Annotated in this window: 55 protein-coding genes, 1 tRNA gene and 2 rRNA genes (2 of these 58 cut by a window edge); 30 read left to right on the forward strand and 28 right to left on the reverse strand. The window is 58.5% G+C overall.

Going from position 1 to position 57,671, the window contains the following annotated elements; genetic code table 11:
- The 16 genes from JJ917_13920 to JJ917_13995 all read left to right on the forward strand — a co-directional run.
- Positions 1-1,010 (forward strand): 23S ribosomal RNA (locus tag JJ917_13920); it begins 1,705 nt to the left of the window's first position.
- 104 nt (positions 1,011-1,114) lie between these two features.
- Positions 1,115-1,229 (forward strand): 5S ribosomal RNA (gene rrf / locus JJ917_13925).
- Positions 1,230-1,901: 672 nt separating this feature from the next.
- Complete coding sequence (locus JJ917_13930) at positions 1,902-2,948, forward strand: hypothetical protein (GenBank protein MBO6699921.1); 1,047 nt, start codon at positions 1,902-1,904, stop codon at positions 2,946-2,948.
- 117 nt (positions 2,949-3,065) lie between these two features.
- A complete protein-coding gene (locus JJ917_13935; protein ID MBO6699922.1) occupies positions 3,066-3,476 on the forward strand; it encodes a universal stress protein in 411 nt (136 codons plus the stop codon).
- Between the two features lie 250 nt (positions 3,477-3,726).
- The gene (locus JJ917_13940; protein ID MBO6699923.1) at positions 3,727-5,043 is read left to right on the forward strand and encodes an FAD-dependent oxidoreductase; all 1,317 of its coding nucleotides are present in this window, start codon (positions 3,727-3,729) and stop codon (positions 5,041-5,043) included.
- A 13-nt stretch (positions 5,044-5,056) separates the two neighbouring features.
- Complete coding sequence (locus JJ917_13945; protein ID MBO6699924.1) at positions 5,057-5,425, forward strand: DUF5368 domain-containing protein; 369 nt, start codon at positions 5,057-5,059, stop codon at positions 5,423-5,425.
- 90 nt (positions 5,426-5,515) lie between these two features.
- Positions 5,516-6,280 (forward strand): glycosyltransferase family 2 protein, encoded by a 765-nt coding sequence (locus JJ917_13950; GenBank protein MBO6699925.1) that lies wholly within the window; start codon positions 5,516-5,518, stop codon positions 6,278-6,280.
- 147 nt (positions 6,281-6,427) lie between these two features.
- Positions 6,428-6,504, forward strand: a tRNA-Met gene (locus tag JJ917_13955).
- 318 nt (positions 6,505-6,822) lie between these two features.
- On the forward strand, positions 6,823-8,712 hold the full coding sequence (locus JJ917_13960; GenBank protein MBO6699926.1) for an ABC transporter substrate-binding protein: 1,890 nt from the start codon (positions 6,823-6,825) through the stop codon (positions 8,710-8,712).
- Positions 8,713-8,778: 66 nt separating this feature from the next.
- Positions 8,779-9,759 (forward strand): ABC transporter permease, encoded by a 981-nt coding sequence (locus JJ917_13965; protein MBO6699927.1) that lies wholly within the window; start codon positions 8,779-8,781, stop codon positions 9,757-9,759.
- Complete coding sequence (locus tag JJ917_13970) at positions 9,752-10,894, forward strand: ABC transporter permease (GenBank protein MBO6699928.1); 1,143 nt, start codon at positions 9,752-9,754, stop codon at positions 10,892-10,894. Before JJ917_13965 ends, JJ917_13970 begins: the two co-directional genes overlap by 8 nt.
- Positions 10,887-11,909 (forward strand): ABC transporter ATP-binding protein, encoded by a 1,023-nt coding sequence (locus tag JJ917_13975; protein ID MBO6699929.1) that lies wholly within the window; start codon positions 10,887-10,889, stop codon positions 11,907-11,909. Before JJ917_13970 ends, JJ917_13975 begins: the two co-directional genes overlap by 8 nt.
- Positions 11,906-12,946 carry an ATP-binding cassette domain-containing protein gene (locus JJ917_13980; protein ID MBO6699930.1) on the forward strand — a complete coding sequence of 347 codons (1,041 nt, stop codon included), beginning with the start codon at positions 11,906-11,908 and terminating at the stop codon, positions 12,944-12,946. Before JJ917_13975 ends, JJ917_13980 begins: the two co-directional genes overlap by 4 nt.
- The gene (locus JJ917_13985) at positions 12,943-13,881 is read left to right on the forward strand and encodes an alpha/beta hydrolase (protein ID MBO6699931.1); all 939 of its coding nucleotides are present in this window, start codon (positions 12,943-12,945) and stop codon (positions 13,879-13,881) included. The genes JJ917_13980 and JJ917_13985 overlap by 4 nt, the downstream gene beginning before the upstream one ends.
- Positions 13,882-13,890: 9 nt before the next feature.
- Complete coding sequence (locus JJ917_13990; GenBank protein ID MBO6699932.1) at positions 13,891-14,181, forward strand: antibiotic biosynthesis monooxygenase; 291 nt, start codon at positions 13,891-13,893, stop codon at positions 14,179-14,181.
- A 218-nt stretch (positions 14,182-14,399) separates the two neighbouring features.
- On the forward strand, positions 14,400-15,089 hold the full coding sequence (locus tag JJ917_13995) for a GntR family transcriptional regulator (GenBank protein MBO6699933.1): 690 nt from the start codon (positions 14,400-14,402) through the stop codon (positions 15,087-15,089).
- On the opposite strand, the gene JJ917_14000 is transcribed toward JJ917_13995, so the two are convergent.
- The 18 genes from JJ917_14000 to JJ917_14085 all read right to left on the reverse strand — a co-directional run bounded on the left by JJ917_14000 (position 15,082) and on the right by JJ917_14085 (position 35,676).
- Positions 15,082-16,089, reverse strand: coding sequence for a Gfo/Idh/MocA family oxidoreductase (locus JJ917_14000; GenBank protein ID MBO6699934.1), 1,008 nt, complete (start codon positions 16,087-16,089; stop codon positions 15,082-15,084). The genes JJ917_13995 and JJ917_14000 overlap by 8 nt on opposite strands.
- On the reverse strand, positions 16,077-16,886 hold the full coding sequence (locus JJ917_14005; protein MBO6699935.1) for an amidohydrolase family protein: 810 nt from the start codon (positions 16,884-16,886) through the stop codon (positions 16,077-16,079). The genes JJ917_14000 and JJ917_14005 overlap by 13 nt, the downstream gene beginning before the upstream one ends.
- Positions 16,887-16,888: 2 nt before the next feature.
- Complete coding sequence (locus JJ917_14010) at positions 16,889-17,854, reverse strand: 3-phosphoglycerate dehydrogenase (protein ID MBO6699936.1); 966 nt, start codon at positions 17,852-17,854, stop codon at positions 16,889-16,891.
- Positions 17,855-17,863: 9 nt separating this feature from the next.
- Positions 17,864-18,559, reverse strand: coding sequence for an RraA family protein (locus tag JJ917_14015; GenBank protein ID MBO6699937.1), 696 nt, complete (start codon positions 18,557-18,559; stop codon positions 17,864-17,866).
- A complete protein-coding gene (locus JJ917_14020; GenBank protein ID MBO6699938.1) occupies positions 18,556-19,650 on the reverse strand; it encodes an ABC transporter ATP-binding protein in 1,095 nt (364 codons plus the stop codon). Before JJ917_14020 ends, JJ917_14015 begins: the two co-directional genes overlap by 4 nt.
- 9 nt (positions 19,651-19,659) lie before the next feature.
- Positions 19,660-20,523, reverse strand: a complete 864-nt coding sequence (locus JJ917_14025; protein MBO6699939.1) for a carbohydrate ABC transporter permease — start codon at positions 20,521-20,523, stop codon at positions 19,660-19,662.
- Entirely contained in the window at positions 20,523-21,479 is a 957-nt protein-coding gene (locus JJ917_14030; protein ID MBO6699940.1) for a sugar ABC transporter permease, read from the reverse strand. The genes JJ917_14025 and JJ917_14030 overlap by 1 nt, the downstream gene beginning before the upstream one ends.
- Before the next feature lie 125 nt (positions 21,480-21,604).
- Entirely contained in the window at positions 21,605-22,870 is a 1,266-nt protein-coding gene (locus JJ917_14035; protein MBO6699941.1) for a carbohydrate ABC transporter substrate-binding protein, read from the reverse strand.
- Positions 22,871-23,115: 245 nt separating this feature from the next.
- Positions 23,116-23,634 carry a DUF2478 domain-containing protein gene (locus tag JJ917_14040; protein ID MBO6699942.1) on the reverse strand — a complete coding sequence of 173 codons (519 nt, stop codon included), beginning with the start codon at positions 23,632-23,634 and terminating at the stop codon, positions 23,116-23,118.
- Positions 23,631-24,287: a carbonic anhydrase gene (locus JJ917_14045; protein MBO6699943.1), complete on the reverse strand. Its 657-nt coding sequence runs from the start codon at positions 24,285-24,287 to the stop codon at positions 23,631-23,633. The genes JJ917_14040 and JJ917_14045 overlap by 4 nt, the downstream gene beginning before the upstream one ends.
- 1 nt (position 24,288) lies before the next feature.
- A complete protein-coding gene (locus tag JJ917_14050) occupies positions 24,289-24,861 on the reverse strand; it encodes a hypothetical protein (protein MBO6699944.1) in 573 nt (190 codons plus the stop codon).
- A gap of 34 nt (positions 24,862-24,895) precedes the next feature.
- Positions 24,896-25,738, reverse strand: coding sequence for a peptidylprolyl isomerase (locus JJ917_14055; GenBank protein MBO6699945.1), 843 nt, complete (start codon positions 25,736-25,738; stop codon positions 24,896-24,898).
- Positions 25,739-25,742: 4 nt separating this feature from the next.
- Entirely contained in the window at positions 25,743-26,501 is a 759-nt protein-coding gene (narI, locus tag JJ917_14060; GenBank protein MBO6699946.1) for a respiratory nitrate reductase subunit gamma, read from the reverse strand.
- A gap of 12 nt (positions 26,502-26,513) precedes the next feature.
- A complete protein-coding gene (narJ, locus tag JJ917_14065; protein MBO6699947.1) occupies positions 26,514-27,239 on the reverse strand; it encodes a nitrate reductase molybdenum cofactor assembly chaperone in 726 nt (241 codons plus the stop codon).
- 1 nt (position 27,240) lies between these two features.
- The gene (gene narH, locus JJ917_14070; GenBank protein ID MBO6699948.1) at positions 27,241-28,773 is read right to left on the reverse strand and encodes a nitrate reductase subunit beta; all 1,533 of its coding nucleotides are present in this window, start codon (positions 28,771-28,773) and stop codon (positions 27,241-27,243) included.
- Positions 28,770-32,504, reverse strand: a complete 3,735-nt coding sequence (locus JJ917_14075; protein ID MBO6699949.1) for a nitrate reductase subunit alpha — start codon at positions 32,502-32,504, stop codon at positions 28,770-28,772. Before JJ917_14075 ends, narH begins: the two co-directional genes overlap by 4 nt.
- A 68-nt stretch (positions 32,505-32,572) precedes the next feature.
- Entirely contained in the window at positions 32,573-34,180 is a 1,608-nt protein-coding gene (locus JJ917_14080; protein MBO6699950.1) for an antiporter, read from the reverse strand.
- Positions 34,181-34,263: 83 nt separating this feature from the next.
- Positions 34,264-35,676, reverse strand: coding sequence for an MFS transporter (locus JJ917_14085; protein MBO6699951.1), 1,413 nt, complete (start codon positions 35,674-35,676; stop codon positions 34,264-34,266).
- A gap of 305 nt (positions 35,677-35,981) precedes the next feature.
- Between JJ917_14085 and JJ917_14090 the strand changes: the two genes are divergently transcribed.
- Together JJ917_14090 and JJ917_14095 are read left to right on the forward strand one after the other, a co-directional pair.
- Complete coding sequence (locus tag JJ917_14090) at positions 35,982-36,629, forward strand: helix-turn-helix domain-containing protein (protein ID MBO6699952.1); 648 nt, start codon at positions 35,982-35,984, stop codon at positions 36,627-36,629.
- 12 nt (positions 36,630-36,641) lie between these two features.
- On the forward strand, positions 36,642-36,947 hold the full coding sequence (locus JJ917_14095; protein MBO6699953.1) for a carboxymuconolactone decarboxylase family protein: 306 nt from the start codon (positions 36,642-36,644) through the stop codon (positions 36,945-36,947).
- A 146-nt stretch (positions 36,948-37,093) separates the two neighbouring features.
- On the opposite strand, the gene JJ917_14100 is transcribed toward JJ917_14095, so the two are convergent.
- The 3 genes from JJ917_14100 to JJ917_14110 all read right to left on the reverse strand — a co-directional run bounded on the left by JJ917_14100 (position 37,094) and on the right by JJ917_14110 (position 38,915).
- Positions 37,094-37,474, reverse strand: a complete 381-nt coding sequence (locus JJ917_14100; GenBank protein ID MBO6699954.1) for a hypothetical protein — start codon at positions 37,472-37,474, stop codon at positions 37,094-37,096.
- Positions 37,475-37,536: 62 nt separating this feature from the next.
- Positions 37,537-37,680 carry a hypothetical protein gene (locus JJ917_14105; protein MBO6699955.1) on the reverse strand — a complete coding sequence of 48 codons (144 nt, stop codon included), beginning with the start codon at positions 37,678-37,680 and terminating at the stop codon, positions 37,537-37,539.
- Complete coding sequence (locus tag JJ917_14110) at positions 37,677-38,915, reverse strand: MFS transporter (GenBank protein ID MBO6699956.1); 1,239 nt, start codon at positions 38,913-38,915, stop codon at positions 37,677-37,679. Before JJ917_14110 ends, JJ917_14105 begins: the two co-directional genes overlap by 4 nt.
- A 134-nt stretch (positions 38,916-39,049) precedes the next feature.
- Here JJ917_14110 and JJ917_14115 point away from each other — a divergent pair, with 134 nt between their 5' ends.
- The 6 genes from JJ917_14115 (at position 39,050) to JJ917_14140 (ending at position 44,502) form a co-directional block, all read left to right on the forward strand.
- Positions 39,050-39,937, forward strand: a complete 888-nt coding sequence (locus JJ917_14115) for a LysR family transcriptional regulator (GenBank protein ID MBO6699957.1) — start codon at positions 39,050-39,052, stop codon at positions 39,935-39,937.
- Positions 39,912-40,541: a 2-hydroxychromene-2-carboxylate isomerase gene (locus JJ917_14120; GenBank protein ID MBO6699958.1), complete on the forward strand. Its 630-nt coding sequence runs from the start codon at positions 39,912-39,914 to the stop codon at positions 40,539-40,541. The genes JJ917_14115 and JJ917_14120 overlap by 26 nt, the downstream gene beginning before the upstream one ends.
- A gap of 173 nt (positions 40,542-40,714) precedes the next feature.
- A complete protein-coding gene (locus JJ917_14125; GenBank protein ID MBO6699959.1) occupies positions 40,715-41,215 on the forward strand; it encodes a helix-turn-helix transcriptional regulator in 501 nt (166 codons plus the stop codon).
- 43 nt (positions 41,216-41,258) lie between these two features.
- A complete protein-coding gene (locus tag JJ917_14130; GenBank protein ID MBO6699960.1) occupies positions 41,259-42,425 on the forward strand; it encodes an MFS transporter in 1,167 nt (388 codons plus the stop codon).
- 150 nt (positions 42,426-42,575) lie between these two features.
- Positions 42,576-43,523: a carbohydrate kinase gene (locus JJ917_14135; GenBank protein MBO6699961.1), complete on the forward strand. Its 948-nt coding sequence runs from the start codon at positions 42,576-42,578 to the stop codon at positions 43,521-43,523.
- A 1-nt stretch (position 43,524) separates the two neighbouring features.
- Positions 43,525-44,502, forward strand: a complete 978-nt coding sequence (locus JJ917_14140; protein MBO6699962.1) for a sugar-binding transcriptional regulator — start codon at positions 43,525-43,527, stop codon at positions 44,500-44,502.
- Here JJ917_14140 and JJ917_14145 read toward each other — a convergent pair.
- The 7 genes from JJ917_14145 to JJ917_14175 form a co-directional block, all read right to left on the reverse strand.
- On the reverse strand, positions 44,499-45,221 hold the full coding sequence (locus tag JJ917_14145; GenBank protein ID MBO6699963.1) for an alpha/beta fold hydrolase: 723 nt from the start codon (positions 45,219-45,221) through the stop codon (positions 44,499-44,501). The two genes, JJ917_14140 and JJ917_14145, sit on opposite strands and share 4 nt — an antisense overlap.
- A 3-nt stretch (positions 45,222-45,224) precedes the next feature.
- Positions 45,225-45,458, reverse strand: a complete 234-nt coding sequence (locus JJ917_14150) for a lipoyl domain-containing protein (protein ID MBO6699964.1) — start codon at positions 45,456-45,458, stop codon at positions 45,225-45,227.
- Between the two features lie 14 nt (positions 45,459-45,472).
- Entirely contained in the window at positions 45,473-47,932 is a 2,460-nt protein-coding gene (locus tag JJ917_14155) for a dehydrogenase (protein MBO6699965.1), read from the reverse strand.
- A gap of 112 nt (positions 47,933-48,044) precedes the next feature.
- Positions 48,045-48,926, reverse strand: a complete 882-nt coding sequence (locus JJ917_14160; protein MBO6699966.1) for a MurR/RpiR family transcriptional regulator — start codon at positions 48,924-48,926, stop codon at positions 48,045-48,047.
- A 16-nt stretch (positions 48,927-48,942) separates the two neighbouring features.
- A complete protein-coding gene (locus JJ917_14165) occupies positions 48,943-49,770 on the reverse strand; it encodes an MBL fold metallo-hydrolase (protein ID MBO6699967.1) in 828 nt (275 codons plus the stop codon).
- Positions 49,760-50,743, reverse strand: coding sequence for a shikimate dehydrogenase (locus JJ917_14170; GenBank protein ID MBO6699968.1), 984 nt, complete (start codon positions 50,741-50,743; stop codon positions 49,760-49,762). Before JJ917_14170 ends, JJ917_14165 begins: the two co-directional genes overlap by 11 nt.
- Positions 50,740-51,366, reverse strand: a complete 627-nt coding sequence (locus tag JJ917_14175; GenBank protein MBO6699969.1) for a glucose-6-phosphate isomerase — start codon at positions 51,364-51,366, stop codon at positions 50,740-50,742. Before JJ917_14175 ends, JJ917_14170 begins: the two co-directional genes overlap by 4 nt.
- Before the next feature lie 239 nt (positions 51,367-51,605).
- Here JJ917_14175 and JJ917_14180 point away from each other — a divergent pair, with 239 nt between their 5' ends.
- From JJ917_14180 to JJ917_14205, 6 genes are all read left to right on the forward strand, one after another.
- Complete coding sequence (locus JJ917_14180) at positions 51,606-52,493, forward strand: sugar ABC transporter permease (protein MBO6699970.1); 888 nt, start codon at positions 51,606-51,608, stop codon at positions 52,491-52,493.
- Positions 52,493-53,509 (forward strand): carbohydrate ABC transporter permease, encoded by a 1,017-nt coding sequence (locus tag JJ917_14185; GenBank protein ID MBO6699971.1) that lies wholly within the window; start codon positions 52,493-52,495, stop codon positions 53,507-53,509. Before JJ917_14180 ends, JJ917_14185 begins: the two co-directional genes overlap by 1 nt.
- Positions 53,510-53,529: 20 nt before the next feature.
- Positions 53,530-54,969: an extracellular solute-binding protein gene (locus tag JJ917_14190; GenBank protein ID MBO6699972.1), complete on the forward strand. Its 1,440-nt coding sequence runs from the start codon at positions 53,530-53,532 to the stop codon at positions 54,967-54,969.
- A gap of 85 nt (positions 54,970-55,054) precedes the next feature.
- Positions 55,055-56,116 carry a sn-glycerol-3-phosphate ABC transporter ATP-binding protein UgpC gene (gene ugpC / locus JJ917_14195; GenBank protein MBO6699973.1) on the forward strand — a complete coding sequence of 354 codons (1,062 nt, stop codon included), beginning with the start codon at positions 55,055-55,057 and terminating at the stop codon, positions 56,114-56,116.
- On the forward strand, positions 56,116-57,612 hold the full coding sequence (locus JJ917_14200; GenBank protein MBO6699974.1) for a pentose kinase: 1,497 nt from the start codon (positions 56,116-56,118) through the stop codon (positions 57,610-57,612). The genes ugpC and JJ917_14200 overlap by 1 nt, the downstream gene beginning before the upstream one ends.
- A 16-nt stretch (positions 57,613-57,628) precedes the next feature.
- Positions 57,629-57,671: the start of an aldo/keto reductase gene (locus JJ917_14205; protein ID MBO6699975.1), read on the forward strand. It continues 782 nt past the right edge of the window; 43 of the gene's 825 nt are visible here — the first part of the coding sequence; its start codon is at positions 57,629-57,631; the stop codon falls past the right edge of the window.

Raw genomic sequence — 57,671 nt, forward strand, 5'->3', positions numbered from 1 at the left:
GCAAGCCGCGAATTGAAGCCCCGGTAAACGGCGGCCGTAACTATAACGGTCCTAAGGTAGCGAAATTCCTTGTCGGGTAAGTTCCGACCTGCACGAATGGCGTAACGACTTCCCCGCTGTCTCCAGCATAGACTCAGTGAAATTGAATTCCCCGTGAAGATGCGGGGTTCCTGCGGTCAGACGGAAAGACCCCGTGAACCTTTACTATAGCTTCACACTGGCAATTGTGTCGTCATGTGTAGGATAGGTGGTAGACTATGAAAGGCAGCGCCAGCTGTTCTGGAGTCATCCTTGAAATACCACCCTTGAAGTCATGATTGTCTAACCGCGGCGCAACAACGCCCGGGACAGTGTGTGGTGGGTAGTTTGACTGGGGCGGTCGCCTCCCAAAGAGTAACGGAGGCGCGCGAAGGTAGGCTCAGACCGGTCGGAAATCGGTCGTTGAGTGCAATGGCATAAGCCTGCCTGACTGCGAGACTGACAAGTCGAGCAGAGTCGAAAGACGGTCATAGTGATCCGGTGGTCCCGTGTGGAAGGGCCATCGCTCAACGGATAAAAGGTACTCCGGGGATAACAGGCTGATGACGCCCAAGAGTCCATATCGACGGCGTTGTTTGGCACCTCGATGTCGGCTCATCGCATCCTGGGGCTGGAGCAGGTCCCAAGGGTTTGGCTGTTCGCCAATTAAAGCGGTACGTGAGCTGGGTTTAGAACGTCGTGAGACAGTTCGGTCCCTATCTGCCGTGGGTGTAGGAATATTGCGAGGATCTGTCCCTAGTACGAGAGGACCGGGATGGACAGACCTCTGGTGGACCTGTTGTGGCGCCAGCCGCATTGCAGGGTAGCTATGTTTGGAACGGATAACCGCTGAAGGCATCTAAGCGGGAAACCAGCCTCAAAACCAGTATTCCCTTGAGAGCCGTGGAAGACGACCACGTTGATAGGCTGGGTGTGGACGTGCAGCAATGCATGAAGCTTACCAGTACTAATTGCTCGATTGGCTTGATTGCTCTCATTACACCATACACATGCGCTTGCCTTGCAAGCACCTCACTGAACAGGTCCTAGCTCACCGCTAGGTTTAGACCAAAATCACATCCCCATTCTTTGCCGGCCTGGTGGCTTGAGCAGGGAGCCTGCACCCGATCCCATCCCGAACTCGGACGTGAAACTCCCTAGCGCCGATGGTACTTTGTCTTAAGGCACGGGAGAGTAGGTCGTTGCCAGGCCTGCAAAGAATGGGGTCATCGTCTCACCACTATTTCTTAAAACCCGCTCTGGTTCGCCAGGGCGGTTTTTTTGTTTGGGCATGTCCTAGGAATCTTCTGGCTCTTGCGCGGTAAACAGCTGCTCTGCGTGTCCGGGGCCTCGTCAAATCCTCGGTGATAAATCTCCCATCTATGCCCCTGCCCCCACGAGTACCCGATCCTCGATCTGCGTCATCGAGAGAAGGGTCGGAACAATGTCGACCAGCAGGGCGTGTGCGATCATTCAGGACAATATCAGTCGTCTCAATCGTGAACGACCGATAGCCGATCGAGAGTAGATTGATCTACATAACCGCGTGCAGCAGGTACCCGGTGAACTTCAGCAACTTTACGTTGACTTGCGGATTCTCGAAGCGGCAGATCGGGCGGCTGGGAGTGCCACCGGACTTGCGCTGAGGCATCCCGCAGCCTGGGCCATCGCTCAGTCATTGCGAGCAGCCACAATTGGAGCAGCGATCGTCGCTTTGCGTGACAATATCCGAGACAAGGAGCAGGAATTGCAAAAGGAAGGCAAGCGTTGTCAGTAGAGCGTGACGCATGGCAGTCTATCGATGAACAACTGCGCAAGCAGCCGCGACGCTCTTCTGGCCAACAATTGTGATAAGTAAGCGGCCAAAATCGAAGGCTGTATCAATGGGAAACACTCAGGATGACGGTGTTTGTTGGCGGTCGTCTCTCAAACGGTTCCTGTTCAATTCCCTTTATGTGATCGCACTTTGTGTCGCATTGCTGTGCTTGCCGGTGTCTTTGGGCTTTGCTCCGCTTCATGCCGAAACCGTCGTCATCACAGATGGTTATGAGACAAAGCCGGATAACGACCCGTTTCACTATTTTCCCACCCGCCCGTTCCTGCGTGAGGGTATGGAAAACATGGCGAACGAACTCAATCGCTACGCCAATGTTAGTCCTTCTGTTCTTGATACTTTGCTGGGTGAGATCGCAGCTGAGGTTAGAAAAACTGAGCTCTTCTTTTCATTTAATGCGACTGCTGAAGCTCTGTATGATGCTGCAATCCAAGTAGGAGACTGCCGATTGGCGGAGCGTTTGGTTTGGGACCAACTGACCGACGTTAGACCGTTTCTTGCAGGCTTTCGCCATGATAGCTCCTTTGATCGCAACATGAGACGGCGACTGTTTGAAGAACACTTTCCTGCCCTTGCGACCTGCCTCTATGCTCATGATGCCCGAACGCTATCTGCTCTAATCTCGCGCCACAGTGAGGCGGTGACCGGTACGCGAACGCTTGTTCGTCCGTTTCTTCACCATCAATCCTGGTTTTCAGGACGAAATACGCTGCATGGCCGCCGTGACTACAATTTTTGGCAGCTCATAGAGATGGCAACAGGTCCGGGGCACCCAAACTACGGCCCAGCCGGCGTTTTGCTCGTTGAGTTGGCACTCGAACTCAACAGTCTCGATCTGCCTGGTGACATCCTCCATATGCTGCTCTTGCGCGCTGAGGCCACGTGGCCGGAGCATGATGACGCGCAACCCTTGCCCGTGGAGCGATCACGTGTATCGGAGCTTTTGCCGATCACCTTGGCCCGCCTTTCAGCAGATGAAGTGGTTCGAGCCGAGCAGTGTTTTTTGACTGATGAGCTCTATCAGCGGCTGTTCCTGGGCGAGGCGACTTTTTTCGCGGAGATCGAAAACGCCAGCTGCGTGGCAACCACTCCTTAGAAACCGGCGGGCATTCAGCGCCTCATCGCTACACGCCTCGCCAAGGGTGCTGATCAACATCAGTGCGAGGGCAGTGAACACATGCACGATGGTGGCCTCAAACAGGGAGGTTTCGCCATGTACAGTTCTATTCTCGTGCCCATCGCCTTGGATCACAGCGGTCGATCGGGACCGGCCATCGAAACGGCACGCGCACTCCTTGAGCCAGGCGGCACCATCACGCTGCTGCACGTGATTGAGGACATTCCTAGTTATGCGTCCACCTACATCCCGCAGAGCGTTTTTGACCAAAACCGCGAGGCCGCGGAAACCAAACTAGACCTGATGGCCAAAGAAGTGGATGCGACCGCGAAGACGGTCGTTATCTGGGGTCACGCCGCCTCCACTATTTTGGAGTTCGCGCGTGAGCAGGAAATGGATTGCATCGTCATCGCCTCGCACCGGCCGGGCATCCAGGACTATTTCCTGGGCTCGACGGCATCGCGCGTTGTGCGGCACGCGACCTGCACGGTCCATGTCATGCGATGACAGAGGTCTAGATGCGTGATCGCTCCAAAGCGGGGCAGTTTGGCGTGCCTTCAACGCCTCCCTTGCCGCCAGTTGATCCTGATCAGCCGCTGCATGCGTGTCCTCCCTTAGTACCGAAGTCGGATCGGGTTTGGTGACTAGGTCACCGTCACCCTGACCCTGTGTGTGCACTCAGTGCCGCAACCACCGCAAACAGTTGGGCACTGAGTTCGCAGAGCCGTGCGGCGACCATTCGGGAGGAGATAGCCAGATGTTGGACAGACGACAATTTTTGAGCGCCACGGCGCTTGCCGGTGCAATGACGGGCCTGGGAGGGCTCGCCTGGCCGGCTGCCGGTTCAACGCAAACCGCGCCGATCTCAACCAATGCCCGCATCGTTATCGTTGGTGCCGGTGCGGCCGGCACCGCGCTGGCCAATCGCCTGTCGCGTCGCCTTGATGGCGCGACGATCACTATTATCGATCCGCGGCCACAACACCTTTACCAGCCTGGTCTGACGCTGGTTGCGGCAGGTTTGAAACCTGCTGACTACGTCGTTTCGCAGACAACCGATTGGCTTCCCAATGGCGTGACATTGATTGCGGAGGCCGTGGCGGCGGTCGATGCCGAAGCCAAAACCGTTTCGACCGAAGGTGGCCAAACACTCGACTATGATTGGTTGGTGTTGGCGCCCGGCTTGGTTCTCGATCACGACGCCATTGAAGGGTTCTCGCTGGATATGGTCGGCGAAAACGGCATCGGTGCTCTTTACGCTGGCCCCGAGTACGCCGCCCGAACCTGGCAGGCGGCCCAGCGCTTCACCGAAGAAGGCGGCACCGGCCTTTTCACCCGCCCGGCGACTGAAATGAAATGCGCGGGTGCGCCGCTGAAGCACACGTTCCTGATCGAGGACATTGGCGACCGTGCGGGCACCCGCAGCCGAATGAACATGGTCTACGCCGCGCCGCAGGGCTCGCTGTTCGGTGTGCCCATCGTGGCGGAAAAAGTGCGCATGTTGTTCGAGCATCGCGACATTGCCGCCGTCCATGGCTACACGCTAAAATCCGTCGATGCGGGGCGTAAGCGCGCCACGTTTGCAACATCGAGCGGAGACGCGGAGATGGCGTACGATTATCTCCACGTTATCCCGCCGCAACGGGCGCCGGAATTCATCCGCCAGTCCGGTCTCTCCTGGGCCGATCGTTGGGTTGATCAGGGCTGGGTTGAGGTTGATCCCCAAACTCTGCGACATCGCCGGTATGACGACATCTTTGCGGTTGGCGATATTGCCGGTGTTCCCAAAGGCAAGACGGCGGCCAGCGTGAAATGGCAGGTGCCGGTGGTTGAAGATCATCTGGTTGCTGCGATCTCCGGTGAGGACGGAACCGAGCTCTATGATGGTTACACATCCTGCCCGCTTATCACGCGTGTTGGGCGGGCGATGCTGATTGAGTTCGACTATGGCAACAATCTGGTTCCCTCGTTCCCCGGCGTGATCGCGCCGCTGGAAGAGCTTTGGATCAGCTGGTTGATGAAGGAGGTGGCGCTGAAGGCCACCTACAACGCGATGCTGCGCGGCCGCGCTTAGGGAGGGCTGACGGATGAAAGAACTGACATTTGGAACCATGATCGCCGTGTTTGAGGAGATCTTTGGCCGCGGCCTGTTTTGGGCGATGGTTGTCGTCGCCGCTCTGATCACAGCTGCTTATCTGTTCGTCTTGATACGGGACCGCTCGGTGAGCTGGCGGAAATTTCTGTTGGCGCAGCTGTCGATGCCCGTCGGCGCCGTCGCGGCGGTGTTGTTCGTGCAGGCCGTGACGGATTCATCCTTCGCCGATATAGGCGGGCCAGTCGACATTGTCGTGCTTCTCGGCATTGCCGTTCTTGGCGCAGTCGGCATGGCGATCTTGGTCTACACCCTTGAAGCGCTCATCGGCAGCCGAAGGACGGCGGGTGGCGAGGCGCCCTAGGATCTCTGGGCGCTAATCAGCACCACAGCGAGTGATTGCAATCTCAGGTGAACTGCAGGACATAGGGGTAGACGTTCGCCGAGTGCCCCGATGCCGTTTTCCATCTTTCTGATTACCCGCAATGAAGAGGCACGCCTCGGTCAAGTGCTTGATGCGGTCGTGGGTCTCAGCGACGATATTGTCGTTGTTGATAGCGGATCCGACGATGGCACGGTCGCAATCGCCGAGGCCAAGGGCGCGCGGGTTTTTCACCGCGATTGGAGCGGCTATGGCGCACAAAAACGCTTCGCCGAAGACCAGTGCCGCCACAACTGGCTTCTCAATCTCGATGCGGATGAGGTCGTAACCCCAGCTTTGCATGACGAGCTGAGCGCCTTGTTCGCATCCGGTGAACCTGCGCCTGGGGCCTCCAAAGTTCGCATTCTTAACCTCTACCCAGGCGATACCAAACCCCGTCCATTCGCCAATGACTACAATGTCGTTCGGCTCTACCATCGTGATGCCGGACGCTATCGCGACGATCCGGTGTATGACCGTGTCGTGCTGCAAGAGGGGGTAATGCCGGGTCAGCTTGCCGCGCCGATCCATCACCATTCGATCACCAGTTGGTTTCACATGGTGGACAAGGCCAACAGGTTCACTAGCCATGAGATCGGCAAGATTGCCGCCAAACCGCGCTGGATGTTGATGCTCCGTCTGCTCACCGAAATGCCGTTGCAGTTCCTGCGCAATTATATCTTGCGTGGGCACTGGCTGGGTGGCTGGAAGGGCTTTGTTTTTGCGCTCAACACGGCGTTCCTTCGAACCCTTAGGATTGCTAAGGCCCTCGAGCAGAAGGACAATCAAGGCGCCTAACGCATGGCTGGCATGCGAGTGGCTACCAGCGCCAAAAAACTGTCACAAATCACGCTCTTGCCCCCTTGTAATCCCGGCCCAAGGCTCGTACATCAGCGTCTCGCACGAACAGGAAGATAGGTCCTAGGACTGGTCGTCGTGCCGTGTCGCGGGGTGGAGCAGCCCGGTAGCTCGTCAGGCTCATAACCTGAAGGTCGCAGGTTCAAATCCTGCCCCCGCAACCATTCTCTGAACAGTTTTCTCAGAAACTCAAAGTCACGCTTGAATTCCGGTTTTGGCGCCGCCCTAGACTATGCCGCGGCCGTGGATGTGAGCTGGCACCCGCTTGGGAGTTTGCGGTTTCTGTACGGCAAACCCAGCATACACTGTTGACCAGGCCCGACGCCCACGGCGACCACTCCAATGAGAAACCGTCGCTGATCTGCTAAGGGGCTAAGTTTTTGTATCATCAAAAATAATATTGAAAAAAATATTGATAAAGTGAAATCACTCTGCCATGCTTTGGAAATAAGTGGCGCAAAGCCGCAGTATGGGAGGATTGCATGCACATGAAAATTGCCGCCGTTTGCGGATCGCTTGCCGTCGGGCTAGCCGTCACTTTGCCTGCCTACGCCAACAATGAGGCGCCGGAGCTTGCAGCGTCGGTCGCCGACGGGAGCCTGCCAGCTCTTGAAGAACGGTTGCCGACCGATCCCTTTGTGATCGAGCCTCTCGATAGCGTCGGTGATTACGGTGGAACGTGGCGTTTTGGCGATGCGCGCGGCGCGGATGAAGCCTATCTGAACTTCGTCGCGTACGAAGGGATCACGCGCCTGACGCCCGATGGGTCGGTGGTGCCAAACATCGTTGAGAGAATCGAGGCCAGTGCCGATGCGTCGGCCTACACGCTGACATTGCGCGAGGGCATGCGCTGGTCGGATGGCGAGTTGTTGACCGCCGATGACTTCATGTTCTGGTATGAGAGCGTTTTGACGGACACGCGGATAACACCAACGCCGCCGGATTGGATTTCAACCGATGGTGAGGTCGGTGTCTTTACGTCGGATGGTCCCTACAACGTCACCGTCACATTCAATCAGCCCAACGCCTTGTTTCAATTGCAGGCTGCGCGCTGGAACGCCGTTGATGTGCCGGTGCCCGCACATTACCTCAGCCAGTTCCATATCGACCACGCCGATGGCGCCGACTTGGATGCGAGCATTGCTGAAGCTGGCCTCTCCACTTGGACCGAACTTTGGGAATTGCGTCAGAACGCGCTGCTCAACCCAGATCGTCCTGTTCTGCGCCCCTGGGTCTTGGTCGAGCCCTTTGGCGATGGCCTTGATCGCGTCGCCTATGAGCGCAACCCGTATTATTGGAAGGTGGATAGTGACGGCAATCAGCTGCCCTATATCGACCGCGTAGAAATCCAACTGGTGCAGGACGCGCAGGTTCTGAACCTCATGGCGCTTGACGGTGCCTTCGACTGGCAACTCAAGGACGTCGCGCCGCTCGACCAACTGTCCATGTTCCGTGAGAACGAAGACCGGGGAAGCTATCGCCTGATCGAGGTTTCCTCGCCGGTTTCAGCTTTCGCGGCCTACTATTTTAACCTCAGCCATGGCGACGCATTCTTGAACGAGCTGTTCCACCAGGCTGACTTCCGCAAGGCGATGTCGCATGCGATCGACCGGCAGACAATTGTAGAGCTTGTACATTTTGGCATCACTTCGCCAAGGCAACCTTCGCCCTTCGAGAACACGCCTTTCTATGACGAAAACCTGACCAACGCGGCGATCTCGTTCGACCCTGAGCTTGCGAACGCGATGCTCGATGAGCTCGGTCTGACGGAACGCAATGCCAACGGAATTCGTCTGCGCCCTGATGGTGAGCCCATTCGTTTGGTGATCCAGGCTCCGGCTGGCCGTCAAAACCGCATCGATGCGTCGGAACAGGTGGCGCGCTATTGGAGCGAGGTTGGCATTCAGACAACCGTATCGGTTCAAAGCCGCGAACTTCATCAAGAACGGCGTCTCGCCCGCGATTTCGATGTGTGGCTCTGGTCGGCGCTCGGTGGCACAACCAACCATGTGCTCTTCGACCCAGGCACCTATCTTCCCTACAGCATGGATACCAACTCCACCTGGGCGATGGATTACGCCGAGTGGCGCGTATCAGGCGGCCAAAGCGGTCGCGAACCGGAGGGCGACATGCGCCGGGCGATGGAGCTGTTTGATGAGGTGCTCGTCTCCGGCGACCCAGATCGCCAGGCCGAGTTGATGCGTGAGATCATCGCCATTGCTGCCGACAACCTCTGGGTCCTCGGCATTGCGCCGCGCCCTCCGGAGTTCGCGGTGGCCAACACGGCGCTGCGCAACATCCCTGATGCTTTCGGCGACAGCCTGGAAGCGCCCGGTGTTTTCCACCCGGAAAGCTGGTACTTCAGCCAGTAGAAGCATCAAGAGTGGGTCGGCATGTGCCGGCCCACTTAACCGGCGCGGCCGACAAGGACCTCCAGCGTGCTGACCTTCACCCTCACGCGGCTGATGAACATGGCGATTGTCTTGTTCATCGTCGCGGTGCTCACGTTCATCATCATTCAGTTGCCACCTGGTGACTATCTGACAACGATGATGGCGCGCATGGCCGAAGGCGGCAACATCGACCACGCCCGTATCGATGCCCTGCGTCTGCGGTTTGGCTTGGACGATCCTTGGCACGTTCAATTCTGGTCCTGGTTCACCAACATGCTGCGCGGCGATTTCGGGTGGTCGTTTGAGTGGGGGCAACCGGTCAGCCAGTTGGTTTGGGATAGGTTGGGCATGACGTTGGCTCTGTCGGTCTCGTCTTTGGCGTTGATTTGGTTGATCGCCATTCCTGTCGGTGTCTACTCAGCGGTTCGGCAGTATTCAGCTGGCGACTATGCCGCGCAGGTGCTGGGCTATATCGGCCTTGCCACTCCCAACTTCATGCTAGCGCTGGTGTTGATGTGGTTTTCCTTTGATGTGCTCGGCTTTTCTGTCGGTGGATTGTTTTCGCCAGAGTACCGCGATGCGCCGTGGGGCTGGGGCAAGTTTCTCGATTTTCTCACCCGTATCTGGATACCCATCGTCGTGATTGCCACGGCCGGCACAGCCGGCCTTATCCGCGTGATGCGCGCCAACATGTTGGATGAACTGCGCAAACCCTATGTAGAAACAGCGCGTGCCAAAGGTCTGAGCTGGGCGCAACTGCTGCCGCGTTATCCGCTTCGTCTTGCCCTCAACCCTTTCGTCAGCACCATTGGCTGGATCTTGCCGACGCTGATTTCGGGCGAAGCCATTGTCAGTGTCGTGCTCAATCTGCCGACCGCTGGGCCGCTGCTACTGCGGGCTCTAATGAGCCAAGATATGTATTTGGCCGGCTCCATCATCATGCTTTTGAGCGTGCTAGTGGTGATCGGGACGGTAGTTTCTGATGTGCTGCTCGCCTGGCTTGATCCTCGGATCCGCTATGACTGATGCAGCGCACCCTGCAAGCGCCGCTGGCCGAGAGCAATCCGGTCAGAAGGCCATCGAAGACCTCTCTCAGGGGCAACTCTTTCGGCTGCGTTTTCGCAAGCACAAGCTTGCGATGCTGGGGCTCTACTTCATCATCGGTGCTTTTCTGATGGCGGGTTTCGCCGAGTTTTTGGCGCCTCATGATCCAGGCAAGGTGAATGCCGCCTACCAGTACGCGCCGCCGCAGATGCCGCGTCTGGTCGATGCTGACGGCAATTTTCACCTACGTCCTTTTGTCTATCCAATGGAGCGTAGTTTCGATATCGCCACCGGCACGCGGACATGGACGTTCGACACCGACACCCGGTTGAAATTGACGTTGTTCGCCAGCGGCGACAGCTACGTCTTTTGGGGTCTCGTTCCTTGGGATCGGCATTTGTTCGGAACGGCTGAGGGCGTTTGGTATCCGCTCGGTACGGATCGGCTCGGCCGCGACACGCTTTCGCGCATCATGCATGGCGCGCGGGTGTCGCTGACGGTTGGCATGTTGGGCGTTGCGATCAGCTTGGTGCTCGGCGTGCTCATAGGCGGTGCGGCGGGCTATTTCGGCGGCTGGGTCGATAATGTGGTGCAGCGGCTGACCGAAGTGGCGATCGCTATTCCTTCGCTTCCGCTCTGGATGGCGCTCAGCGCGGCGCTGCCAACCTGGTGGTCGCCGATCACGGTCTATTTCGCCATCACGCTCATCTTGAGCGCCATTGGCTGGACCGGCATGGCACGTGAGGTGCGCGGTCGGTTCCTCGCGCTACGGGAAGAAGAGTTTGTTATGGCCGCCCGGCTCTCCAATTGCAGTCAGTGGCGGATCATCACGCGGCACATGGTGCCCAGCGTCTACAGCCACATCATCGCATCCGCCAGCCTCGCCATCCCTGCCATGATCCTAGCGGAAACGGCATTGTCGTTCTTGGGCATAGGGCTGCGCGCACCCGTGATCAGCTGGGGTGTCCTGATGCAGGAAGCACAAAACATTCATTCGGTTGCGCTTTACCCCTGGCTGCTGTTGCCCGGCGTGTTCGTCATCTTGACCGTGCTTGCCTTCAACTTCGTCGGTGACGGCCTTCGTGATGCGGCGGACCCGCACAATCACCATGTTTGAGATCGGTCAACCGGTTCTGTCGATCCGCGACCTCACCGTCTCTTTTCCGACGCGACATGGCGCAGTTGAGGTGGTCAACGGCGTTGAACTAACACTGCGTCATGGGCAGACGCTGGGTGTTGTGGGCGAAAGTGGCTGCGGCAAGAGCATGACCGCGCGAGCTATCCTGGGGATCACGCCCGAGCCTGGGCAAATCACAGGCGGGCGTATCCTGTTCCACGAGCATAATGGCGACATTGATCTGACCGCGTTGCCGGCAGATGGACGGGCCATTCGCAGTCTACGTGGTGATCGGATTGCCATGGTGTTTCAGGAGCCGATGACGTCCTTCAGCCCGGTCCACACGGTTGGTAGCCAGATCGTTGAGGCCATTCGTTTGCACAGGACTGTGAGTCAGGCCGACGCGCGCCAGCGAGCCGGCAATCTGCTTGAGCGCGTCGGGATTCCCGACCCACGTTCCAAATTGGATGCCTATCCCTTTCAGCTTTCGGGTGGCATGCGGCAGCGAGCCATGATCGCAATGGCGCTGGCGTGTGATCCTGAGATTTTGATCGCTGATGAACCAACCACGGCGCTTGACGTGACGATCCAAGCGCAAATTTTGCAACTGGTGGCCGACCTTCAACGCGAGACCGGCATGGCCATCATGCTGATCACGCATAATCTCGGCGTGGTCGCGCAAGCCTGCGACGCTGTGGCGGTGATGTATATGGGCCGCGTGGTGGAAGCCGCTCCAACACGTGATCTGCTCGCCAACCCGATGCATCCCTACACACGCGGGTTGTTGCGTTCGGTGCCGCTGCTTGGTGTTCGCCGCGAGGGGGCGTTCACGCCCATCCGAGGTGCTGTTCCAGGCCCCGGCGAAGTGGTTTCTGGGTGCGCCTTCCACCCTCGCTGTGATGAGGCGATGGCAGGGCGCTGTGAGCGAGCCGTGCCTGGACTTGCTGCCATGGATCATGATCGCAGTGTGCGGTGTTTTCTCCACAGCGATGCTCGTGAGGCGCTTGTCCAATGAGTTTGGCGAGAGAGAAACCCTTGCTCGAGGTTCAGGGCCTGACTCGCGGCTTTGACATTCGCAAAGGCCCGTTACGGCGCGTGGTGCGCAGTTTCAACGCGGTCGAGGATGTCAGCTTCTCGGTGAAACGCGGTGAAGTTCTAGGCATTGTCGGTGAATCCGGTTGCGGCAAGTCTACGCTCGCCCGCATGGTCGTGACCGCCATCGCGCCAAGCGCGGGCGAGATTTGGCTGCATGACGACAAGGCAGGAGGCCCGGTCAATCTGGCGTCGCTGGATCGCGATGGTCTGAAACGTGCACGGCGGCGCGTCCAAATGGTGTTTCAGGACCCGTTTTCGTCACTCAATCCTCGCATGTCCGTAGCGCAGATTGTTGGTGAGCCGCTTTACGTCAACACTGGGCTAGTTGGTGGGGAGCTGCGCAAAGAGGTGGCAGACCTGCTCGACATGGTGGGTCTGAATCCACAGCTGATGGATCGGTTTCCGCACGCCTTCTCAGGAGGGCAGCGCCAGCGTATTGGCTTGGCGCGTGCGCTGGCTTTGAAGCCGGAGATACTGGTGGCCGATGAGCCAGTGTCGGCGCTTGACGTTTCGGTGCAAGCGCAAATTCTCAACCTTCTAGACCGTCTGAAGACCGAGCTCGGTCTGACGTATCTGTTCATCTCTCACGACCTAGGCGTGGTGCAACATCTCTGCGATCGGGTCATGGTGATGTATTCCGGGCGCGTGGTGGAAACCGGCCCAACCGACCGTTTGTTCAGCCGCCCCACTCACCCTTATGTCGAGACGCTCATGAACGCTGCGCCATCGCTGGTGCCAGGCACTTTGCAGACGCGCACGCTTGCTCCCGGGGAGATCGCCGATCCAGCCAATCGCCCACCAGGCTGTGCGTTTCATCCGCGCTGTGCTTACGACGTAGACCAGTGTCGCGCGCGGCGCCCTGAGCTGAAGGCGATTGCGACGGGGAGTGGCGCCGTTGCTTGTCATCGCAGTGACCAACTTGAGCTACAGGGCGTCGCGGCGTTGGAACTGTCGTGACCAGCTCGATTCCTCAAGAAGATGCGGCACGCACATCTGGACGGCCTTGGGTTGACCCTCAGATGCAGGCAATCCTGAACGACGAAGTATCGATCCCACCCACTGAAGATATCGAACAGCTTCGCCAGGCATCAGTGCAATCCAAGCGCGTTTGGAATGATGTCGATCTACCCGATGGCCTGGCGGTGGCGTTCGAGGATGTGACACTTGGTGGCCATAAGCGGCCGATGCGGACCTACACGCCAGCACTGACCACCGGCACTGATATTCTGTTCGTGCACGGTGGCGGGTGGTCAATCTGCAATCTCGACACGCACCGCGCCATCTGCGTCGCGATGGCTGAAATCACATCACGAAGGGTCATCGCTCTGCATCCGCGACAGGCGCCAGAGCATCCCTGTCCGGCTCCGATGGATGACGTCGTGGCATTTGTCCGGCGGACACAGCGTCCATTGATCCTCGCTGGTGACAGTGCAGGCGCCAATCTCGTCTTAGCGGCAGCGCTTCAGTTGCGCGACGATGGTTTTCTCGATCGGGTGTCGGCACTGGTGCTGATGTATGGCTGTTTTCGCAATCAAACCGATACGCCATCCCATCAAAGGTTTGGTGATGGTCGCTTTGGACTGACCAGCGCACGGATGCGTCTCTTTTGGTTGCTTTACTTGGGCGACCGGGATGATGTGTCGTTTGGTGACCTCTCCGGTCAGCGGTTCGAAGGGCTCCCTCCAGCCTTTATCGGCGCGGCTGCGCTTGACCCGCTGTTGGATGATTCCTGCTGGCTGGCGGAGAGACTGCGCGACAGCAACGTCGCCCACACGATGCAAACCGATGACGGCGTTGTTCATGGTTTTTTGCATTATGTGAAACGGTTGGATGCAGCGGGCAAATCACTGGCCGATATGTCTCAGTTTCTAATCCAACACGCGCGACGATAGAGGCCGGTCATGTACGTCGTTACTGTACGGTTCCAGATCAAACCCGAGCACCGCGAAGCGTTCAGCGCGTTAATGCGTGCTCAGGCGCGCAACTCCTTGGCTCTGGAACCAGCGTGTCGCCGGTTCGATGTTTGTGAACTGGAGAATGATCGCAATGCGATTTTTCTCTATGAGATCTACGACAACCGCGCGGCCTTCGATCTTCATCTGGAGAGCGGGCATTTCCGACGGTTTGACGAGGCGGTTGCCGATATGGTCGCGACCAAGAGCGTCGAAACGATGCTGTTGACCCAGGGCTGAGCGACGATGCCCTGTTTGGAGTGCAGACCGAGCCTGATGCCTACCAATTTAGGCGGCGTATCTTTCCAGTTGTTTCGATCGAATGACTGGACAGGTCATGGTCACGATGGGAAAGTTGAAAGCAACCACTGCCACAATGCAAAATAGGCAGAGGCGTAAATCAACACCGACAATGCTGACGCTTTTATCCAAAATGCGTTTGATTTCGAGGTCAGACTATGAACCCCAACGCTCAGCGTGCTGAACGGTCCCCCAGTTCCAGCCCAACGTCCGACGAGGTCGTCAAAGCCTTGGAGCTGGACGTTGTTCTTGGCCGTTTGCGCCCACGTGAGCGGTTGATTGAAGATGAACTGATGGCTCAATTCGGTGCCAAGCGGCATGTCATTCGCTCAGCACTGACCGAAATGGAACGCCTTGGCCTAGTGGATCGCCGCCCCAATCGCGGCGCGGTGGTGCGTGAGTACACGCCCGAAGAGGTCAACGAGCTCTATCAGTTTCGCGCTCTGCTACACACCATGGCCGTTGATCGCATGACATTGCCGCTGCCGGCTGAGGTGATCGCCGATCTTCGCGAGGTCTATGAGGCGCACCGGCGGGCGATCGCCGAGGGTGATCTGGCTGACGTGATCAAGCAGAACAACATGTTCCACGACGTCCTGTTTGACCAATGCCAGAACCGGTACCTCGCTGAAAGCATTCGCCACCATGCCTGGATGACGCATGCGATCCGCTCCTACCGGATTGGGGACCCGGGACTTTTGGCGCAGGCTGAGCGCGAGCATCTGGCCATCATAGAAGCAGCAGAAGCTGGCGACCGCGAGACGTTGCTTAAGCTCTGTGTGGAGCATATCGAACCGTCGCGCGACAAATATCTTCAAGAGCAGGGGCGCCACCTGCGCCCTATTTGATGGTGCTTTTGGCGTGCCAATTTGCCAGTCGATAAATGTGCTCGACATGTCGTAAAAGTTCCACGCCGGTTTTTGCCGGTGTGGCGAACGGCTCGCCAGATGCCAGCGCATCCACAAAGTGCTGGATCGTCGCTGTGTAGCTGTCTTGATACGCCGTTTCGGCTGGCCATTTCTGGGTGGGTTGGTTCGCCACGGCGAGGCTCCATCCATCGATGGACACGTCTGTTGGCCCGCTCACTATCAGCATGTCTGTGGGCAGTGGCTGGGCGCCTTCAACACAGAAATCGCCAGTGAGCGTTCCTTTCACACCACCAGCCATCAGATCGATACACGCAAAGTCTTCGCCTCGGATATCAGGGCACCGGCGCGATAGCTCTGCGCTTTGAATGCTCAGAGGGCCGAACAAAAAGGCAAGCGTGTCGAGGTGATGGATGAGCACCTCGAACACCAAGAGACGATCTAGGTCGGCGAAGAAGGGCTGGCGTTTTAGAGCTGGGTAATTGCTCGACGTATCCTTCAGGAGACCTGCGCTCTCCACGCGCATTTTGAAGCTTTTGGCCCCTTCCATGTTGAGAGACTTGAGAGCCTGGTAGGGCGCGCGCCAGCGCCAGTTTTCATGCACCATCACACGCGGCGAAGCAGAGGCGTCAGGAAGGCCAGCAAGCAATGCATCGCCCTCCTGCGCGCTGGCGACTAAAGGTTTTTGACAAAGCATGTGCAGTCCGAGATCAGCAGCCTGTTGGATCAATGTCGCGTGCAGGCCGACAGGCGCGACGATGTCCACCGCATCGAGGTGGAGATGGGACGCCATGTCTTTCAGGTCGGTGAAAGCTGGCAGCCCGCCCGCCTGTCTGGCTCGGGTCTCTGCTCTTTGTCTGTCAGGATCAGCAATCGCGACCAACCGCGCACCTTGGCAGGCTTGCCATGCTTTCACATGGTGCTCGGCGACCATGCCTGCGCCGACAAGTCCAACACGCAATTCGCCGTTCACAATGGCCACCCGAACAATCTTCGAGCGTTTGCGTCAGCGGCAGTCTGCCAATCCGCACCCGTGAGCGAGGTCAATGTGTTTAGCGTGGCTTCGTAGGTCGGCTTGGGTCCGGCAAAGTTGATGAAAGGCCAGTCGGAGCCCCACAAGATGCGCTCGCGACCGAACGCTTCGATCAATTGTCTTTGGCCTTGTTCATCGCTCACGCCGGGAATGGGACTGTGGTTCAAACGGAAAGTTGCCGATGCTTTGAGGTAGGTGTTGGGTCTTTGTGAAAGTGCTAGAAGGTTATCGAAATCGCCTGTGTCTTTCGCAAGATCGGCTCGGCCAAAATGATCCAGAATCACCTCAGCGTCTGGCCTCTCCATCGTATCGAGCAGTTGGTGGGTCATCGCAGGCGCCGCTTGAAGCTGAAGGATGAGATCGGCATCAACGATTTGCTCGGCGAGCCCAGCGTCACCATTCGGATTGGTTTTTCCATCCACCAGGTTGAGGCGTGCGCCGACGACGCCCGATATCTCGGCAATGTCTCGCAACTCACGTTTGGTGGTCGCCGTCACGATGGTGCGAAAGCGATCTGGATGGCGGTCTATGGCCTCGATCAAAATGCGATTGTCGGACCCGTAAACGCTGGCTGACACAAGAACAGCCTGTTCAACCCCGTGTAAATTCAGGGTTTGGGTCAGCGAAGCAAGTGTACCGACTTCATCTGAGTTCGGCACATATCCGACGGGTGGCTCGGGAAACGGGAATCTCTGCGGATCGATGAGATGAACCTGCGTGTCGATGGCAGGCGCGTTCCCGCTCAACGTCAGTAGCTCACTTGATTTTTTAGTGGTTCGCCGCGCTGAAAGCGGGCCACATTGGCAAACAGTGCGGCCATTTTTTGAGAAAGCGCATCGCGCGTACCGGCGGAAATGTGCGGCGTTAGCACCACGTTCGGAAGGGCGCACAAAGGGTGATTTTGGCCGATGGGTTCCCCCTCAAAAACGTCGAGGCCTGCCGCCAACAGCTTGCCTGAGGTGAGCGCGGCAACGAGGGCTTGGTCATCCACAATACCGCCGCGCGCTGTGTTGATGAGGATAGCATCTTGCTTCATGCGACCGATGACCTCGGCATTGATCAGGTGGCGGGTTGCCTCGGTGAGCGGCAGGTGGAGTGAAAGGATGTCAGCATGTTCGATGATCCAATCAATGTCTCTTGGCTCTGCCAAATTGATATCATTGTGCACCACTGCGGCGGGGTCGAAATAGTATCCACGGGTGCCAAAAGCAGCAAACCGCTTGGCAGTTTCTTGGCCGATCCGACCAAACCCAATGTAGCCAACCGTTTTGCCGAAAAGCTCGATTGATACTGGCCGCAGTGCGTTGATGTGCCACCGTCCCTGGCGCAGCTCGGCATCGGCAAAGGCCGCGCGTCGTGCTGCCGCGAGGGCAAGCATCACTGTGTGCTCTGCCACGGAAATGGTTGTGCCATCCGGCGTCAGAGCTAGCGGCAGCGCGCGTTCGCTCAGCGCCCGCATATCAATGGTATCGTGATAACCGACGCCTTGATGGTGAACGAGTTTGAGCTTGGATCCAGCTTCGATGGTAGGTGCCGTCAACGGTTTGGCGGCGACGATGGCAACCTCACAGTGGGCGATTTTTTCACGGCGCTCAGCATCATCATCGCTGTCCAATGTCACCAAAGCCATGCCAGGGCCGAGATGCCCACGGATCATCTGATACATGTCCGGCGACCCGAAACTGTTGTAGAAGATCGTAAGCGGCTCACCCATAGTTTTGCCCTATTGGCTGTTGCTGTCGACAAAGGTGAAAATGGCATCGAGCGGTTCGTCTGCGAGCCAAGCGGGCGCAGTGGCTCCGGCCTGCACCGCCTTTTCCATTCCAGCTTCTTTTTTCTGCACGGTGATCAGCTCTGCCTTGGCGTCTTCGATACGGTCTGATGGGATCACAACCACTCCGTCCTCATCACCGCACACAATGTCGCCGGATCGCACGGCGACGCCACCTACCACGACGGGGAGCCCCACCGACCCGGGGCCATTTTTTTGCGGTGAGTTGGGGCTGATGCCCGCCGCAAAGATTGGAATGCCAACCGCATCAGCGCCCGACAAATCACGCACCACACCATCGGTGACGATGGCGCGAACGCCTGCGTTCTTGGCCATGCCCATGAGCAGATCGCCGGCAACCGATGCAGCCATGTGCCCTCCGGTGGCGATCATCAAAATATCACCCGGTTTGGCCAAGCGCAGCGCAGCCCAGGGGGCGAGGTTATCGCGCGGTCCGGCATCTACGGTGAGCGCAGAGCCAACAAAGGTTTTCGCCGCCGTGACTGGTTTGACGGCAGGGTCCAACGCGCCGACACGGCCCAACGCGTCGACCACATTGCCAACCATGGTACCGTCGAACGCCTGGCAATCCTCAGCACTGGCGCGGTTGATCGTTCGCGCTGCCTTCAAGACATCAGCGGTGCTCATGGTGTTTCTCCGGTCGGGGGTGTCAGAGCAAGACCGGTTTGGGCGTCAAACAGGCGCACCATCCCCGGTTTGCAGGCAAGATGAATGGTCTCACAGAGTTTGGCGGTCGTCGCGCGGCCTTCGCGCACGATTAGTGGCTGATCATGGGCTTGGGTCTGAACGTAGATCAGTGTTTCAGCGCCCAACGGTTCCACCGACAAAATCTCGCCGGAGAAATCAGCGCCGTTTTCGCTTTCCAGGTGAACGAGATCTTCGGGACGAATGCCGAACACCAGATCGGTGCCCGCCGCCGAACCATAGGTGTCACCAGTCCAATGCCGACCCGCCACGGTCACGCCGGCTTCATCAGCAACGCATGGCAGAAGGTTCATGGGCGGATTGCCGAGGAATGAGGCGACAAAGGTGGAGGCTGGGTTGAGGTAGACGTCCATCGGCGTGCCGACCTGCGCGACCTCGCCTTTGCTCATGATGCAAACCCGGTCGCCCATGGTCATGGCTTCCACTTGGTCGTGTGTGACGTAGATCATCGTGGCCGATAGCTCGCGATGCAGGCGGACAAGTTCCGCTCGCGTCGAAACCCGCAAGGCCGCGTCCAGGTTGGAAAGCGGCTCGTCGAACAGGAACACTTTTGGATCGCGCACAATGGCTCTGCCGAGGGCGACGCGTTGGCGTTGACCTCCGGAGAGCGCGTGCGGTTTGCGCTCAAGATAGTCGCTCAAACCGATGGACTCGGCGACCGCTTCGACCCGTCGGGCGACTTCAGCTTTGGGGATTTTCCGGCGCTTCAGTCCAAACCCAAGATTGTCGCGCACCGTCATATGCGGATAGAGCGCGTAGGACTGGAACACCATGGCGATGTCGCGGTTTTTCGCGGGCACAGCATTCATCGGTTCATCATCGATGGACAAGGTGCCCGATGTGATCGACTCCAGCCCGGCGATCATCCGAAGCGTGGTGGATTTGCCGCAACCTGACGGCCCCAGCAAAACCATGAACTCGCCATCTTGGATGGTGAGTGAGACGTCATCGACGGCGCGCTCCTCTCCGGCGACATAGCTCTTGCAGATGTTTTCAAGGGTGACGACGGCCATAGAGACTTCCTATTTGACCGCGCCGGCTGTCATGCCTTGGATCAGCCGTTCGGAGAAGAAGATGTAGATGAGAACGACCGGCACGATGGCGATCATCAGCCCGGTGGCGAGCATACCAACGTCCTCCAGCTGGTCGCCCATGAAGCGTAGGACGCCCAGCGGCAGAGTGCGTTTGTCATCGTCGGAGATGAGGACGACGGCGTAGAGGAATTCGTTCCACAACAGGATGGTGTTCAAGATGATGGTGGTGGAGATGGCGGGGAGCGCCACGGGGAAAGAAATCTTCCAGAAGATCTCCCATTCGGAGTAGCCATCCATGCGCGCGGCGTCGAACAAATCGTTGGGAATCCGCGCGAAAAAGGCCTCCAGAATGTAGATCGTGATCGGCATCTGGATGGACACATAAACCAGCACCAGACCGAAGCGATTGTTGAACAGCCCATACTCCACCAGGATCTGAAAAAGGCCGATCACCGTCACCTGCGGTGGGAAGATAATGGTGGAAAAGATCAGGAAGTAGAGGGCACCTTTGAAGCGGAATTTGTACCGGGCAAAGCAGTGCGCTGCCATGCCGCCGACGACGGTTAGGATCGCCACCGCCGACAAAACGATGGTCACCGAGTTGAGAAAGTAGACATCGTAATTGCTGTCCACCCAGGCTGACAGGAACTTGTCCCAATGCATCGGCCAGGGCAGCGCATAGGGATCGGCGGCGATCTCTGTCGTGGTGCGCAGCGACATCAACGCCACCCACGCAAACGGCCCAGCTGCATAAGCCGTGTAGAGCGCCAGGCCGATGATCAGCGCAAGATTGCGCAGACGGCTGACCGTCCTCTGCTGATTGGCAGGCGTGGGGAGAACTGACGCGCTCATCAGTACTCTACCTTGTCGCGCTGCTTGAAGAGGACGGTGAGACCCAGCACGCCGATCATGACGATCACAAACCAGATCACGGCAATGGCTGACGGGTAGCCTAGGTCAAAGGTGTTCCACTGAAAGGCACGTTTGTAGACGTAAGTGGAGACCGTTTCGGTTGCCCAAAGCGGGTTGCCCTGCGTGGTAACCCAGACAAGATCGAAGATCTTCATTTTGCCGATGAAGGAGAGCACGATCAGGTTCAACAGCGTTGGCCGGATCAGCGGAAGGATCACGAACCAGAGCTTGGCGAACCACCCACAATTGTCGAGTTCGGCTGCCTCAAGAACTTCAGAGGGCAGCGAGGACATGGCGGCCAAAATGACCACCATGTTGAAGCCCGTCCACATCCAGGTGGTGACCGCGATCAGCGACGGCAAAGCGGTGTCTGGCTGTGCGAGCCATGCTTGCGCGAGGTCACCCAGACCGACAAAACGCAGAAACGTGTTCAGCGCGCCCCACTCGAAATTGTAGATCCACATCCATAAGATGCCGACCACGACGTAGGACATCAGAACCGGCGTGAACCAGGCGACTCGTAGGAATCGGGCGAAGGGCACCTTGGCGTAGAGCGCCAGTGCCAGGATGGTTGCAATCGACACCTCAAGCAGCGGGGCAGCCCCCGCCCAAGTGAGGGTGTTGCCGACGGCCTTCCAGAAGATGCGGTCGGTCCAAAGGTCAATGTAGTGGGTGAAGCCCACCCATTCGGCTGCGCGGTTCGGCACAACCAGATGCGTTGAGTTGTAGAAGGTTCGAAACACGGGCAACGCCGTCAGCGCCGCGTAGACAAGCAAAGCCGGGAGAAGAAACATCGCGATGGCTGAGGCCGGGTTGGCGTGATCGCGCACCTTGACCGTCTTGGCGCTGTGCTTTGTGCCACCGGCATTCTTATCGGGCCTATCTACAGCAGACATCAGGTCGGGTCTTTCGCCAGGGAAAGGGTGCTTGGGTACGTCATCATGGGGAGAGACTTGCCCGGCTGCACCGCAATCTTGATGCAACCGGGCGTCGGGAGGACTCAGGTGGTGGGTTGCGCGCTCTAGTAGGCTGCGCTCATCAACTCGATCACTTCATCCACGCCGATTAAGCCGGCAGGAAAAGCCTGGTTGATGGTCTGCGTGAACGTTTCACGTGCCTCGCCTGTCATTTGCTGAACAGGAATGCCGAATGTGTATTGCGCACCTTCATTGGCCGCTGCCAGCATCTGGAAGTAGGTTGCGTTGTCCCCTGTGAGCGATGATGGATCGGCGCGAATGCCGGTCTGCACAAGATTGGCTTCCAGCCAGGCGTTACCCATCTCTGGCGTTGCCATAGAGTTGAGGAAGTCAACGGCGACGTCTGGATACTCGGTGGCCGCATTGACGACAAAAGAGCCGCCAACGGCGATGGTTTTGCACTCCGCGCATTCCGCATTGGGCGGGATAGGGCTGTTGACGATGCCAAGCGGGAAACCGTCCGGCTGGCCGCCCTCATCAGGCGCAGCAAAGGCGCGCGATGGATAGAACGAACCCATCTGGAACATCATGGCACCCGGTGTGGTGTGGAAGTAGCGGTGCGCTTCGCCGAGCTTGAGAGAAGAAAAGGAGGCTGGGAAGGCGCCGGCTTCGATGATCTGGTGCGCGTACTCCAAAGCTTCACGCACACGGGGATCCGTCCATTCAACGCCTTCACCGCGCAGCAGTGAGCGGTAATCGTCCGCACCGATGCGCTTCAAAAGAATCTCATGGATGAGGAACGCGCCTGGATAGGGGCGGTCGCCCACACCTTGCGCTAGCGGCGTCACATTAGCAGCGGCAGCCGCTTCAACCGCCGCGATGAAGGCCGCACCTTCGAGTCCGGCAACGGGGTAGTCGACGCCGAGATCGGCAAGAACATCGGTGTTGACGTAGGATTCAACGGTCCAGGCCTCCAGCGGAAAGCCGTAAACGCCGTCTTCATAGCCCCAGACCTCTGTCGCCCAGGGCTCGATGTTCTCCCAGTTCAGCCGATCGGAAAGATCGAGCACCAAATCATTGGCCATGTATTCGGTCTGATCCGGCTCAGCATAGAAAATGTCAGGCGCCTGTCCTGCTGTCAGCGCAGTACGCAGCGCGGCGTACAAAGCATCCTTTTGATACCAGGTGATCTCGACGGTGACGCCTGGATTGGCAGCTTCGAATGCGCGAGCTGCCCCTTCAACGAAATCGACTTTGGCTTGCTGGTCAGCCCAATGGCTCCACAGCGAAATGGTCTGCGCATGTGATAAGGCCGTGGTCGCGCTCAGTGCTGCGATGCCGAGCACCGATGCCTTTAGAATTCTGTTCATTGAGACAACTCCCTTGTTCGGTCTCTCGCGGACCGTGGAGCTGACTATTCCTTGCATCGATATTTTCGTCAATAATTTTATTATTAATTTTGAATTGCAACCCAAGGTCTCTTAAGTTTCTGAAAAATGGAAATAAAAATTCTCTACTGACGTGGTCAATCCCATCGATATGCGAGAAAATGCGTAGGTGACCGATGCGACCTGCTCATCGTTTACGAAGGTCGCGAATGAGCAACAGGGCGGTGCTAGGCGGCGCAGTTGTTGAACCGCGCATCCGTAACCCACCGCACCATGGCGTCGAGCCGTGGCGGTAAAGCGACAGCCTCGCCGCCCGTAAATTCGATAAACGCCTGTTTGTTGAGCTCGTTCAACCCGCAGATGACAGGGACTTCCAGCTCAACAGCCTTGGCGATTGCCTGCGCCAAGCCGCGGCCTTGGGCCTCGTGCTTGCCGAACTTATTGATCAAGAGCAGATCGGCTTCTGGCTCGAGGCTCTCTTCGACGGTAACGGCCGCCTTCTCAAGGATGGACGTGTCGAGGCGGCAGCCGCGCGAACCCTTGCCCAAGGCCTGCGAAATCCGCAGTTCCGGCCCATCCGGCAGAACTTTGACGTCCATGTCGCAAGGGTGATCCCCGGGTCGTTCCTGGTTGGATTGGACGACGCCGCGCACGCAAAGCCCGGCCCCATCCAGTTGTTCGGCAAGGCCGGAAAGCAACCGGTCCATATCGCCTCGGCCCGGCATCATGGTGTAGGCGATTTTCATTGTTTGTTTCCTTTGGGCACGTGGACACGTGTATCGGTTGGCGACGGCTCGCGATCCAAATGCCCTGCGCTCACGGTGCAGTTGAGATTGCGCAGCCGCCCATCGCTGAGACCGTAGATGAGGCCATGGACGGCGACCGGTTGTCCGCGCTGCCAGGCGCGCTGAACGATCGGTGTTTCTGAAACCCGCAGCACGCCCTCAATGACGTTGAGCTCGGCGAGCTTGTTTTGTTTCTCCTCGTTCGATTGGGCCTGCGCTAAGTCCACCGCATAGGCGCGGGCGAGACGGCGGATGGGTTCCAGCCAGTGGTCGGCAAGGCCGTGTGGCAGGCTTTCCGTCGCCGCTTTGACGCCGCCGCACCCATAATGGCCGCAGACAATGACCTGTCGCACTTGCAGCGCTTCAAGGGCGTATTCCAGCGCGCTGAGCAAGTTCATGTCGGAGGAGTGGACGACGTTGGCAACATTGCGGTGAACAAACACCTCGCCAGGATCAAGGCCGGCCACAACGTTGGCCGGCACGCGGCTGTCTGAGCACCCGATCCAGAAGTAATCGGGCGCTTGTTGTTCAGCGAGCCGGGCAAAGTAGTCGGGGTCTTGCTCGTTTCGTTTGACCGACCATTCCACGTTGCGCGCTAGCAGTCTTTCAACCATCTCAGGTGTCCTTCGGTGTCGTATACGCTGGCTCAATCAGACCACGGCGCAAAAGCATCTGACGCGCGAGCTTGGAAAGATCGTCTTGTGTGAGCCGAGCGCGCGCCAACCTCAGAATGATGGCATTTTCCCAAATGAGATAGCGCTGGCACTTGGCAACAAAGCGCTTGATGCAGGCGCGCTCTTCCTCGTTCGGCAGGCGGTCATCCTCCATGATGCACTCCAGTGCGCGACAGACATGCTTGGCCATGTCCTGCGCCACCTCATGATCCTCCTGAACGCGCGAGATGATGAGTTCAATTTCATCCTCCGGTTCACAGCGTTCAATCATGAGCGGGAAAAGCCCAGCGCGTTCGTCGGCATTGTGGAGCAAAAACTCATGCCGCAGAAACGCCAGTGACAGCCCCATGGATCGAAACTCAGGCGTGGCATCATCCACGATGTGGCCGAGCATGGCGCAAATTTGCCGTTGCCGCAGGTGGTCCTCCGCCAGAAAGCTGATCGGATCTTCGATCAGCAAGGATCGGGTCGGTTCCAGACAATCGCCCCGACGTTGGGTTTGCATGGCAAGCATCGTCTTGACCTTTCGCGTTGGTCCCGCGGTGTAATCAATCAGCGTCCAAACTCAGTCCCTCTATGCTCGCGTCTTGCGTCAGCTTGGCCATGAGCTTGCGCGCCTCTCGCGCCCAAGCGGCCTTTTCCATGGCATCGGCAAGCTTGTCGCGCACAGCGCTGAACGGCAGAACCTCTCCAAGCGCCAGAGCATCCATGCGTACGATATGGAATCCGTGACGCGATGCGACTGGCTTGGCGGTGATTTCACCTTCGCCAAGACCGTGCAGAGCTTTCTCAAACTCCGGTACGCTGTCGCCGGGTGACAGTTGACCGAGCATGCCGCCATTGGCTTTGGACCCGCAATCGCTGTGGTCGGCCGCAAGGCGAGCAAAGTTCTTGGGCTCGGCATGGACCAGCTTTGCGAGATCAACAGCCCGCTTGAATCCGCCAACCCGGTCTTCGGGGTTGCTCATGTCGCAGGCGACCAAGATGTGAGAGACCTCCCACAAAGGTGGTGAGCGAAAGCGCTCCGGGTCTCGCGCCCAGGACGCGTGAACGTCATCCTCGTTTGGGCGTTGCACCGTGATCGTGTCTTCAAGAAGCGCGCGAATGAGCGCCTCTTCTTCGGTTTCAAACCGGCCAGGTCCGACCTCGACAGGTTCAGGTTTCAAGCCTTTGCGGCGCGCAGCCTGGAGCAAAAGTAGGCGCACGGCCATGGCGCGAGCGGCTTGGTTCCAGGCGGTGCCCGGCTTGTTCTTGGGCGCGGTGTGGTTCTGCGCTTCAAGTCCAATGGCTTCCGGTGTGATGGTCTCGCCATTGACGACCACGGACCCTCGTGTCTGCTGGGCCCCATTGGGGGCGCCAGCATGAGCAAGTGTGTGGGTTGCGTGTTTCATCGCATCACTCCGCCGGCATGGACGATGGAGCGTCTTGTCTTGCCGGAGCGAGTGGGGTTTGGCGCCTCGACCGCACAATCTGATAGCCGGTTCGCCCGAACAGATAGCGGAATGGTGCGGCAAAGCCCGACCAGATGTGCACCAACCGGGTAAACGGGAACAGTGCCGTGATCAGCAGCCCAAGGAAGATGTGCAGCTTGTACATCCAATGCACGTCGATGACGTTGACCCAGGCATTGATGTTCCACGAGACGATGCTTTGCGACCAGTTCATGAAGAGAACCATCTCCGCACCGTCCATGTGCTGAAGCGTCAAGAAAATCGTGCCCAATCCGATGAGAAGCTGCAGCCAGATCAGCACCATGATGCCGATATCGGCGAAGCTCGACGTCTGACGGATGCGCGGATCGGTCAAGCGGCGATGCAAAAGCAGGCTGCTGCCGATCAGAGCTATGACACCAAAAAAGCCACCAATGAGCACCGCAGCCCATTGCTTGAGTGCATAGGGCACGCCGAGCAGATCAAGGATCCAGATCGGCGTGAAGAGCCCGAGCAAATGGCCGAAGAACACGACGATGATGCCGACATGGAACAGCACCGATCCCAAGATCAGCTGCTTGCGGCGCAGGAGCTGGCTGGAGGAGCTTTTCCAGGTGAATGGATCGCGTTCATAGCGTGCGATAGACCCGACCACCAAAATGGTCAGTGCCGCATAGGGCATGATGCCGAAGATGATGAAGTCGATATCAAAGTTGGGAAACATGGTCTTTCCTCCCTATTCGGCTGCCGGCAGATGGGCCGGTGCGGTGTTGGGGGCCGGGTTGATGGGTTCATCCATGCGCGCGAGCATGTCGCGCACTTGCGGGCAGCCGGCATTCGGGTCGGGACCAAAGAGAACTTCGCTTTCCTCCCAAACCTTATCCAGTGCTTCCAGATCGTTGGGATCGACCTCCGGCTCTTCCAATAGATTGGCCACGGCCTGCTTGTCGGCATGGACGCCTGAAAGCTCCACCAGCGCATTGAAGACGGCGGCATAAACGCTCTCGCGGCGCACCAGCCGTTCGCTGAGCGCGCTGAAGATATGCGCGGCATCGGCCAGCGTATCGCGTGCTTCAGCCGCTGGCCGCGTGGACAGGAACTCCAGCAGAACCGGAAGATGATCCGGCAGCTCGCTGGTCACCGGATCGAACCCACCTTCACGGTAGGTCTCAATCAAACTGACCATCGCCCCGCCACGGTCGCGGCTTTCGCCGTGGACATGCTCAAACAGGTTGAGCGAGAGCGTGCGTGAACGGTCGAAGAGCATGACAAACTGCTCTTCCAGCTCATAGATGTCCCTGCTTGAAAGCTCCTCGACCAGCGGTCGAAGGTCATGGCGCGCCGCTGCGGTGAGACGGTTTTCGGAGGCCAACACGCCACCAATCTGCGGCATGGCCTGTTGCAGCTCAACGGTTGGATAGCTGAGGATAAGCGACAGGGCTTTGAGTGTGCGATCGATCATATCAACGTCCTCCTTGACCCATGGCTTCCGGCATTTTCAGAGCCTTTTTCTTGCCTCCGAACAGCGAGCCGGAATCGCCGGTTGAGCAGCCATTGCCGTCGGTGAAGCCGCAGCCACCCTTGAGGTCGTAGGCGTCTTCGACTTGCTCGCGGTGGGTTGTTGGGATGACGAACCGATCCTCGTAATCGGCAAGGGCCATGATCTTGTACATGTCCTCGATGATGGTCGGGCTGAGATCGACCCGCGCAGCGATGGCCGCATCCGTGACGCCCTCCACCGTTTTGGCCCGCATGTAGGCGCGCATGGCGAGCATGCGTTCCAACGCCTGCACAACGGGCACCTCATCACCGGCGGTCAGCATGTTGGCCAGATACTTCACCGGAATGCGAAGTGAGTTCACATCCGGCATCGCGCCATCCATCCCGATCTTGCCAGCTTGGGCTGCGTTCTGGATTGGAGACAGAGGCGGGATGTACCAAACCATGGGAAGCGTGCGGTATTCCGGGTGTAGCGGGAACGCCACTTTCCAGACCATCGCCATCTTCCAGATTGGACTTTCCTTGGCCGATTTGATCCAGTCCTCAGGGATGCCGTCGCGGCGAGCCGCAGCGATCACCTCACGATCATTGGGGTCGAGGAAAACATCGAGCTGGGCGTCATAAAGATCGGTTTCTTTGCCGGCGCTGGCAGCCTGTTCGATCTTGTCAGCATCGTAGAGCATCACGCCGAGATAGCGGATGCGACCAACGCAGGTTTCTGAACAAACCGTTGGGTTGCCCGATTCAATGCGCGGGTAACACAGCGTGCACTTCTCGGATTTGCCCGATTCCCAGTTGTAATAGACCTTTTTGTACGGGCAGCCGGAGACGCACATCCGCCAGCCGCGGCACTTTTCCTGGTCGATGAGAACAATGCCATCTTCCTCGCGCTTGTAGATCGCGCCGGATGGGCAAGAGGCGGCGCAGGTTGGGTTGAGGCAGTGCTCACACAACCGTGGCAGGTACATCATGAAGGTGTTCTCGTACTCGCCGTAGATCTCCTTCTGGATGCCCTCGAAGTTGTAATCCTCCGAGCGCTTGGAGAACTCGCCGCCGAGAATTTCTTCCCAGTTCGGCCCCTTCTCGATCTTCTCAATTCGCTCGCCGGTGATTTTTGAACGGGGACGTGCCGTGGGGAACGCCTCCATTTCCGGGGCTGATTTCAGATGGTCGTAATCGAAGTCAAACGGCTCGTAATAGTCGTCGATTTCAGGCAGATCGGGATTGCCGAAAATGTTCGACAGGATGCGCCACTTCGCGCCCTGTTTGGGCTGAAGCTTGCCGGAAGCCGTGCGTTCCCAACCGCCGTTCCAGCGGGCCTGGTTCTCCCAGTCCGTCGGATAGCCGGTGCCAGGTTTGGTTTCGACATTATTGAACCAGGCGTACTCAACACCCTCCCGGCTCGTCCAAACATTCTTGCAGGTTACTGAGCAGGTGTGGCACCCGATGCATTTGTCGAGATTCAGCACCATGCCGATTTGCGCGCGTACTCTCATTGGACGGCCTCCTTCTGGGGGGCTTCACGGTCGAGCCAGTCGACCTTCTGCATCTTGCGAACGACGACAAACTCATCCCGGTTTGAGCCGACGGTTCCGTAGTAGTTGAAACCGTAGGATTGTTGGGCGTAAGCGCCGATCATGTGGGTAGGTTTGAGCGTGGCGCGGGTCACCGAATTGTGGATGCCGCCGCGATGGCCTGTCTTCTCAGAACCTGGCGTGTTCACGATCTTTTCCTGCGCGTGATACATGAACGTCGTGCCGTCCTTGATCCGCTGGGAAACCACCGCACGTGCCGTCAAAGCGCCGTTGACGTTGTAAAGTTCCACCCAATCATTATCGACGATGCCGGCGGTTGCCGCGTCGTTCTCACTGATCCAGATCACTGGCCCCCCACGGTTGAGCGTCAGCATCAACAGATTGTCGGTGTAGGTGGAGTGGATGCCCCATTTCTGGTGCGGCGTGATGAAGTTCAGCACCACGTGTGGGCTGCCCTTGTCGGTATGCACCTCATCGGTGATCGTCTTCAGATCAACAGGTGGCCGATAGGACATGAAGCCTTCGCCAAACGCGCGCATCCAAAGGTGATCCTGATAGAGCTGCTGGCGACCCGTCAGCGTGCGCCAGGGGATCAGCTCATGCACATTGGTATAGCCGGCATTGTAGCTCACCTTCTCCGACTCAATGCCCGACCAGGTGGGTGAGGAGATGATCTTGCGCGGCTGCGCTGCGATATCGTGAAAGCGTATCTTGTTGTGATGCTCGCCCTCGGCCAAGTGCGCGTGTTCACGCCCAGTAGCCTTGCTCAGCGACTCCCAGGCCTTCACGGCCACTTCGCCATTGGTTTCGGGCGCCAGCATCAAGATGACTTCGCAGGCATCAATCGCCGTTTCGATCTTCGGACGACCGCTCGCCGATCCTTCAAGCTGGGTGCCGTTGAGGGCGGCCAGATTGTCGATCTCGGTTTGCGTGTTCCAGGTGATGCCTTTGCCACCATTGCCGAGCTTGTCCATCAAGGGACCGAGCGCAGTGAAGCGGTCGTGGATCGCGGCATAATCCCGCTCGACGGCCACATAGGCTGGCGCGGTCTTGCCGGGGATAAGGTCGCATTCGCCCTTCTTCCAGTCTTTGACCTGATCTTGGGCGATTTCACCTGGAGTATCGTGAAGGATCGGCAGCGCGACGATGTCGGTTTCCTGATCCAGATAGCCCGGAGCAATGTCCTGGAACTTCTTGGCGATCGACTTGAAGATTTCCCAATCCGACTTTGACTCGTAGGCCGGGTCCACGGCCGCCTGAAGCGGGTGGATGAACGGATGCATATCCGAGGTGTTCATGTCGTCTTTTTCGTACCAAGAGGCCGTCGGCAGAACGATGTCGGAGTAGACGCAGGTGGTAGACATGCGGAAATCGATCGTCACGAGCAGGTCGAGTTTTCCGCGTGGACCGTCCTTATGCCATTTGGCTTCCTTGGGCAGCTGCGCGCCTTCCTCGCCCAGATCCTTGCCCATCACACCGTGGTCAGTGCCGAGCAGATGCTTGAGGAAATATTCGTGCCCTTTTCCCGATGAACCGAGCAGGTTGGAGCGCCAGACAAAGAGGTTGCGCGGCCAGTTGGCGGGATCATCAGGATCCTCGCAGGCCATTTCCAGATCGCCGGATTTCAGCTGCTCAGTCACATAGGCAGGGATCTCTTTGCCAGCTGACTTGGCGGCTTTGGCAACCTGCAACGGATTGGTTTTCAGCTGCGGTGCCGACGGCAACCAGCCCATCCGCTCTGCGCGAATATTGTAGTCGATGAGGTTGATGTCCCAGTCGCCTTCAGGCGCCGTGGGTGAGATGATCTCATCGGCGTTCAGCGTTTCATAGCGCCACTGATCAGAATGGGCGTACCAGGCCGAGGTTGAGTTCATGTGCCGTGGTGGGCGGCCCCAATCGAGCGCAAAGGCCAGAGGCTGCCAACCAGTCTGCGGACGCAGCTTCTCCTGGCCAACATAATGCGCCCAGCCGCCACCGGATTTGCCGACACAACCGCACATCACCAACATGTTGATGACGCCGCGATAGTTCATGTCCATGTGGTACCAGTGGTTCATCGCCGCGCCGATGATCACCATTGACTTGCCTTCTGTGATCTCGGCGTTTTGCGCGAACTCGCGGGCGACATGGATGATTTTGTCGGCCGACACACCGGTGATCTTTTCGGCCCAGGCAGGCGTGCCGGGCGTCTCGTCGGCATAGTCTTTGGAGACCCAGTCACCGCCCAATCCACGGTCGAGGCCATAATTGGCGCAGAACAGATCAAAAACCGTGGCGACATAGGCGTCGCCGTCGGCTGTCTTGATCTTCTTGACTGGAATGTTGCGGGTCAGAACGTTGGGATGGTCGGCGTCGGTTGCGAACTGACCGATGGCCTCTCCGCCAAAGTAAGGGAAGTCGACACCGACGACGTCGTCATGATCGTCTTCCAGAACGAACGTCATCTTCAAGCGCGTATCGGCCTTTGACGCCCGTTCTTCTAGGTTCCACTCGCCATCCTCGCCCCAGCGGTAGCCAATGGAGCCATTGGGCGCGACGAGCCCCTCAGAGGTCTCGTCATAGGCGATGGTTTTCCACTCTGGATTGTTGTCTTCGCCCAGCTTGCCATCGAGATCATCGGCGCGCAGGAAACGGCCGGCGACCAGCTTGCCGTCTTTCTCTTCCAACTTCACCAGCATCGGGAAATCGGAGTATTTGCGGGTGTAATCCTCGAAGTACGGCGTTTGCTGATCGAGATGGAACTCGCGCAGGATCACATGGCCAAACGCCATGGCAAGTGCAGCATCGGTGCCCTGCTTTACGTTCAGCCAAACGTCGCCGAATTTGGCCGCTTCCGAATAGTCGGGGCAGATGACCGCCGATTTGGTGCCCTTGTAACGGGCCTCGGTGTAGAAGTGCGCGTCAGGCGTGCGTGTCTGAGGGACATTGGAGCCCCAGAGCAACAGGTAGCCCGCATTGTACCAGTCCGCCGACTCTGGAACGTCGGTCTGCTCACCCCAGGTCATCGGAGAGGCCGGCGGCAGATCACAATACCAGTCGTAAAAGCTCATGCAGACACCGCCGAGCAGCGAGAGATAGCGCGAGCCAGCGGCATAAGAGACCATCGACATGGCCGGAATGGGGGAGAAGCCAAACACCCGGTCCGGGCCATAAGTCTTGGCGGTGTAAGCGTTGGCAGCGGCGGTTATTTCTGTCGCTTCATCCCAGGTGGCGCGGACAAAGCCGCCCTTGCCGCGGGTCTCGACATAGCTTGCGCGCAGGATAGGATCGCTCTGCAGCTTGGTCCAAGCCTCGATGGGGCCGAGCGTTTGGCGCAGCTTACGCCACACCTTCATCAGGCGCCCACGCACCAGTGGATTTTTCACCCGGTTGGCCGAATAGAGATACCAGGAGTAGCTGGCGCCGCGGGCACAGCCGCGCGGTTCGTGGTTGGGCAGATCGGGACGCGTGCGCGGATAGTCCGTCTGCTGCGTTTCCCAGGTCACGATGCCCGACTTGACGTAAATCTTCCACGAGCACGATCCGGTGCAGTTCACGCCATGGGTGGAGCGCACCACTTTGTCGTGCCGCCACCGGTTGCGATAGGTATCCTCCCAATCGCGGCTTTCGCGTGTGATCTGTCCGTGGCCGTTGGAGAATTGTTCCAGTTCTTTCGACTGTAGGAAATTCAGTCTGTCGAGCAGGTGGCTCATGGTCGTTTTCCTTACAAAGAATGGGGAGCTGCGCCGCCCCGATGCGGCGCAGCTAGAGCGTTCAAAAATCAGGGATTTTTGATGTAGGCGCCTGGCCGCAGGTAGAACCACCAGTTGATGACAATGCAGACCGTGTAGAAGATCGCAAAGCCATAAAGGGCCAGCTCAGGGGACCCGGCGCGTAGCTGTTCGCCGAAGATCTGTGGGATCAGGAAGGCGCCATAGGCGGCCACCGCCGACGTCCAACCGAGGACAGGGCCGGCCTGTTCTTTGTTGAACGCCACGGCGATCGTGCGGAAGGTCGAGCCATTGCCGATGCCGGTTGCTGCAAACAGCACCAGGAACAGAAGCAGGAAGGGGATGAAATACTCTTCCGGCGTCGCCGAGGCGTAGGCCTGTTGCAGGATGTAGGCCAGAGCAACGGCACAGGCGACCATGACGACGGAGATGATCTGCGTCACCTTCGCGCCACCGGCTTTGTCAGCCCAAACACCACCCAGCGGACGGATCAGGGCACCGATGAACGGACCCATCCAGGCGAACATCAAAGCGCTTGGACCGTTGGGGTTTGCGGTGTCGTGGGTCAGCACGCCATCGACCATGATGTGCTGGAAGCCGAAGACCACTTTGATGGTCAGGCCCATGGCAGCGGAGTAGCCGATGAAGGAGCCGAAGGTCATCACATAGATGATGGTCATCGCCCAAGTGTGCTTGTTGCTGAAGATTTTGTACTGGCGCGTTAGGTTTTGACCCACTTGGCCAGGAATGAACTTCAGCGCGACAACCGTCAGCACGATCACGATTGGCAGGACGAACCATTTCGAAACGCCAAGGCCAGAGCCGCCGACGGCCGCAGGCAACATCAACCAGAGGCCAAAGGCAGCGGCGGCAAGACCGATCGCATACATGAAACCGATGATGCTGAAGGCACCGATCGGGTTCGGGATGTTGGGTGAGACATGCTCATCGCGGATGTTGTTCATGCCGAACCAGCCCAAGAAGGCGAGCGGGATGAGTGCCAGCAGCCAGACGAAACCTGCGTTTTGGATGAAGGTTTCGGTGCCGGCCGGGATACGGCCGATCAGCGTGCCGGACGTGTTGACCAGCGTCTGTGACTCGCCACCGAACAGACCAAAAGTCATCACCAGCGGGATCACGATTTGCATGGTCGTGACACCGAAGTTGCCAAGACCGGCATTCATGCCCAGCGAATAGCCCTGGATCTTCTTGGGAAAGAAGAACGAGATGTTGGACATGGAGGCTGCGAAGTTGCCGCCACCTATGCCGGAGAGCAGCGCCAGCGCCTGATACTGCCAAAGCGGCGTGTCAGGGTTCTGCAGCGCTAGGCCCGTGCCGGCGGCAGGGATCATCAACAGTGCGGTGGTGAAGAAAATCGTGTTGCGACCACCGGCGATGCGAATGAAGAAGGTCGCCGGAATGCGCAGCGTCGCGCCGGACAGACCCGCGATCGCAGTCAGCGTGAACAATTGTGAGGTCTCAAACGGATACCCCAGATTGATCATCTGGACCGTGATGATGCCCCAGTAGAGCCATACGGCGAAGCCGCAGAGCAGCGAGGGGATGGAGATCCATAGATTTCGATTGGCAATCGCCTTGCCCGATGACGCCCAAAAGGCCTCATCGTCTGGCGTGTAATTTCTCAGGTCCTGTCCCATTATCGTGTCCTTGATTGGGTCTTGGCGGTCGGGATGAGACGCGTGACCGGATGTCACGCGCCCTGGTTCGTGAAGGCTTGTCGTTACTCAGCCGGGCTGGGCTTGGGATTGCGATTGGCGATCGCGACCAACCCTTCTTCGAGCTCGGCATTGGCCCGCTCAGCTTTCCTCTTGAGCGTCTCAATGTTGGCCGCTGCGAAAGCCGCACGTTCTTCGTCTTCCTGCTTGCTCGAGAACCGAACAAAGAAGGCGAGGAAGGAGGCGCAGGTCACGACGATGCCCAGGATGAGGAAGGCTTCGGACCAATCGATCACGTTCTTGAACAGGAAGCCCGCGAGCACGGCGCCGGCATTGCCGCCGGCACCCACGACACCCGCCACGGCGCCGAGAGCCTTCTTGTTGATGAAGGGAACAACCGAGTAGGTCGCGCCTTCGGCCATCTGCGTGAACAGGGAGAAGACGATCAGCGATGGCAGCGCCAGGAACAGCACGTGCATCTGGCTGAAGATCATCAGCGCGATGCCTTCAAACAGCAGGCAGATGAACAACCAGAAGGCACGACCTCTGAGGCCCCACAGCGAACCGAAATTGTCGCCGAAGATGCCGCCCAGCGTGCGGGCAAAGATGTTCATGAGACCGAACGAGGCCGCCACGAAGCCGGCGGTGACCAGGGTCAGGTCAAAATAGTCCATGAAGTAGAGAGCTGCGACGTTGTTCACCGTCAGCTCGATGCCGAAGCAGGCACCGTAGATCACAAACAATACCCAGACCCGTGGGTCGGCCAGAGCGTGCATGTAGTTGCCGGTGACCTTCTTCTTCTCTTCCATCTTGCCCTGCGCGCGCAGGTCATCGAAGTTGCCGTCAGGCGCGTCCTGGGTGAGAAAGAAATAGGCGATGCCGATCAGCATTATAATCACGCCGACGACCACCATCGACAGGCGCCACCCAACGGCTTCTGAGAACCCGAAGCCGATCACCATCACCGAGAACAACAGTGGCATCACAAACTGGGTGACACCGCCGCCAAGGTTGCCCCATCCGGCCGATGTGGCATTCGCTTGACCGACCACATTGGGCGCAAACATCACGCTGGTGTGGTACTGGGTGATGACGAATGATGCGCCGATGCAACCGATGAGAACGCGGAAGAGAAGGAAGGTCTCGAACGTCTGTGCCAGGCCGATACCCATCACAGGCAAAGAACCGAAAAGCAGCAGGCCGGTATACGCTTTGCGCGGCCCGATGCGGTCGCACAGCCAACCAATGAACAGGCGGGCGAAGATGGTCATCGAAACCGAACCAATGATGGCCCAGCCGATTTGATCGGGTGTCAGTTGCAGTTCGTCGCGCACCACCGACATCAAAGGTGCGATCCCAAACCAGGCAAAGAAACAGGCAAAAAACGCGAACCACGTCATGTGGAACGTGCGAATTTGGACCATGTTTACTTTGAGGAAGTTCGACCACAGGGCGGTGGCCTTATTTTGCAGTTCCATCACGTCTCTCCGGCATTCTGCTCCAGCCGGATTGCTGAAGCACCGGAACGTGTCTGCGCGCTTCCTTAGAGGCCGAATTTGACGTACATCAAGTGGGAGGTCTCGAAATACTCAAATAAATCAATGCCTAAGATTGATCAGCTTCTCCTTGTGAAAACGTCATGCTAACGTTCGGGAAAGCGCAACTCGCCTATTGACATTTATCATGTCCAGGCTTGATAAATGTTAGGCGTAGTGATTTGCCGCGAGCGACTGTGAAACCGACTGAAGAAGCCGACATCCGCGCGCTTAGCCTGTTCACAGGCATGGCAGATGAGAGTTTTGAGGCTCTGTTTCGCGGCGCTTATGTCCAGAATTTTCCACCCATGATCGAGCTGATCAACGAAGGCGATCCGTGCGATTTTTTGCACGTGATGATCGGTGGATCGGTCGAGCTCTACGCCGCCTGGAATGGCCGTGAAACAACGATGGCCACCGTCAGGCCTGTCTCGACGTTCATTTTGGCCGCGACGATCCGCGACGCACCCTACCTTATGTCCGCGCGGACTCTTGAAAAGTCACGTATCGTGCTGCTTCCGTCCACCGACGTACGCGAGGTGTTTTCATCCGACCCGGTTTTTGCGCGCGCCATCGTCGATGAACTGGCCAAGTGCTATCGCGGTGTCATCAAGAACACCAAGAACCTAAAATTGCGCACGTCGATTGAGCGGTTGGCGAACTATCTGCTGCGGTTACGAAAGTTCAGCGATGAAGGCGACATCGTCCATCTGCCGATGGAGAAGCGTCGCCTGGCGTCTTATCTCGGCATGACACCGGAAAACCTCTCGCGCGCCTTCAAGACCTTGCAAGGGTATGGGGTGGAAGTGGATGGTGCGCGCGTCATCGTCAACGACGTTGATGACCTGACGAACTTCGCCAAGCCGGAAGTTCTGATCGATGATTTCACTGTTTAGAGGATTTTGAAGATGCCCAAGCTTCCAGGCGCTGCCGGCGCGATCGCCGAAGACCATCCCGATGTCTGGAAAGCCTATCAGGCGCTGGGGGAAGCGAGCGCCAACGCTGGGCCACTATCGGATCGCGAGAAACGGTTGGTGAAACTAGCACTTGCCGTCGGTGCGGGTTCGGAAGGCGCGGTCCATTCCCATGCGCGTCGCGGATTGGCCGAAGGGTTGACCAAGGATGACATGATCCAAGTGGCGATGCTCGCTATTGGGACGCTTGGGTTCCCACAAGCCGTCGCTGCCAAAACCTGGATCGAAGACTTAGGCTAGCCGGCAGGCTGAGGACAGATGATAGGCGCTCGACCGGTCCTGATAGCAATCGGCGCGGTTTTCTCAGGTCTTTGGCCGGCTACCCGAATAGCGGTCTTCAACTAGGGCGTTGTCGATCCACCGAAGGGTGCAGCTGGAAGCATCCGCTAAGCCGACGTCGATTGGGACGACTCCACAGGATCCGAGCTTTCTACGTCTGCATGCCATCCTTCCGTCGCGTCGATGTGGAGCAAGACGTGGTTTGCGATGAGGTCTTCATAACCCTCTGGCAAATACGAGTTCTGCCATGTCTCTCCAAATCGTCGTTTGACCGCGTCTATGTCGGCCCATAGCGAGACAAACACAAGCTTGTCGGTCTCACCATCAACACCCTGTCCAAAAAAGTAGCCTTGGTTGCCGATATGGCCGTCAACAACAGCGGCAGACGTGGTTCGGAATTTGGCGAGCAGCTCCGTCGCCCGACCAGGCATTGCCTGAACTTGGAAAATTCGTAGGATCGGGCCTTGCCTTGGTTCGATGGCGCCCATGTGCGCCTCCCTTGTTTAGGTACGTTGGATAGGGGATTTCGTTGCGGCCAACGGTCGGCTCTTCAACAGATGATTTGGAACAGTGCTGCGCCCAAAAAGACGTCGACGTAACCGACAAGCGCGGCTTCCCACACCCAGGAAATCAACCCGGTCAGCAACAGAAAGATGCCGGCAAGTGCAAGTAGTTGATGGTTCACGGGGATCATTCGCTGCACTCCCCAATGAGGCTATTTGATCGGAGCGGTTCCTCATTGATCGGCCAATGCAACAGCGTCGCTAGGAGCCCCAGCAGAACAACTGTCCACCAGACCAGGTCGTACGATCCCCAGCGCTCGAAGGCATAGCCGCCCATCCATGCGCCCAGGAAACTGCCGAGTTGGTGCATCAGGAAGACGATGCCGACAAGTGTCGCTAGATACCGAGGTCCAAACACCTGGGCAACGATCCCGCTGGTCAGAGGTACGGTCCCCAGCCAGGTGAAACCAATCAGAGCGGCAAACAGCAGCGTTGTTATTGCTGACGGTGGAAGAAGAACAAACACTGCGACAACAACCGCTCGAACGAGGTACAAAAGCGCAAGCAGGTTCTTTTTGCTGAAACGATCGCCAAGCGCCCCGCATACCAGCGTGCCAATGATGTTGGTGGCGCCAATCATGGCGAGCGCTGCGCCACCAAGCCAAACGTCCATATCGCGATCAAGGAGGTAGGCCGGCAGGTGTATCCCAATAAAGGCGAGCTGAAATCCGCAGACGAAAAACCCGAACAACAGAAGTACAAACCCGCGATGCCGGAGCGCCTGGTTGATGGCTGAACCCATCGATTGCTCAGGGCCCGTTGTCTCCGGTCGGCCGGCCAGCGGCGGCGCCAACAGGCAAATGACCAGCGCGATCATGGCAAGTCCGAGAAAGGCTGCCGACCAGCCAAACTGCTCGATCAGGCTCAGGGTCAACGGTACCGACAGAAATATCCCGATCGATCCGCCAAGCGAAGCGATGCCTAAAGCCGTCGATCGTTTCTCTGGCGGGTAATGGCGGCCCACAGCGCCAAGCACGACGGCATAGGTCGTGGCGCTCAAGCCCATGCCAACCAAGACACCGAGCCCTATGGTCAGCCCCAAAGCGCTCGAGCTCAGGGCTGCGCTCAGAAGACCGAGCGCATAGAGCGCCCCTCCGGCAAACACCACGCGGAACGTGCCGAAGCGATCAGCGATCATCCCAGCAAATGGCTGAGCCAATCCCCACATCAAGTTCTGCAGGGCGACCGCCAATCCGAAGGCTTCGCGATCAATGGATTGCAGCTCCCGTGTGACCGGATCAAGAAACAATCCAAAAGAATGGCGCATCCCAACGGCGACCATCGCGATCATCGATCCAGCGATTAAGACGATGAGTGATCGGCGAACGAAAGGCGTTTGGGATTGCGTTGATACAAGGTCGGTCATTGCGAGATCATTTCATCGTTTTGCTGACCGCAGATCGTATGTTGCGATCAGTCCTGTTCTTGATCTCGACGCTAACACCTGATTACACTTGCGAATAACGAATTAATCGAAAGTTTCGTATTCGGAATTCGCATATGAGAACCAATTTCGATATCGATGCCTTGCGCGCTGTTCTTGCTGGAATTGAACAGAAGAGTTTCTCGCGGGCTGCCAATGAGTTGGGTTTGTCGCAGCCGGCCATAAGCCGCCAATTGAAGAAGCTGGAGCTCCAGGCCGGGGCACCACTCTTCACTCGTCAAGGCCGAGGTTTGGTTCCGACGGAAGCCGGGGAAGCTTTGGCTGATTACGCCAGACAGATCATCGCGCTGAATGATGAAGCTGCCCGAGCGGTTGGTGCTGCGGTTGAGCCTGAGACAATCCGCCTTGGCCTGCCGCAAGACTTTTTCGACGACGTCATGCCAGCGGCGACACGTGCTTTCACCGAACTTCATCCGGATGTTCATGTGACGGTGCGGGCCGGAAACAATCACATCATCGGCGATGAAATCGACGCTGGTCGCCTTGATGTGGCTATCGCGTTCTTTCCAAGCGGTTCAGGCCAGAAGGGAAAAGCGCTTTGCAAACTGCCGCTGAAATGGCTGGCCCATGACGGTTTCAGTGAGTCCCCCGCAACCGCGGTTTTGCCGCTGGTCCTGTTCAACCATCCTTGCCTGTTTCGCCAGATGGCGCTCAGCGCTTTGGACCAATCTGGCGCCCGATGGCACGCTGCCCTGACGACACCGAGCCTTCAAGCCGTCTGGGCGGCACTGAGGGCGCATTTTGGCGTGGGCGTGCGTATCAACCACAACCGACCGCCTGACATCGTCGACGTCAGCGATTGGCCAAGCCTTCCAGAGCTGCATGATGTGGAGCTCAGGCTGCTTACCGCGAGCCATCTCTCAGGCGCGGCCAGCACCATGCTCGACATATTGGCCGAAACGACAGTTGGCCTCATCGATGCGGCGGACCGCCGCCGTGGCTGACCAGGTACACCGGAAACCGCTCGAAGTCTGGTTTGAGTTCGCCAGCACCTACTCCTACCTGTCGGTGATGCGCGTTGAAGACTTGGCCATCCAGAGTAACATTTCGTTGGTTTGGCGCCCGTTTCTCCTGGGGCCGGTATTCAAAGCCAAGGGATGGGAAACTTCACCCTTCGTGATGGATGAAGCCAAGGGGCGGTACATGTGGCGTGATGTTGAGAGGCGAGCCATCAAATATGGTCTCCCCTTCAAACGCCCAGAGGTTTTTCCCGCCAACGGTTTGGCGGCAGCGCGATTGATGATGGCTGCTCATGGCGAAACCTGGTCGGGAGATTTTGCTCGAGCGATGTTCAGAGCTCAGTTCGAGGATGGCGCCGATATTTCGCAACGCGAGACTCTCACTCTGGCACTAACTTCAGTTGGTGTTGATGCGCGGTCGTGGATAGACCGTTCCCAGCAGGTCTCAACAAAAGCTGCGTTGCGCCAACAGTCGCTCGAAGCCATGAAAATTGGTGTTTTTGGAGCGCCAACGTTTTGTGTGGGCGACGAACTCTTCTGGGGCGATGATCGTCTGGAGGATGCTGTTGAGTGGGCCTGCGCGCTGTAATGGCAGAATTATCCGCCATGCCGTAGCGTTTCAAAACTGTGCCAACGCAGGCGCTCTGAGCGTCGCAATGGTCGCCCAAAGCGCTTTCTAGATGGAGGGAACTCAAGATGCTGAACGGGCAAAATCAGTCGTTTCCATCGTTTGGAAAGCGCCTTAAGCGACAGCGAGTTGCCATGGGGTTGAAGCAGGAGGCGTTGGCCACTGCGCTCGACGTCAGCCAAACATCTATCTCTCGGTGGGAAAGTGGCGCCCATGTGCCAGAGACGCAGATTCAGCATGACGCGTTGGCCTGCCTGGCATCGGCGCGAACCAATGATGCCGCGCTGAAGAGGCTTGTCGAGAGTGCGTCGCTTTGCGTCCACCTTGTCGATGAAGCGAGCCACGTTTGCCTTGCCTACTCTAAACGCCGCGCAAAAGACTGGAACTCGACGGACCGTGGCTTGCTGGGGATGTCTCTTTGGCGGTTCGCAACGGAGGAAATTCGCCTCGCTGAGAGCCAACTCGAAGACCATGGCTGGTGGAACGATGTGGTGCCGATGCCGAAAACCGTCATGACATCCGAGGCAGTCTTTCCCGAGATCAAGATCAGCGAAGGTGGGATGCTGTGGGAGCGTATCTATCTCGCAGACGGCACGCCTGCGCGCCTGGTTACGGCGATTGGGGCCAATGCATAATTTATGCGTGGCTTGGCTGCCTGCTTTCGCATAGCCCAAGGCTATGTGCTTCCGTCAATCCAAAGTCTTTTTGGTTTTCTTGCTATGGTTCGCTGGGCTCGGTGCGGCTGCCCAGTTTGCGAAAATCGCGGTCCCGTTCGGTCTTGTCCGCGAAGCCTTTCCTGAGGTTGGCAACGAAATTGGGTGGTTGCTCTCATTGATCAGCCTGGTCGGCGCGGTGCTTGGGATTGTGGCCGGGGACGTTGTGGGACGGTTAGGCGCCCGGCGGGTGCTCCTTTTTGGCCTTTCACTTGGAGCGATCGTCTCTTTTTGGCAGATCGCCCTGGTCTCTTTTGGACCGATGCTGGCCAGTCGGTTGGTGGAAGGCGCGTCGCATTTGGCCATTGTCGTATCTGCGCCGACGCTGATCTCGCAGTTGAGCGACAAGCGCTATATCGGCCCCGCGATGACGCTGTGGAGCACGTTCTTCGGTGTTGCTTTTGCCATCGTTGCTTGGGTCGTTATGCCACTTGTTGCCTCCGACGGGTTTACCGTTCTGCTTGGAGGCCACGGCGTCTATCTGGCCGTTATTGCGGTCTTGGTGGCCCTGGCCGTTCCAGAATCCAGGATGGAAGCTGTCGCCAAGAGCGATGCAAATCCTGATATCGTCAAAGCCCATATCAGAACGTACACCTCGCCGCGCATCGCTGCTCCTGGCGCGGGCTGGCTTCTTTACACGTTAACGTTTGTTTCGCTCCTCGCCCTGCTTCCAGAGCGCTTGCCGCGGGATCAAGGCATCTGGGCCGCAGGCCTCATGCCGCTTGTCAGTATCGCCGTTGCTCTGGTTGTTGTGCCGATCTTTCTCCGACGGCATTCCAGCGTCGCCATCATCATTGCTGGTTTCGCGCTTGCCTCTGCGCTTGTCCTGTTCAACGTTTTCTTGAACCTGCAATTGCTTTTTGCTGTCGGCCTGTTTGCGTTATTGGGCCTTGTCCAAGGGGCAAGTTTCTCGGCGGTTCCTGAACTCAACTCTGAAGCCAAAGACCAAGCGCTTGCCTATGGCTTCATGGCGCAGGCTGGTAATTTGGGAAATTTGCTCGGCACGCCGCTTCTAATCTTTGTTGCAGGCCATTTCGGCGAGATTGGAATGTTCCTGTCCATCGCGGTTCTCTACCTACTGGGCATTCTCTTGCATTGGCTGCTTGCCAAAACGCGAGGCGCACCAAGATGAGATGGTGTTGCCGACTTAGACGCCGAGCCTGCCGCCAGTGGTTCCTCCTGAGGGTCATCAGCGACGTCAGGCGTCCACAGGTTGACGCTTGTTATCCCTTTGATCCTGCTGCACAAGAAGGGCAGTTCTGGATGAAGGGGATGCTAGGGCATGGGCACGGTTTGGTTTATGGGCGAGGCGCTGATCGACTTTGTCCCGACCATGTCGCCCGCCGGTGATGCCTTCGCGCCACGCGCCGGTGGTTCGCCGTTTAACGCCGCCAAGGCCGCCGCCCAAGCGGGCGCTAAGTCAGGCTTTCTGGGTGCCATATCGAACGATCTTTTTGGCGAACGGCTGATTGCAGATCTTGAGGCGCATGGGGTTGAAACCCGTCGCACGCCGCGCACCGACGACCCTTGCACACTGGCCTTTGTTGAGCTGACTGGTGGTGTTGCACGCTACGCGTTTTTCAATGCGCTGTCGGCGACAGCCCTGATGAATCCTGATCCGGCGGCGTTCGTGCCCGAACAGGGCGATGTTCTCTCGTTTGGCTCGATCTCGTTGATCGACAAGCCGGGAGCCGACAACATTGCTGCCTTTGCCTTGGCACATGCCGATACAACGATGATTGCGCTCGACCCCAACGCTCGTCCGACCATGACGTCTGACGTCGATGATTGGCGCGCGCGCATCGAAGCGATCGCGGCGAAGGCTGGGGTTATTCGACTAAGCGATGAAGATCTCGAGTTCTTGGCGCCTGGCCAATCACCCGCTGACTTTGCCGCCGACAGGCTTAGCCAAGCCGCCGGGCTGGTCGTGGTGACACTGGGCGAAAACGGTGCACTCGGCTTCTGCGGCGATGGCTTGGTGGAGGTTGAAGGCCGACCGGCGGCAATCGTCGATTCGGTCGGCGCCGGCGATACCTTAATGGGCGGGGTGATGGCGGAGTTGATGCTGCGGGATCTCACAATGCCAACCGCGTTAGCCGGTCTCACCAGTGAGGCACTGGGTGATATTTTGCGTTACGGCGTAACGGCGGCCGCCATGAACTGCGAGCAGTCTGGCTGCGCCCCGCCGCCGCGCGCAGACGTCCTGCAGCGCCTGGCGAGCGAGGACTGAAGTGGCCCGTCTGACGCGCGCAGGGCAAATCACGCTTTCCGACACGGCCTCGCTGCGGGTGCGCGCTGCGTGGCTCTATTTCAACCGTGGTCTGACACAAAAAGACATCGCAGAGGCGCTTGGCGTCAGCCGTTCGACGGTTGTGCGCATGCTCGATGAAGCGCGCAAACGTGGCGAGGTCCAAATCTGGATCAACACCAGCCCCGGCGATTGCACAGCCCTCGCCGTTGAACTGGAAGAGGCGTTGAACCTTGACGAGGCGATCGTTGTTCCCGGCTCTGGAACGGCGGACGAGACGGCAAGCGATGTCGGTGCCGCGCTTGGCCAGCTGCTGTCGGATGTCCTAGCCGATGATATGACCATTGGCGTTGGCTGGGGCCGCACGTTGAACGCCTCACTTTCCACCTTTCGACCGCAGCGGCGGTCGGGCATGCGGGTTATCTCGCTGCAAGGCGGGCTGCTGGAAGCCAGCAGCGTTAATCCGATTGATTTTTCCTGGCGCATGGCCGGGCGACTTGGCGCGGACTGCTTGCTCTACCTGGCACCATTGGTCGTCGATAGTCACGATACGAAAACTCGATTGATCGAGCGGTGCGGTCTGCGACAGGTGGAAAAGGCAGCCGAAGAGCTTGATGTCGCGGTGCTCAGCTGCGGCGACATCGGCGTGGCAGGGTCTTCGCTCAGTCACCAGTTTTTGTCGCAGGATGAATATGCCGATCTGCTAAAGGCCGGGGCGATCTGCGACACGCTTTGTCAATTTCTGGACGGCGGGGGAAACACTGTGGCCCACCCCATCCACGATCGTGTCATGGCTGTTGATCTTGACACCATTGCGACCGCCAAGCACGGCATTTTGGCGTCGGGCGGCGCGCTTCGGGCGGCGGCTATTATGGCAACGCTCACGCGCACCGGGTGCAAAACATTGGTCACCGATGAAGCGGCGGCCAAAGCGATATTGGCGCTCAAAGCGTCGGCCTAGCTTGCCAGATAATCCGTGATGCGCCGGTTGACCTTGGTTGCCGCCTCCACATGGGGTAGATGACCGGTCTGCGGCAACAGCATTGCGCGTTCGCCAAGGCTTTTTAGCCATTCCATGTCCGGTGGATTGATCGCATCCTCTTCACCCCAGATTACCAGTGCCTCATTCGGCAGGGCAGGGAGTTCGAAGTTTAACGCGGCTTGGGCGATCTCTGCCAAAGCCTCTCGACGGCCCGGCTTTTCCAGGTGTTTAAGAACATACTGCGCCATTTGCGGCATGATCAGTCGCTCACGCACAACCAGTTGGCGCAGATGCTGCAAGGCTTCGTCTTCAGACTGAAGACCGGGAAGGCCGGTCAAGAAATCTCCAGCGACTGCGCCTGAGCCAAATCCTGCTGGTGCGATGAGCACGGTTTTGCCGATTTGATCCGGCCGCAACGCTGCAAGGTGGGCCGCGATGGCACCGCCCAAGGAATGACCAATCAGCGCGATGGGTTTGTCGTTCTGCGGTAGCAGTTCGGTGAGCGCGCTGGCGATATCAATGGGTGTCGTTGCGCCAGGTTCGGCTGTTCCATGGGCCGGCAGCTCGGCTGCCCAAACGGTGTAGGTGTCGAGTAGCGCCGGTGAGTTCGCGACCCAGCCCAGCCGGTCGGCACCGAAGCCATGAATGAGGACCACGGCGTCGCCTTCGCCGCCGATGCGATGCATCACAGGTGCCATGGGCTAGGTGATCTCTCCCAAGGTCACGCCAACTTCAACGATTTCGCCTTCGGGCATGGCGATGGTGCTCAGCTTGCCGTCGGCCGGCGCTTCGATCTCAATGGCCATTTTGGTGGTCGTAATGACAACGATCAGATCACCGCTTTTCAACGTATCACCCTCGGATGCGACCCATTCGGTCACTTCAGCCTCGGTGATTTCATTGCCGAGCTGCGGCACAAGGATGGGCGTTGTCATGGTCGGGTGTCCTCTTAAAGAGCCTGGCGGGCAAGGTTGAGATCATCCCATGTACGCACGCCACGTTGGTTGGTGCGTTTGGACGGGAAGAATTCGCCTGTCACCACGTCGATGATGTCGTGTGCCTGTGGGAAATAGGTGGTTTCCATATCAGCGCCCGGCACGATCCAGTTCGGGCAACCAAGCACGCGTGGCGGCGCTTTCAGGTCAGCAAAGCCGAAGCGGGTCACGTTGGTGGAGATGGTCATCGCGAAGCTGCCGCGTTCAGAGGCTTCTGACACGATAAGCAGATGGCCAGTCTTTTTCACCGAGGCGAGCAGAGCATCATAGTTGAACGGCACCAATGAGCGCGCGTCGATGATTTCCGCTTCGATGTCAACGTCAGCCAGTTCATCAGCGGCTGCTAGTGCTGGATAGAGCGAAGGACCGATGGTGAGCACGGTGACATCATTGCCTTGGCGCTTGATGTCCGGTTCGCCCAGCGGGATGCGGTAATAATCCGTCGGAACGCCGTCTTTCTGGAAGGTTTCGATCTGATCGTAGAGCCGCTGGCTTTCAAAGAAGACGACAGGGTCGTTGGATGAGAGGGCAGAGGCCATCAACCCTTTCGCGTCATAGGGGGTGGCGGGGTAAACGACTTTAAGACCTGGAATATGGGCGATGAGCGACGTCCAATCCTGAGAGTGCTGGGCACCATATTTCGAACCCACCGAAGCGCGCAGAACCACCGGCATGGTGAGCAGTCCGGCGGACATCGCCTGCCATTTGGAAAGCTGGTTGAAGATTTCATCGCCGGCGCGACCGATGAAATCGCCATACATCAGTTCCACCAGGCTGCGTCCCCCGGCGAGCGCGTGACCGACAGCGGTGGCGACGATCGCGGCCTCGGAGATCGGAGAATTGAACAGACGATGATGGGGGAGAATATCGCTGAGGCCGCGATAGACCCCAAAGGCACCACCCCATTCGCGACATTCTTCGCCATAGGCAACAAGGCTCTCATCATTGGTCAAATGATGAAGCACAGCTTCGGTCAGACCGTCTCTAAGGGTCACCGTCTTAAGGCCGGATAGAGCTTTGCCCTCGGCATCCAGGCCAAAGCGCGCTTTGCGACCCAATTGGCGGAAAGCGGCGGCTTCTTCAATCGGCTTGAGCAGTGGCACTGGTGTTGAAGGCACGGGTATCTCGGTGCCGGAAAACATCAGCTGACCGATGCGTGTCGGCTGCCCTTCCACGTCCACGGGTGGGGCGATCTTTGGATCGACGGCGGCGCGGGTGACAGCCAAGATCTGTTCGGCAACGCCTTCGCGCATGCTTTCCACGTCTGCGTCAGACAGGATGCCCGCCGCCGTCAAGGTAGCCGCAAATTGGCCGATCGGATCCTGCTCGGTCCAAAGCTTGATCTCATCGCGTGTGCGATAGGCGTTGGCGTCGGTGGTGGAGTGGCCGACCAACCGGTAGCATTCCACATCCAACAGGGCAGGGCCTTTGCGCTCTAAGAGAAGTTGACGCTTGCGGGCCACGGCGTCGGCGACGGCCAGCGGGTTCGATCCGTCCACTGTTTCGGCGTGCATTTGCGCCGGGTTCACGCCTGCGCCTATGCGGGCAAGGCGCTCCCAGCCCATGGTCTCGCCCTTGGTCTGGCCGCCCATGGCATAGAAGTTGTTGGTGAAGAAGAAAAGCACCGGCAGGCCGCCCATGTAGGCGTCTTCCCAAAGGGTGTCGTATTGCGACATGGCAGCGAAGTTCATCGCCTCCCAGACCGGGCCGCAGCCGGTCGATCCATCGCCCGCATTTGCAACGACGATGCCATCATCCTGGGCCAGTTTGCGACGCAGCGCCGCGCCGGTTGCAATACCAGCGCTGGCGCCGACGATCGCGTTGTTGGGATAGGCTCCAAAGGGCGGGAAGAAGGCGTGCATCGAGCCGCCCATGCCGCCATTGAAACCGTTCTCGCGCATGAAAATTTCTGCGAGCAAGCCGAAAAGCAGAACGTTTTGGCCAAGCGTCTTGTCGGTGCCGCCGACATGCTTGGCGACGGTGTCGCGCAGCTTGCCACCCTCATAGGTATCGAGGATGCCCGACAAAGCCGCGTTGTCCAGCTCGGCTATTGCGGCCAGACCTTTGGCAATGAACTCGCCATGGCTGCGGTGGGAGCCAAGAATGTAATCGTCCGCCTTGAGCGCCATCGCCGCGCCAACGGCGGCGGCTTCCTGGCCGATCGAAAGGTGTGCCGGGCCTTTGTAGAGATAGTCGATCCCCTGATAGGCGCCGGTGCCCTTGAAGGATGCGAGCATCGTCTCGAACTCGCGGACCACCATCATGTCGCGCAGGGCCTGGCGCAGAGCGCCATCGCCACGGGCCTCGCGCTCGGTTTCCAGGCTGGTGTGGTAGGCATGGACTGGGATCGGTGAAAGAGAAAGCGCGCCGGATTGGCGGGTTTCCTGCGGATCGACGAGCAATTGTTTGGGCATGAGGCGAGGGCCTTATCGGGGCTGGAAGCGAACCGTGAGAGGTGCTTCGGCTACCGCATCAACAGAAACTTTGTCAAATCGAATACGCAAATGTTCATTTGAAGTTCACGCCTCAAGCCTCGTCCTCATCACGCTGGCCAGCGCGTGTTTTGGCGAGCACCGCTTTCATGGCCGCGAACCGCTTTTGCTCGGTCTCATCGCGGGCGAGGCTGACGGCGGTTGAAAGAATATCGATCACCACCATGGCCGACAGCCGCGAGACGGTGGGCGTATAGATGTCCGTGTTCTCCAGCGTTTCGATGACAAGGCCAATGTCGCAGTCTTCCAGCAGCGGGCTTTGCGAGCCAGAAATTCCGATGACGGTCGCCCCTTGCGCGCGGGCAAGGCGCGCGGCTCGGCGGACGGCCTCGGTTTCGCCAGTGTTGGAGATCGCAACCGCCACATCGCCAGGTTTCAGCATCGCGGCGGTCATGAGCATTTGGTGACCGTCAAGCGGCGCGCCGCACGGCACCCCAAACATTGGAAACTTTTGCTGGGCGTCGAGCGCTACAATCGCCGACGCACCATAGCCAAAGAACTCGATCTGATTGGCCCGCGAGAGCACCGCGACCGCCTCGCCAATGACCTCTTGGTCGAGGCGGGTGCTGACCCAATTGAGATTGGAAAGGTTGAAGTCGAACACTTTGCCGATGAGGGCTGGCAGATCATCGGCGGTTGAAATCGCCGAATGGGATGTCGTGCGGGCGAAGGCAAGCGAACGGGCGAGTTTGACGCGAAGATCACGAAAACCCTCGCAGCCAATGGCCATGGCGAAGCGGATGACGGTCGGTTCGCTGACATTGGATCGGCGGGCGAGTTCAGCCAGCGTCACCGAAAGGGCGCTGGCGGGGTCGGAGAGCACCGCTTCGGCCACCCGGCGCTCGGATTTGCGCAGGTCCGGCAGGCTGCGCGTGATGACCTCCAAAAGGTTGTCGTCAACTTCGGTCCTGGCGATCGGATCGGTGGGGAGGTTAGGCGAGGTCAAGCAGGAGCCTTTCGCCAACCACTGCCTTGGTGATGTACGGCTTGCTGGTCTTGGCGGCTGCCGCGTCGATCGCCTCTTCGCTCAACGTGTTGAAGGCAAACATGCCGAAATGATGCGGAACGAGCCATGGGATGCTCGCATCCTGGCAAAGGGTGATGGCTTCTTCCAGTGTGAAATTGCCTGGGATACCGGATGCTAATCGCACCGCATCGCGACCATTCACCGGAAGCAGGGCGACGTTCGGTGCGATAGCCCCAATGGCCTCCGACAATCCATCGAACGGGATGGTGTCGCCGGAATGGTAGAGCGTAACGCCGCCAGCTTTGATGATGTACCCCAAGAAGTGGGCGTTGCCCTCGCTGTCGCGGTCGAGTGTTTCATGGGCAGCGGGCAGCACATGAAGCGTCAAACCAGGAAGCGGTGAGAGCGTCTGACCGTCGCTGGCGCTGACGAGGTTGGCATCTGTTCCAATACGCTCGCGTGCGACGGCCAGCTTGGCGCGCGGGACCACAAACGGAAGATCTGGAAAACGCGTGGCGAGTGGCCCGAGCGTTTCGGGATCCATATGATCGGTATGGGCATGAGTGACGAGCACAAGGTCCGGCTCGGGTAATTCATGTGGCGTGATCGGCGGCGGCATCATGCGTTGGTGATCATTGACTTGCCCGGCATATTTCTTGGCAAGGCTGTCCGAGAGATAGGGATCGATGAGGATGCGATGATCGCCGGTGTCAAACCAGAAGCCGGCCTGGCCGAGCCAGAACAGGGCGCGCTCTCCCTTCTGTGGGAAGCCCTGCTCGCGCCTAACCTGCATGATGCGCTGCTGCCTGTTGGGGTCGTCCCGTCGCCTCCGCGGCGATGGCGGCAATCCGGTCGAAGGCGGGCCCAGAGGTTGGAATGGTGATGTCAAAAACCTCGGCGATCACCTGCGTCCAGCCATGGATGAAGTAGGTCCATCCGTCTTCGACCTGAAGGTTGCGCGCGCTGGCTTGGGCGTTCGCTTGATCGAGGAAGACCAGATCGCCACGATAGTTGAGCTCCCAGACGACACCGTCCGGCGGAAACTGCGCTTCGTTGGTCAGCGGTGACCCCGGCGCATCCTTGCCAAGGCCGGTCGCGTTGATGACCAGGCTGCCGGGTTTAAGGCCGGCCAGGATCGCATCATTGTCTTCCGGTTTGGGTGCCAGGACATAGTCGACGGGAATGTTGCTGCGGAGGCCTTCATGGATCGCGCGGATATGATCAAGGCGCGGCTGCGAGCGGTTGGAAACAACAATGCGAGACGGCCGGTTGGACCCGCGCGAGGCCTGCATGAGATGCCAGGTCAACGCGATGGTCGAGCCACCGGCACCCATGCTGAAAACCTCCGCGCCGGTATAAGCAAAATGGTTGGGTGGTAAAAACCCGTCCAGCGAAAGGCCTGAGGAAATCGGGTCCTTGGCATGGCAAATGAGCCGGCCATCGCGCTTCGAAAGGCAGCTGGTTTCCGCCATCATGGTGGCGAGCGGGTCGATCTCATCGAACTGGTCGCGGCAGGCTTCGAACAAGTCCAGCTTGTGGGTCGTGACCAGTGCGCCAAGGGAGAGGGGATCTGCCTTCAGGAAGGCGACCATTTCGCGGTATCGCTCGGGCTTGTCGTGCGGCACGAAATCAATCCCGCGCATGGCAACATCTCCGAGGCTAAGGTGCTCAGCCCATTTGGGGAACACCTTCATGATCGAGGATTTCGCCGTGGTCACACCAATGAAATAGAAGGTGGGTTTGGTCGCCGGATCGTAGGTCATCAGTTAAGATCCTGCGTGGCGAGGATTACGTCGATCTCGGCTTGAGTGCGCGGCCTGTAAGTGGCGTTGGGAACGCTGGCCCAGCCGTCGCCATCGGCGATGATGCGTACGGCCATGCCACCTGATTTGGCGATGACGTCATAGTCTTGGCCGGAATCGACAGGGTAGCAGAAGCTCATCACCAAGGGTGCGCTGCCGGTGTTGACCGAGCGATGAATCCAGAGCGGCGGCACATAGACCATCGTCTTTGGCCGCACTTCGAGGATGGAGACCTGCCCATCGGGTGATTCCATCAGCATCAAGCCTTCACCCGACTCGCCATAATAGGTCTCCGGCCGGTTGGCAGTGGCATGAATGTGCCCGCGCGTCATAAAGAATTCATTCTCAATGCGGCCGGGTTCCATGAAGGTGGTGCCGAAGATCAGATCGCCGGAACTTGCTTCGGGCCGCACATCTTCCACGGTGTAGACGACCCGGTCGCCGTAGTCTTTCAAGGTGCGCTCAAAGGCCTCGCCATCAGCATAAATGCCTTGCAAGTCCGACAGGTTTTTTTGGTACCGGCCGGTGTGCGCTGCGAGCGCGCCAGTGCTTGGGTCGATGGTGTGGGCTGACGGCGCAACCAGCATGCTGGACTCCTCATTTTTGTAGTATAATTACCAAAATAGCTTGGATTGGCAACTGAATGGCGGATCAATCCAACGAAATTCCACTTCAAGGCGCTTGTCTGGCCGAAAATGAGCCAACTTTTGTATTTTTGGTTCATCAAAAGTCGGTGACATGTTAGTTTTTCATAGTAGAACTACAAAAACGGGTTGAACTCGACGCCCGTTCGGGGCAACCTTCGGGAAAAACGAAGGGAGAGAGGATGCAGGGGGATGCGGTCAGGCACGATCGGGTGAAGTACGCCTTCATCTGGCCTGCGTTTATCATCGTCCTGGTGATAACGATCTTTCCGCTGATTTATGCGCTGACCGTCAGCTTCCAGTCGGTGCGCTTGGTGCCGCCGCTCCCGCCGCGCTTTGTCGGCGTCGATAACTATGCCGACATCCTATCCTCCTCGCGCTTTTGGGGCTCGACTTGGACTACGGCGACGATCGTCTTTGTGTCCGTTGCTTTCCAATACGCGCTCGGCTTTTTGCTGGCGCTAGCACTGCACCACAATGTGCGCGGCTCTTCGCTCTATCGGGTCGTGTTTTTGCTCCCGATGTTCATTGCTCCGGTGTGCGTCGCGCTCATCGCGCGCATGGTGTTCCATCCCTATTTGGGGCCGGTGAACGACGCGATGGTTGGTTTGGGCTTTGGTAATTTGCCCTTCCTCACAGAGCCTGGGCTGGCGATCATGGTGCTGATTTCCATCGAGACTTGGCAGTGGACACCTTTTGTCACGCTGCTGATGCTGGCTGGATTGCAGAGCATGCCCAGTGAAGTTTTTGAGGCGGCGCGTGTAGACGATATCGGCCCTTGGCGGCGGTTCTGGGATTTGACGTTCCCCATGCTTTTGCCGCTGTCGGTTGCAGTGATTTTCATCCGCTTGATTGAGGGCTTCAAGGTCATCGACACGGTGTTTGTGCTGACCGGGGGCGGACCAGGAACGGCGACCGAAACGCTGACCCTTTTCGCCTACAATGAGGGCTTCAAGAAATTCAATCTGGGCATGACGTCGGCGCTCTCCTTCGTTTTCCTCATCGTCGTTATCATCTTCGGCACGATCTATCTCGCAGCCGCGCGTCGCCTGATGAAGAGGTACGCGTGATGGAGAACCGCACGCTGCGCACCATCGGTCTTGTGGGCTGTCTGGTTTGGCTCTTTTTCTCGTTCTTCCCGCTTTATTGGGTGTTCGTGACGGCGTTTAAACCGCCGCTCGCGGTCTCGCAGGGCGCGACTTACATTCCGTTCGTCGATTTCCAGCCGACCTTGCAGGCATTTCGCGATGCGTTTTCCGGCATTCGCGGTGACTTTTACGGGCCGATCATGGCCTCGGTGATGATCTCGCTTGTGGCCACCGTGCTCTCGGTCTTTCTCGGTTCCATGGCGGCCTATGCGCTGGTGCGGTTCGAATTTCGCATCCGCCTGATGTCGGGCCTGGCGTTCGGCGTCATCTCGATCGGCGGTTTTGTGCTGCTCAACAGCACCTTTGACATCGACGTGCCCTATGCCCTTCTGATTGTGCTGGTGCTGGCGCTGGTCGTTTCCATCTGGATGAACCGGTTTCGCCTGCCTGGGCCGGTGCTTGGCAACAATGACGTGACCTTCTGGTTCGTCTCTCAGCGCATGTTCCCGCCCATTGTGTCGGCGTTTGCACTGTTTCTTCTTTATGCCGAAGTGGGTCGGGCGGGTTTCCCACTGCTCGACAGTTTCTTCGGCATGGTGCTCGCCTACACCGCTTTCGGGCTGCCCTTCGCGGTGTGGTTGATGCGCGATTTTTTCTCTACCGTTCCTGTCGAGGTGGAGGAAGCGGCACAGGTCGATAATATCGGCCGTATGCGCATCTTCATTCAGATCGTGCTGCCGATGTCGCTGCCTGGACTGCTCGCGACATCGATGATCGTGCTTGCCTTCATCTGGAACGAGTTTCTGTTTGCCCTGCTGCTCACCTCCGGTGACTGGCAGACCCTGCCCATCCTTCTTGCCGGTCAGCAATCGAGCCGCGGTGATGAGTGGTGGGCGATCTCCGTTGCGGCGCTGATTGCCATCATTCCGATGGTTGTGATCGCAGCGATCTTGGGCCGGATGATGCGATCTGGCCTTCTCTCAGGTTCAATCAAATAATCTTCACAAGGGAGGAAACCATGAAGAGACTTCTACTATCCACCGTGGCTTTTGCAGCGCTGGGCGCTGGGACGGCCATGGCCTGCGAACCAGATTATACCGGTGTCACGCTCAACGTCTCCACGCAGAACGGCCCTGCCATTGCCTCGGCGCTGGCGGCGGCGGCTGTGAGCTGGGAGGAGCGCACCTGCGGCACGGTCAATGTGATCGAGTTTCCGTTCGGTGAGCTTTACCCGAAATTCCTGACAGCGATGAGCCAGCAGACCGGCGACTTTGATGCGATCGGGTTCGTTCCAGCCTGGTTGCCGGACTTTGCGCCCTTCCTGTCCACCATGCCTGACGCGCTGCAAGAAGGTTCGAACTGGGACGATATTCACCCGGTCTATCGCGAGCGGTTGATGGTGTGGAACGGCGAAGTGAAGTCGGCCACCATGGACGGCGACATGCACATGCTCAATCTGCGTGCCGACCTATTGGACAATGCAGACGAGCAGGCTGCGTTCGAGGCTGCTTATGGCTATCCGCTCGCGGCGCCGGTCACCTGGGCACAATACTACGATCAGGCGGAATTCTTCCATCGTCCCGATGATGGCCTGTTCGGCACCGCCGAAGCCTATCGCCGTGGCGGCCAGCAGTTCTGGTACTTCTTCTCCCACGCCGCCAGCTACACCAACCACCCGGACAATCCGGGCTCCATGTTCTTTGATCCGGAGACCATGGAAGCGCAGATCAACAATCCCGGTTGGTTGCGCGCGCTGGAAGAGTATAAGCGCGGGCTCGACTACAACCCTCCAGGGGCGTTGAATAACGGCTCCGGTGATGTGCGTCCGCTCTATGCTGGTGGCACGGTTGCGATGAACATCGACTGGGCGGATTCCGGCGTTTTGGGATCCACCGAAGGTTCGATTGAAGGCCATGTGCGCACCGCCATGCTGCCAGGTTCGACGGAAATCTGGAACCATGTGTCGGGCGAATGGGACAGCTTCGATGAGGTCGTTCACTCGCCGTTCCTGGCCTTTGGCGGTTGGCAGTTGGCGGTTCCAGCCGACAGTGAAAACCCCGAAGCAGCGTGGGACTTCGTGGCCGAGGTGATCAGCCCGGAAGTGTCCGGTCAGGCGATCGTGACGGCGAATTCCGGCGTGAACCCTTATCGCTTCAGCCACTATGAGAACCTGGAAAACTGGTCCTCGGTCTTCTCTGAAGAAGAGGCTGCCAGCTATTTGGGTGCCCAGCGTGCATCACTCGACGCTCCGAACGTGGCACTTGACCTGCGGCTGCCGGGCTTCTTCTCTTACACCGAAGTGCTGGAGATTGAACTCTCACGTGCTTTGGCTGGTGAGATTGAGCCGCAGGAAGCCCTCGATCGCATTGCCGAAGAGTGGGATGCTCTGACCGAAGAGTTCGGTCGCGACACCCAACTGGCCGCGTATCGTGCATCGGTTGGCCTGCCGCCGATGTAAGCCATTCTGGCTGACAGGATTGTGCCTCCCGGCCTAGGGTCTCGACCCAGGGGTCGGGAGGCATCTTTTTGAAGGAGATCTGCGTGTGTCGCACGTTGAACTGAAAGACGTCACCAAGGACTTCGGCGACGTCAACGTTATCCCGCCACTGTCCCTGACCATCGAGCAGGGTGAGTTCATCGTGCTGGTGGGGCCGTCGGGCTGCGGCAAGACCACGACGCTGCGCATGCTGGCTGGCTTGGAACTGCCGACAAGTGGGCAGATCAGCATCGCGGGCAAGGATGTGACCTTCGTTCGTCCAGGCGAGCGCGATTGCGCAATGGTGTTTCAGAATTATGCGCTCTATCCGCACATGAGCGTGCGCGACAATATCGGTTACGCGATGAAGGTGCATGGCACCGAGAAGGCGGTGATCGCCGAACGCGTCGGTGAGGCCGCCAAACTGCTCGGCCTTGATCCCTACCTTGACCGCAAACCGAAGAATCTTTCCGGCGGCCAGCGTCAGCGGGTCGCGATTGGCCGAGCATTGGTGCGCCAGCCGGAAGTGTTTTTGTTCGATGAGCCGCTCTCCAACCTGGATGCCAAACTGCGCGTGGACATGCGCACCGAAATCAAGCTGTTGCAGCGCCGCCTTGGCACGACGGCTGTCTATGTAACCCACGACCAGGTGGAAGCCATGACCATGGCCGACCGCGTGGTGGTTATGCGAAATGGCAATATCGAGCAGGCTGCCGAACCGATCACGCTGTACGAGAAACCCGCCAATCTGTTCGTTGCCGATTTCATCGGCTCGCCGTCGATGAATGTCTTCAAGGCCACTATCGAGGATGGCGCGGTGAAACTGGGTGGCCAATCCTTGCCTTTGCCACCGGAGGAAGCGCAGCGTCTTGGCAATCGCGGTGCGGTGATGTTTGGCATCCGGCCGGAGCACATGCGCCAGTCCGCGCATGCCGCGACGCTCACCATCGACCCGGTGGTGATCGAGCCGCTTGGTGCCCATACGTTGGTGCTTGGCACCGTGAATGGCGAGAAGGTCACCGCGCAGGTCGATCCCCGGTTTGATGTGACGGTCAACGAATCCTGTCCGATCACCGTCGATATGACACAAGCGCATTTCTTCGATCCGGAAACCGAGCTGCGTCTCTAATGCGCGATCTCTATCTGGCCATCGATGTCGGTACGGGCAGCCTGCGGGCGGCCTTGGTCGATCGATTGGGACGGATCCTTGCTTTTGCCAACCGAGAGCATGATCAGATCGTGCCGCAGCATGGCTGGTCGGAGCAGCGACCAGCGGACTGGTGGACGGGCACCGTGGAAAGCATCCGCGATGTGCTAGGCAAGGTTGAGAATGCGGCGGGTCGTGTCGCAGCGATCTGCGCCTGCGGACAGATGCATGGCTCGGTGCTTATCGATGACGATGGCGAGCTGACCCGTGAGGCGGCGCTGCTTTGGAATGACAAGCGTACCGTGCCGCAAGTCGAGGCCTTTGCTTCCCGCGTGCCGACAACAGACGGCGTGAGCCGCACGGCCAACGCTCCGTCGCCGGCTTGGCCCGCCTTCAAGCTTGCCTGGCTGATGGAGAACGATCCGCATAGCGTCGCGCGGGCGTCGAGCCTGCTGATGCCGAAGGACTGGATCAACTACAAGCTGACCGGCGAGCGGGCGCAAGATGTCACTGAGGCGTCGTTGAGCTTCCTAATGGACTGGAAGAGACGATCCTGGTCGGACGAGATGGTTTCTCTGACTGGCGTGCCTGGTGACCTGCTCCCGCCGTTGCACAATCCTCAAGACGTACTGGCAGGACTGTCCGGCGAGGCGGCACAGTTGCTTGGCCTCAGTGCTGGGATTCCTGTTCTTGTCGGGGCTGGCGACTATCCGCTGGCGCTGCTTGGCTCGGGTGTGACGGAGCCAGGCACCGGATCGGATGTAACCGGCACATCGACCATCATCACGCTGATGCATGAGACGCCGGTGCTTGATCCCAATGTCTCCAATGTCATCGGCGCAGGCGGCACCTGGGGCAGCTTCACGCTGCTTGATGCCGGCGGTGATGCCGTGCGCTGGGCGCGGCGGGCGTTTCATGACAATCGCAGGAGCTATGGCGAGGTTGCCGAGGCCGCCACCCAGGCACCGGCCGGCTCAAATGGGTTGTTCTTCCTGCCCTATCTTTCGGGCGAACGGTCGAACAGCCAGGCCAACTCACGCGCTCAGTTCTTTGGTCTGACCGCCTCCCATGGACTGTCGGATCTGCATCGCGCGGTGCTCGAAGGTGTCGCCTTTTCCGTGCGTCACCGGCTGGATGATCTCCAGGGTGGGCATGGACGACCAGACAGGATCGTAGCGGCCAGCGGCGGCGCCAAATCGCGCCTCTGGCTTGAGATCAAGGCAAGCCTGTACAACGTGCCCTACGCTGTACCGGAAGAATTGGAGTGCGGTGTGGTCGGTGCCGCCATGTTGGCTTCGATTGCCGCTGGTCACAACACCGATGTTGGCGAGGCAACGCGTACGATGGTGCGGTTTGTCGAAGACGTTCACCCCGATCCGCAAACCGTTGCACTTTATGATGCCATGATGCCGATTTATGCCGATCTCTATACGGCGGCGCAGCCTTTCTACGCGCGCCTTGATGCCCTTCCCCTCTGAGACGAAAGACAAGCCGATGACAACTATTCCCTCCCTTTCTCTTCTCGATGGCCGGTCGA

The sequence above is a fragment of the Hyphomicrobiales bacterium genome, assembly GCA_017642935.1.
Classification (GTDB): domain Bacteria; phylum Pseudomonadota; class Alphaproteobacteria; order Rhizobiales; family MH13; genus MH13.

Coding starts and splice junctions, on each gene's coding strand:
- JJ917_14045 (MBO6699943.1), bottom strand. CDS start 24,287: ATGGTTGAAAGACTGCTAGCGCGCAACGTGGAATGGTCGGTCAAACGA.
- JJ917_14095 (MBO6699953.1), top strand. CDS start 36,642: ATGCCCAAGCTTCCAGGCGCTGCCGGCGCGATCGCCGAAGACCATCCC.
- JJ917_14115 (MBO6699957.1), top strand. CDS start 39,050: ATGAGAACCAATTTCGATATCGATGCCTTGCGCGCTGTTCTTGCTGGA.
- JJ917_14155 (MBO6699965.1), bottom strand. CDS start 47,932: ATGCCCAAACAATTGCTCGTCGATCCGCAGGAAACCCGCCAATCCGGC.
- JJ917_13970 (MBO6699928.1), top strand. CDS start 9,752: ATGACTGATGCAGCGCACCCTGCAAGCGCCGCTGGCCGAGAGCAATCC.
- JJ917_13950 (MBO6699925.1), top strand. CDS start 5,516: ATGCCGTTTTCCATCTTTCTGATTACCCGCAATGAAGAGGCACGCCTC.
- JJ917_14175 (MBO6699969.1), bottom strand. CDS start 51,366: ATGCTGGTTGCGCCGTCAGCCCACACCATCGACCCAAGCACTGGCGCG.
- JJ917_14130 (MBO6699960.1), top strand. CDS start 41,259: ATGTGCTTCCGTCAATCCAAAGTCTTTTTGGTTTTCTTGCTATGGTTC.
- JJ917_14090 (MBO6699952.1), top strand. CDS start 35,982: ATGGCAGATGAGAGTTTTGAGGCTCTGTTTCGCGGCGCTTATGTCCAG.
- JJ917_13960 (MBO6699926.1), top strand. CDS start 6,823: ATGCACATGAAAATTGCCGCCGTTTGCGGATCGCTTGCCGTCGGGCTA.
- JJ917_14185 (MBO6699971.1), top strand. CDS start 52,493: ATGGAGAACCGCACGCTGCGCACCATCGGTCTTGTGGGCTGTCTGGTT.
- JJ917_14010 (MBO6699936.1), bottom strand. CDS start 17,854: ATGGGTGAGCCGCTTACGATCTTCTACAACAGTTTCGGGTCGCCGGAC.
- JJ917_14080 (MBO6699950.1), bottom strand. CDS start 34,180: ATGGGACAGGACCTGAGAAATTACACGCCAGACGATGAGGCCTTTTGG.
- JJ917_14145 (MBO6699963.1), bottom strand. CDS start 45,221: ATGGCACCTGTGATGCATCGCATCGGCGGCGAAGGCGACGCCGTGGTC.
- JJ917_14040 (MBO6699942.1), bottom strand. CDS start 23,634: ATGAAAATCGCCTACACCATGATGCCGGGCCGAGGCGATATGGACCGG.
- JJ917_14055 (MBO6699945.1), bottom strand. CDS start 25,738: ATGAAACACGCAACCCACACACTTGCTCATGCTGGCGCCCCCAATGGG.
- JJ917_14015 (MBO6699937.1), bottom strand. CDS start 18,559: ATGAGCACCGCTGATGTCTTGAAGGCAGCGCGAACGATCAACCGCGCC.
- JJ917_14150 (MBO6699964.1), bottom strand. CDS start 45,458: ATGACAACGCCCATCCTTGTGCCGCAGCTCGGCAATGAAATCACCGAG.
- narI (MBO6699946.1), bottom strand. CDS start 26,501: ATGTTTCCCAACTTTGATATCGACTTCATCATCTTCGGCATCATGCCC.
- JJ917_13975 (MBO6699929.1), top strand. CDS start 10,887: ATGTTTGAGATCGGTCAACCGGTTCTGTCGATCCGCGACCTCACCGTC.
- JJ917_14120 (MBO6699958.1), top strand. CDS start 39,912: ATGCGGCGGACCGCCGCCGTGGCTGACCAGGTACACCGGAAACCGCTC.
- JJ917_14135 (MBO6699961.1), top strand. CDS start 42,576: ATGGGCACGGTTTGGTTTATGGGCGAGGCGCTGATCGACTTTGTCCCG.
- JJ917_13990 (MBO6699932.1), top strand. CDS start 13,891: ATGTACGTCGTTACTGTACGGTTCCAGATCAAACCCGAGCACCGCGAA.
- JJ917_13935 (MBO6699922.1), top strand. CDS start 3,066: ATGTACAGTTCTATTCTCGTGCCCATCGCCTTGGATCACAGCGGTCGA.
- JJ917_13995 (MBO6699933.1), top strand. CDS start 14,400: ATGAACCCCAACGCTCAGCGTGCTGAACGGTCCCCCAGTTCCAGCCCA.
- JJ917_14200 (MBO6699974.1), top strand. CDS start 56,116: ATGCGCGATCTCTATCTGGCCATCGATGTCGGTACGGGCAGCCTGCGG.
- JJ917_14190 (MBO6699972.1), top strand. CDS start 53,530: ATGAAGAGACTTCTACTATCCACCGTGGCTTTTGCAGCGCTGGGCGCT.
- JJ917_13945 (MBO6699924.1), top strand. CDS start 5,057: ATGAAAGAACTGACATTTGGAACCATGATCGCCGTGTTTGAGGAGATC.
- JJ917_14180 (MBO6699970.1), top strand. CDS start 51,606: ATGCAGGGGGATGCGGTCAGGCACGATCGGGTGAAGTACGCCTTCATC.
- JJ917_14110 (MBO6699956.1), bottom strand. CDS start 38,915: ATGACCGACCTTGTATCAACGCAATCCCAAACGCCTTTCGTTCGCCGA.
- JJ917_14125 (MBO6699959.1), top strand. CDS start 40,715: ATGGGGTTGAAGCAGGAGGCGTTGGCCACTGCGCTCGACGTCAGCCAA.
- JJ917_14165 (MBO6699967.1), bottom strand. CDS start 49,770: ATGCAGGTTAGGCGCGAGCAGGGCTTCCCACAGAAGGGAGAGCGCGCC.
- JJ917_14075 (MBO6699949.1), bottom strand. CDS start 32,504: ATGAGCCACCTGCTCGACAGACTGAATTTCCTACAGTCGAAAGAACTG.
- narJ (MBO6699947.1), bottom strand. CDS start 27,239: ATGATCGATCGCACACTCAAAGCCCTGTCGCTTATCCTCAGCTATCCA.
- JJ917_14025 (MBO6699939.1), bottom strand. CDS start 20,523: ATGAGCGCGTCAGTTCTCCCCACGCCTGCCAATCAGCAGAGGACGGTC.
- narH (MBO6699948.1), bottom strand. CDS start 28,773: ATGAGAGTACGCGCGCAAATCGGCATGGTGCTGAATCTCGACAAATGC.
- JJ917_14100 (MBO6699954.1), bottom strand. CDS start 37,474: ATGGGCGCCATCGAACCAAGGCAAGGCCCGATCCTACGAATTTTCCAA.
- JJ917_14105 (MBO6699955.1), bottom strand. CDS start 37,680: ATGATCCCCGTGAACCATCAACTACTTGCACTTGCCGGCATCTTTCTG.
- JJ917_14050 (MBO6699944.1), bottom strand. CDS start 24,861: ATGCTTGCCATGCAAACCCAACGTCGGGGCGATTGTCTGGAACCGACC.
- JJ917_13980 (MBO6699930.1), top strand. CDS start 11,906: ATGAGTTTGGCGAGAGAGAAACCCTTGCTCGAGGTTCAGGGCCTGACT.
- JJ917_14020 (MBO6699938.1), bottom strand. CDS start 19,650: ATGGCCGTCGTCACCCTTGAAAACATCTGCAAGAGCTATGTCGCCGGA.
- JJ917_13930 (MBO6699921.1), top strand. CDS start 1,902: ATGGGAAACACTCAGGATGACGGTGTTTGTTGGCGGTCGTCTCTCAAA.
- JJ917_14035 (MBO6699941.1), bottom strand. CDS start 22,870: ATGAACAGAATTCTAAAGGCATCGGTGCTCGGCATCGCAGCACTGAGC.
- JJ917_14085 (MBO6699951.1), bottom strand. CDS start 35,676: ATGGAACTGCAAAATAAGGCCACCGCCCTGTGGTCGAACTTCCTCAAA.
- JJ917_14030 (MBO6699940.1), bottom strand. CDS start 21,479: ATGTCTGCTGTAGATAGGCCCGATAAGAATGCCGGTGGCACAAAGCAC.
- JJ917_13940 (MBO6699923.1), top strand. CDS start 3,727: ATGTTGGACAGACGACAATTTTTGAGCGCCACGGCGCTTGCCGGTGCA.